We start from the raw sequence: 56,835 nt of genomic DNA, 5'->3' as shown, positions 1-56,835 counted from the left end.
TACTTCAACACCTTCCAGGAGCGCCTGGGTGCCGACACCCCCTGGCAGATCGACATGGAGCTCGTTGCCCCCGCGGAGTGGGCGGCACGCGTCATCTCGATGGCGCATGCCCGCGTCGTGGCCATCGAGGACAGCTGCAGCCTCGCCTTCTTCGACGCCTTCAACGTCGCCTGCGCAAAGCAATCGACCGCCTGCCTCGTCCCGCGCATGCACGGCGACATCGTCGGCCTGCGCATCGTGAAGGACGCCGAGGAGGTCGAGCTCATGCGGCATGCGCAGGACATCACCGACGCGGCCTTCGAGCACATCTGCGGCTTCGTCAAGGCGGGCATGACCGAGCAGGAGATCAAGGTCGAGCTCGAGAACTACATGCTCACGCATGGCGCGGATGCGCTCTCGTTTGACACCATCGTCGCCGCGGGGCCCAACGGCGCCAACCCGCACGCCCAGCCGGGCGAGTACGTGGTCCGGGAGGGCGACATGGTCGTCATGGACTACGGTGCCGGCTACCACGACTACCACTCCGACATGACGCGCACCGTGTGCGTGGGCGAACCGGGGGAGGAGCAGCGCCGGGTCTACGACGTGGTTCGTCTCGCCCACGAGACCTGCGCCCGCGAGGCAAGGCCCGGCTGCATCGGCAGCGACATCCACAACTTGGCCGTCGAGGTCATCACCGACGCCGGCTACGGCGACTACTTCAAGCATGGCCTGGGCCACGGCGTGGGGCTCGAGATCCACGAGCAGCCCAGCTTCGGCAGGCTCTACGACAAGCCCGTCCCCGTCGGCTCCGTGATAACCATCGAGCCGGGCATCTACCTGCCCGGTCGCTTCGGAGTGCGCCTCGAGGACTTCGGCATCATGGGGGAGGACGGCTACCATCCCTTCACCAAGTCCGGCCACGAGCTCCGCGTGGTGGGGTAGCGCACGACAGGGCAACCCGACGCGCGGCGGGTCGATCCGGCAGGGGAGGCCCCACCCGCTGCGTGCTATTCTTCTTTGCTAGCCGCGAGGGCATGGCCCCTCGCGCAGACCTGACCAGCCCGAAGGTCGCGCGCGCTCAAGACACGAGTGCCAACGCGTGCCCCGGGCCAGACGAGAGGAAGTACCTGTGGAAGAGATGCCCAAGACCTACGACCCCCAGGCCAGCGAGCCCGCTCTCATCGACCGCTGGGTCTCTGCAGGCTGCTACCAGCGCAGCAAGGGCGTGGGAGACTGCACCGTCGTGATCCCGCCCCCCAACGTCACGGGCATCCTGCACATGGGGCACGCCATGGACGACACCATCCAGGACGCGTTCGTGCGCTACAACCGCATGAGGGGCCGCTCCACCCGCTGGATCCTGGGAACTGACCATGCCGGCATCGCCACGCAGACCAAGGTGGACAAGAAGCTCAAGTCCGAGGGCGTCTCTCGCCTCGAGATCGGACGCGAGAGGTTCCTCGACGCCTGCTGGGACTGGACGCACGAGTACGGCGGGACCATCGTGAGCCAGATCCGCCGCATGGGCTGCTCGATCGACTTCGACGACGAGAAGTTCACCATGAGCCCCGAGTTCTCGAAGGCCGTGCGCAAGGTCTTCGTCGACTGGTACCACGACGGGCTGATCTACCGCGGCAAGCGCATCGTCAACTGGTGCCCCAGCTGCCGTACCGCGATCTCGGACGACGAGGCGGAGTACCAGGACGAGAAGGGTCACCTCTGGTACCTGCGCTACCCCCTGGCGGAGCCCGTGGACGGCGTCGAGTACGTGACCGTGGCCACCACCCGTCCCGAGACCATGCTGGGCGACACCGGCATCGCCGTGAGCCCATCCGACCCCAAGAAGGCGGGGCTCGTGGGCAAGACGGTCATCCTGCCCATCATGGACCGCGAGATCCCCATCTTCTCGGACTGGCACGTCGACGCCGGCTTCGGCACCGGATTTGTCAAGGTGACCCCCGCGCATGACCCCAACGACTACGCCATGGGCCAGGCCCACGGCCTCGAGCAGATCAACATCTTCGACGAGACCGCGCACGTGGTGGAGGGCTACGGCGAGTTCAGCGGCATGGACCGCGACGAGTGCCGCAAGGCCATCGTGGCCTGGTTCGAGGAGCATGGGCTGCTCGACCACGTCGAGGAGCTGGACCACTCCGTCATGCACTGCTACCGCTGCGGCACCGCCCTCGAGCCTTGGCTCAGCGAGCAGTGGTTCGTGGCCGTGGACAAGCTCAAGGAGCGTGCCTGCGAGGTCGTGAGGGACGGCGAGGTCACGTTCCACCCTGACCGCTGGACCCAGACCTACCTCACCTGGATGGAGAACCTCAAGGACTGGTGCATCAGCCGCCAGCTCTGGTGGGGCCACCGCATCCCCGTCTTCTACTGCGACGACTGCGGCTGGCAGGACGCCCTCATGGAGGACGTGGACGTGTGCCCCCACTGCGGCGGCCACCACGTGCACCAGGACGAGGACGTGCTCGACACCTGGTTCAGCTCGCAGCTCTGGACCTTCGCCACGCAGGGCTGGCCCGACCACCCGGAGCAGATGGAGGGGCACCACCCCACCAAGGTGCTGGTCACCGCGCGTGACATCATCGCCCTCTGGGTGGCGCGCATGGTCATGAGCTCCCTCTACTTCACGGGAGAGGTGCCCTTCCACGACGTGTACATCTACGCGACGATCCTGGCCAAGGACGGCAGCCGCATGTCCAAGTCCAAGGGCAACGGCGTCAACCCCATGGAGCTCATGGAGAAGTACGGCGCCGACGCCATGCGCTTCAACCTGCTGACGCTCATCACCAACAACCAGGACGTCAAGTTCGACGCGAACATCGACAAGAAGACCAAGGCGCTCATAGACAGCCCCCGGACCGAGCAGGCGCGCGGGTTCGTGACCAAGATCTGGAACGCGAGCCGCTTCGTCCAGATGAACCTCGACGGCTACGAGCCGGGCCCCGCGCTCGCGCAGACCCCCGAGGACGCCTGGATGCTCAGTCGCCTCGCTCGCGCCGTGCGCACGGCGACCTCGCAGCTCGAGGCCTACGAGTTCGGCGACTACGCCCGTGACATCCAGTCCTTCTTCTGGAACGAGGTCTGCGACTGGTACATCGAGCTCTGCAAGGGCCGCCTCCTGGACGGTGTCGCCGCGGAGCGCCTGCAGGTCCAGCGCAACCTGGTCTTCGTCCTCGACGTGAGCATGCGCCTGCTCCACCCGGTGATGCCCTTCGTGACCGAGAGCGTGTGGGACATGCTTCCCGCCTCCGCCCTGGACGACCATTCGAGCGAGTTCCTCATGACGGCCGCCTGGCCCGAGCCTGAGGCGCTCGCGGGCTTCGTCAACGAGCGCGCCGAGGGCGACTTCGAGCTCGCCAAGCGCCTCATCTCCGTCGTGCGCTCTACCCGGGCCCGCTACCGCCTCTCGCCCAAGGCCGAGCTTGCCGTGGCGGTGCGCGCCAGCGAGCCAGAGCTCGCGGTCCTCTCCTCGCAGGAGGGCTTCATCCGCAAGGTGGGCCGCGTGAGCGAGCTCATGCTCGACGCCGGGCAGGAGCGCCCGGTGGGCTCCGTCTCGGTTGCCGACGGCGGCCTCGAGGCCTTCGTCGTGGTGGGCGAGCTCGTGGACCTCGCCGCAGAGTCCAGGCGCCTCCAGAAGGAGCTTGCCAAGGCGGAGAAAGACCTCGCGTCCGTCGTTCGCACCCTCTCCAACGAGGGCTTCGTGGCCAAGGCGGCACCCGAGGTCATCGAGAAGAAACGCCAGCAGCAGGAGGAGCTCGACCTGGCGGTGGAGCAGCTCAGGAGCCAGATCGCCGACTTCGCATAGGCCTGCCGCCCGCGGCCCCCGCCCGCCACAGACGGATTCGAGTGCCCTGACGCCCTGCGGTGGCAGGGCACTCTGCCACGGGTGTAGAATTCAACGGTTCGTCAAAAAACGAGATGGGCACGCGCCCTAGAAGAGGGGCCTATGAGCCGCGTGAGTCGCAAGGAAGCCGTCTTCTATGACCACTTCAGGGCGTCGTCGAAGATGATCGTCGAAGCCGCGGAGCTCTTCGTGAGAATCGTGGGGGAGTGGCCGAGCTCCAAGCCCCTCATCCCCCTGATGAAGGAGTTCGAGAGCAGGCACGACGAGCTCACCGGACAGGCGATGGACGAGCTCAACCGCTCCTTCATCACGCCCTTCGACCGCGACGACGTATTCCAGCTCATCACCCTCCTGGACGACATCGTGGACGGCATGGAGGGGGTCTCGGCGCGCTTCGCCATCTACGACGTCAACGTGATGATCGCCCCCGCCAAGGACATGGCCGACCTCACCCTGGCCTCCGCCCGCGAGCTCCAGACCCTCTTCGAGCACTTCGACAGGTTCAAGAAGGATCCCGTCGTCACGCAGCAGATGCGGCGCGTCAACGAGCTCGAGGACCAGGGCGACGTCGTCTACCGGGAGGCGCTCGGCGCCGTCTTCGCCGCCCACGACGACCCCATCCACACCCTCAAGTGGAAGAGCCTGCTCGACAAGATGGAGGACGCGCTCGACAACTGCAAGCACGTCTCCAACGTTGCCCATAGCGTGGTAATGAAGAATGCCTAGCCCGCTGCTCGCCGCCGTGCTCGTCATCGCGTTCGCCTTCGAGTTCATCAACGGCTTCCACGACACGGCGAACGCCATCGCCACCACGGTGTACACGCGCGCCCTCTCTCCCCGGGTGGCCATCCTGAGCTCTGCGGCCATGAACTTCGTCGGCGCGCTCACGAGCGAGAAGGTCGCCATGACCATCGCCACGGGCCTGGTGAGCGTGCAGCTGGGACTTCACGTCATCCTCGCCGCCCTCCTGGGCGCCGTGGCTTGGGACCTCTTCACCTGGTGGTTCTCGATTCCCTCGAGCTCGAGCCACGCCCTCATCGGGAGCCTCATCGGCGCGACCATGGTCTTCACGGGGGGACCCCAGGACGTGATCTGGGAGGGGGTTGTGGACAAGGTCGTGATCCCCCTCTTCACCTCGCCCCTCATCGGCCTGGCCCTGGGCTTCGTCTTCATGAACCTGGCCTTCGAGGCCTTCGCCGACGTCACGGCCCATAACGCGAACTCCTTCTTCCACAAGGCCCAGGTCGCCTCGTCGATGTTCATGGCCTACAGCCACGGCAACAACGACGCACAGAAGACCATGGGCATCATCACCATCGCCCTTGTCTCGGCGGGGATGCTCGATGCCGGGGCCGGCGTGCCCCTCTGGGTGAAGGTGCTCTGCGCGGCGATGATGGCCCTGGGGACCGCCATCGGCGGGCAGCGCATCATGAAGACGGTGGGCCAGGGCGTCACCAAGCTGGAGCCCGCCATCGGCTTCGTCTGCCAGACGGCCTCTGCCATCGCCATCGAGGCGATGACCGCCCTGGGCGCACCTGTCTCCACCACGCAGGTGCTCACCACCTCGATCATGGGTGCGGGCAGTGCCAAGGGCATCAAGAACGTGCGCTGGGGGGTCGCCGGCAGCATCGTGACCGCCTGGGTCGTGACCCTTCCGGCCACCATGTGCCTGGGCGCCCTCTTCGCCCTCGTGGCGGAGCGCTTCTAGGGCTCTCGGGCGAATTGCACGGCATCCCGAGCCTTCCCATAAATAACTTAATACGCAGGAAACCATCGGCGTCCGCCCAACTGATATAACCAACAGCATCGAGACGCCTGCCGCATCCTGCGGTGCATTCAGAGAGGGGATTGCCATGAACAGCCTCAGCAGAAGGTCCTTTCTCGCCGTGGCACTGGGAGGATGCTCCTCCTTTGCGCTTGCTGCCTGCGGAAACGTCGGCACGGGCTCCAAGGGGGGCTACAAGATCGGCGTGCTGCAGCTCACCGAGCACGCCGCCCTCGACGCCGCGAACGCCGGCTTCGTCCGCGCGCTCGACGAGTCCGGACTGAGCTACACGATCGACCAGCAGAACGCCCAGAACGACCAGTCGGCCTGCCAGACCATCGCCTCCAAGCTGGTCAACGACGGGGATGACCTCATCCTCGCCATCGGCACGCCGGCCGCGCAGGCGGTCGCAGGCGCCACCGACCAGATTCCCGTCATCGGTACGGCCATCACCGACTTCGCGGCCTCCGGTCTCGTCGCCTCCAACGACGCCCCGGGCGGCAACGTAACGGGCAGCTCCGACCTCACGCCGGTCGAGGACCAGTTCGACCTCCTGGTCAAGCTCATCCCCTCCGCCAAGAAGGTCGGCCTGCTCTACTGCACCGCCGAGTCGAACTCCGACGTCCAGGTCGCGCTCGCCGAGGCTGCCGCCTCCGCCCGCGGCCTAGAGGCCGTCCGCTTCTCGGTCTCGAGCTCCAACGAGATCCAGCAGGTCGTCGAGTCGATGGTGGGCAAGGTGGACGTCGCCTACGCGCCGACCGACAACACGATCGCCGCAGGCATGTCCACGGTCTCGATGGTCGCCAACGAGCACAAGCTCCCGGTCATCGTGGGCGAGCAGGGCATGGTAGACAACGGCGGCCTCGCCACCTATGGCATCAACTACGACCAGCTGGGCTACAAGGCCGGCCAGATGGCCGTCAAGGTCCTGAAGGGCGAGGCCAAGCCTGCCGAGATGCCCATCGAGTACCTCGCTGCGGAGGACTGCACCCTTGCGACCAACCAGACCACGGCCGACGCCATCGGGGTCGACCTCTCCGTGCTGGGCGCCTAGGCGCGGGTCGCGTCTCGTCCCGGGATGGGACGACAGTTTCTGACGTTCGTCGTGTGCCCCGGGGCGACCCGGGGCACATCGCAGGTTTGGGGGTAGCATGCTGCCAGCTCTAACGGGTGCCGTCTCTCAGGGAATCCTCTGGGGCGTCATGGTGCTCGGACTCTTCGTCACCTACAAGATGCTCGACATTGCCGACCTGACGGTCGACGGCAGCTTCGCCCTGGGCGGCTGCGTCGCGGCGGTCGCCTCCGTCTCGCTGGGGCTCGACCCGCTGGTCGCGATCTTACTGGGCATGCTTGCCGGCGTGGTCGCGGGCCTGGTGACGGGGCTTCTCCACACTGTGTTCGACATCCCCGCCATCCTGGCCGGCATCCTGACCCAGATCGCCCTCTGGTCGGTCAACCTGCGCGTCATGGGCAAGTCGAACACCCCGCTCCTCAACGTGGACACCGTCTTCACGCGCATCTCCGCGCTGACGGGCCTCAACCAGGCCACCTCGGCCATGGTCGTGGGGCTCGTGGTGGCAGCGGCTCTGGTGGCGGCCATGTACTGGTTCTTCGGCACCGAGATTGGCTCCGCCCTGCGCGCCACGGGCAACAACGAGGACATGTGCCGCGCCCTGGGCATTGACGTACGCGTCACCAAGCTCATAGCGCTTGCCCTCTCCAACGGCCTGGTGGGCCTCTCGGGCGCCCTCATCTGCCAGAGCCAGAAGTACGCCGACATCGGCATGGGCACGGGCGCCATCGTGATCGGACTCGCCGCCATCGTCATCGGCGAGGTCCTGGGCCGGCTCACCCCCGGCAAGCTCCAGGCCTTCGGCAGCCGCCTCACCTCGGCGGTCGTGGGCTCCGTCGTCTACTTCCTCATCAGGGCCATCGTGCTCCAGATGGGCCTCGACGCCAACGACATGAAGCTCCTCTCGGCCGTGATCGTCGCCCTTGCCCTGGTGGTACCCACCGTCGTCGAGCGCCAGCGGCAGAGGCGCTCCTACTCGAAGGGAGGCGAGCGCTGATGCTGCGCCTCACCAACGTCAGCAAGACCTTCAACAAGGGCACCGTCAACGAGAAGCCCGCCCTCGTCGGCGTGGATCTCCACCTCGAGCCCGGCGACTTCGTCACCGTGATCGGCGGAAACGGGGCGGGCAAGTCGACCCTGCTCAACGCCATAGCCGGCGTCTTCCCGCCCGACTCGGGCGTCATACAGATCGACGGGGCCGACGTGAGCCTGCTCTCCGAGCACCAGCGCGCCCGCTACCTGGGGCGCGTCTTCCAGGACCCCATGCGCGGCACCGCGGCCGACATGCAGATCGACGAGAACCTGGCTCTGGCCCGCCGCCGCGGCGAGGGCAGGGGACTGTCCTGGGGCATCGGGAAGGCCGAGCGCGCCGAGTACGCGGAGCGACTGGCCTCGCTCGACCTGGGCCTCGAGGACCGTCTGAGCTCCAAGGTCGGCCTGCTCTCGGGCGGGCAGCGCCAGGCGCTCACCTTGCTCATGGCCACGCTCAAGAAGCCCAAGCTCCTGCTTTTGGACGAGCACACGGCGGCACTGGACCCCAAGACCGCCAAGAAGGTCCTTGAGCTCACGGCCCAGGTCGTCGAGAGGGACTCCCTCACCACCCTCATGATCACGCACAACATGAACGACGCCATCCGCCTGGGCAGCCGCCTGATCATGATGCACGAGGGCCACGTGATCTACGACGTGAGCGGCGAGGAGAAGCGCGCGCTCAAGGTCCACGACCTGCTCCTCAAGTTCGAGGAGGCAAGCGGCGGCGAGCTCGCCAACGACCGCATGCTCCTGAGCTAGCCGCGCGCCGGCGGACGGGGGTCTCATGAGGAAGATGGGCATCGTTCTGGCGACGGGCGAGGCAGGCATGCGCCACTTCACGGACGTGCTCGGGGAGGAGCTGGGCGAGACCGCCGCGCAGGTCGAGCGCTCGTCCGTGGATGCCGCTCTGACGAACGCCCTCGCCGGCGAGGGCGACAGGGAGGGCCTGGTCGCGCTCCTCGCCCCTGCGGTCGAGTCGCTCGAGCGTCGTGGCTGCGAGCTCGTCGCGATCGTGGGGACCGACGCGCACCTCGTCCTCCGCGAGTTGCGGGGTACGACCAGCGTGCGGCTGCTGAGCGTGGTCGAGGCCAGCTGGAGGAGAATCGTCGCAGCGCGGTATGTGCGCGTACTTCTCCTTGGCACGTCCACCACCATGCGCGAGAAGTTCTTCAAGTCGCCCATCGCGGCGAGCCACGTTCCGGTGTTCACGCCCAACGACGAGGACAAGGAGTGGGTCGACGCCGTGATCGGGCGCGTGTCCGGGGGAGAGGAACCCTCGGCGCGCGACCTGGCACGTTTTGACGAGCTCGTGGGCGAGGCGGTCGAGCATGGCGCCCAGGCCATCGTGATGGCCGCGCCGGAGCTCCTCGCGCTCACGCGGGGTCGAGAGCTTGCGCTCCCGGTGGCCGACGCCCTGGGGGCTCAGGCCCAGGCGCTCGTGGACGAGGCTAGAGTCAGGTAGCGCGTGCGCCGCGAGGCTAATCCAGGAACTTGTCCAGCTCCCTGTCGAGCAGGGCGTTGCGTCTGACATGGGGGTGCCGTACGAGGATGCCGCGTGCCATGACCATGTCGACCTCGCGAAGCGCCTTGAGGTCCTCGAGGGGGTTCCGCGCACAGACGACGAGGTCGGCGTCCTTTCCCTCCTCGACGGAGCCCGTCACCCTGTCGATGCCCGCGAGCCGGGCGTTGCCGAGGGTTGCGGTATGCAGGGCGAGCGCATTGCTTGCGCCCACGTACTTGTGGAAGTAGACGAGTTCGCGCCAGAAGTCGTACTGGGCGATCCAGGGGCAGCCCACGTCGTTGCCGAGCGCCACGGGCACCCCGGCGGCAAGTGCCGCCTTCGAGCACTCCCTGATGCCGTCGAAGACGACCTTGCCATTGAACTGGGCCATCTCGGAGGCGCCTGAGACGCTTCTGTCGAAGAGCGCATAGGGGAGGGCGGGGGAGAGCGTGGTCACCAGGAAGGAACCCCTTTCGGCGAAGAGGGCCATGGTGTCCTCGTCCGGCCTGGCGCCGTGCTCGATCGAGTCGACGCCGCCCTCGAGTGCGGCGCGGACGCCCTCGGGAGACTCCACGTGCGCCGCCACGATGCGACCGCGCGCGTGCGCCCGGTCGCAGCAGGCACGCACCATCTCTGGAGGCATCTTCATCTCGCCGGGCTCTCCCTTGGCCCGTGCGTCCATGACCCCGCCGGTAATCATGAGCTTGACGAGGTCCGCGTTCTGGTCGCAGGCGGCATCGACCGCGGCCAGGGCCTCTTCGACGGTCGTCGCCGCGACGGCGACCGATCCGGCCATGTGCCCTCCCGGCACCGAGACCGCCTCGTTGGCGGCGAGGATGCGCGGTCCGATCCTCCTGCCTGCGGCGATCTCGTCCCTCACGCGCGTGTCGAGGTCGCGCAGGCCGCCAACGGTGCGCACGGTGGTCACGCCGCCCATGAGTGCGGCCTTGGCGAACCCGGCCACCATGAGGTGGGCGACGGCCGCGCCGACAGGAGTGGCAAAGATGGCGTCCACCGTCTTCTTGGGGTCCTTGCCACCCGACTTCGGGCTGCCGTTGCCCGCAAGGTGGACGTGCATGTTTATCAGGCCGGGCAGTAGGAATCTGCCCCCGAGGTCGACCACGCGGTATCCGGAGGGGGCCGTGCCCGCATCGACGGACTCGATGCGTCCGTCCGCGACGAGTACGCAGCGTCCCTCCTGGGGTTGAGCCTCGAGCGTTCCGTCGATCACGGTGGCATTGGCAAATGCGTATCTCATGGCCCCTCCTCGAAGTCAGCGCTGCCATCGTAGACCTTCCGAGTTTCGATGGTCTAGGAGGCGGGGTTCTTGTGCCAGACACTTTTCCCTTTGCCTGCATTGCAGCAGGATGGCGCGCCTCCTTCCCTGTGACGCATGCTTCGGGGTGGAGTAAGCTCTCCTCGATGTGAATTGGGTCCTGGGGGAGGCACATGGAGGACAAGGAAGTCACCGCGCGCAAGAAGGAGCTTCGCAAGCGGCTCAGGCAGGCGCGCAAGGACCTTGGCTCCGAGGCGCGAGAGCGTGCCGATGCCGGCATCGCCTCCCGCGTCCTCTCTCTGTCCGAGTGGCAACGCTCCCAGATCGTCCTCGCCTACCTTTCGGTAGGCGAGGAGGTGGACACACGCGGGCTCGTACGTCAGGCGTGGGTGGCTGGCAAGGTCGTTGCCATCCCCCGTGTGGTGCCCCACACTCGTCTCATGGAGTGGTATCGCATCGACGACTTCGACCGCCTCGAGCGCAGCTCCTTTGGCGTGGAGGAGCCCCTTGCGGAGCCAGATCGCCTTCTGGACGTCGCGCGCGAGGCAGAGGCGGGCGGGAGCATCCTCGCCGTCGTGCCTGGCCTGACCTTCGACGGCCATGGCTTCCGCATGGGGTACGGGGGCGGCTTCTATGACACGCTGCTTGCCGATTTTCCTGGCACTTCCGTCGGCATATGTCGCGAGGCGCAGCTTACCGATAACCTGGCAGCCATGGGCGTGGTGGGGGAGCATGACCTGGGCGTCGACGTGGTAGTGACGGAGCGGCGCACCATCGAAACGTCCGAGAGCCCCTGGTCCAATTGGGCGCGAGAGAAGGAGGGCCAGGCATGACCATGGAGAAGACAACGGCGGCACATGGTGGCGCGCGGCGGGCCGAGGGCGCAACGCTGCGGCCCATCCTCATAGTGGAAGATGACAGCGCCCTCGCGGGCCAGGTAGCAGACCTGCTGGGGCGGTATCGCTACCAGTGCCGCGTGGCGGACTCGTTCGATGACATAGACGCCCAGGCCCGTGCCCTCGACCCCTCCCTCGTCCTGCTCGACGTGAGCCTGCCCCGCTACGACGGATTCTTCTGGTGTCGTCGCATCCGCGAGACATCGCACGTCCCCATCGTCATGGTCTCGGCTCGTGATGCCGCGTCCGACCAGGTGCGTGGCATGGAGGCGGGAGCTGACGACTACGTGACGAAGCCCTTCGACCTCGACGTGCTGCTCGCCAAGGTGCAGGCGCAGATGCGCCGCAACTATGGGGAGCTCGCACTTGCCACAACGGAGCTCGAGTCCCTCGCTTGCGACGGGCTCGTCTTTTTCCCGGGACTCCTCAGGGCGGAGTACCAGGGCTCAACGATCGAGCTCACCGCCACGGAGGCAAGTCTCCTTGGATGCCTGATGAGGGCATATCCAAAGACGGCTGCGCGTGGAGACCTGTACATGGCCGCGTGGGACGGGGAGGGCTTCGTGGAGCCCAACACCCTGAACGTCAACATCCGCCGGCTTCGCGATCGCTTCTCCAGTGCGGGCATTCCCGCCCAGATCAAGGTGGTGCGCACCGTTGGCTATCGTCTCTACATGGGCGGAAGGCCATGAGGCTCTTCCTCAGGGATCATCTGGACGTCATGGCCCTCTTCCTCCTCGAGTCCGTTGCCATAGCCCTTGCCTTTCACTTTGGCCGAGGCTTCGAGACGGCCGCAGGCATCGCCTACTTCCTCTTCGTGGCGGCATTCGTGCTGGCGGTGTTCCTTGTCGTGCGATTCGCGCGCAAGCGGGCGTTCTACGAAAGCCTGGAAGAGGACGTCGAGACCATGGAACAGCTGGTGGGGCGCCATAGCGGCGACCCCGTCACCGAAGCGTACGTCACACGCAGGCGTGATGCCTACCGCAGCTACCAGCGCCAGCTGAACGAGCGAGACGACGAGATGCTGCGCTGGCGGACGCATGTCATGCAGTGGGTGCACCAGATGAAGACGCCCGTGAGCGTCCTGCGCCTCATGGTTCAGAAGAACCCCGGGCACATGGACTCGTTCGGTGCGCTCTGCGAGCTCGATCGCATGCAGGGGCAGCTCGACCTCATCCTGAGTCTCGTGCGCATGGAGCGCATGCAGGCCGACCTCACCATCGAGGACCTGTCCCTCAAAGAGGTGGTAGAGGCCGTTATTGACAAAGAGAGGCGCCTCTTCGCGCAGAGGGAGGTCTTCCCCACTGTAGGCATCGACGCAAGCCTGCGCGTGCGCACCGACAGGAAATGGCTCGCGTTCGTCATCGAGCAGATACTGCATAACGCCGTGAAGTATTCGGACGCGGGGTCGTCGATCGAGGTCGGCGCGGGGGAGTCGGACGGAAGCGTGGAGCTCAGCTTTGTCGATCACGGCATTGGCATCCGCCCGCGCGACCTGCCGCGCATCTTTGACCTCTACTTCACGGGGAGCAACGGACGCGATCACGACCAGTCGTCAGGCGTCGGACTGTACGTAGTGAAGCGCGCGCTCGACGAGCTTGGGCACGAAATAGAGGTGAGGTCTGAGGTTGGGCATGGAACCCGAGTGGACATAGTTTTCTAGCGTCGCCCCCGACTCGCGCCCATCATCCCCCTTGTGCAAAAGTGACAGGGGCTGTCATCTTTCGTCACTCCACTCGATAGCGCCCCTCACGTGCCGTTTCGTATTCTGCTTGCAGCGAATCGGAAAGGAGAACCTCATGGCGATTCTCACCATCGAGCACGCGAGCAAGATATACGGAACCGGAGTTCAGGTGCGTGCCGTGAACGACCTGTCCATGAAGATGGAGGAGGGCGAGTTCGTAGCGATCATGGGGGCGTCGGGATCGGGAAAGTCCACGCTCCTCAACCTCATCTCGGGCATCCTCCCGCTCAGCTCGGGAGAAATTCGCATCGACGGGCGCGACATCTCCCACCTGGGCGAGCCCGAGGCGGCCGAGTTCCGCCGCAACGAGCTCGGCTTCGTCTTCCAGGACTTCAACCTGGTGGACACGCTCACCATCCGCGAGAACATCATGCTCCCACTTATGTTGCGCCACGTCCCGCCTGCACGCATGAACGCCGCAGCCGAGAGCATTGCCGCGAGCCTTGGCATCGGCAAGATCCTCGACAAACGGACGTATGAGGTGTCGGGAGGTCAGGCGCAGCGTGCCGCCATCGCCCGCGCCATCATCCACAGCCCACGCCTCCTTCTTGCCGACGAGCCCACGGGCAACCTCGACTCGGCGGCAGCCGAGGGCGTCATGCGCATCTTTGTCGACCTCAATGCGCGTCGGGGCACCTCCACCATCATCGTCACGCATGACGCCAAGACCGCAAGCTTCTGCACGCGCGCCATCTTCATCAAGGACGGTTGCATCCTGGAGGAGCTGTACCGCGAGGGAGACGGGCTGGCGTTCTACGACGAGATCCTGAACGTGCTCAAGTTCATGGGGGCGAAGTAGGATGAGCTTCTTCAGGTTTGCCCTCAACAACGTCATGCGCGACAGGGAGAGCTACGTCGCGTTCTGGCTGAGCAGCGTGTTCTCGATCGTGGTCTTCTTCGTCTTCTCCGCCAACATGAACCATCCGCAGCTTGCGCAGAGCGAGAGCGTGCAGGACATCATGCGCCTCGCCATCGCCTTCATCGCCGTGTACTCCCTGGGGTTCCTGGGGCTTTCGCTCAGCGCCTTCCTGAAGCGCAAGCGGCGCCTGTACGGGGCCCTCCTCACCATGGGCATGACGAGGCGCCAGGTCGCCCTCTCGATCGTGCTCGAAAGCCTCCTGATTGGCGTGAGCGCCATCGCCGCAGGACTCGTCATCGGGCTTGTCTTCGGGCATCTCATGGTCATGCTCATGGCCCGCATCATCCATGTCGCCGACATCGCATACCAGTTCCCGTCCGCGTCCATCGTGCAGACCGTCGTCACGTTCTCCGTCATATTCCTGGTGGCGAGCGCAGCGCAGGCGCGCGGGATATGCAGGCGTCCCATCGTCGACCTGCTTGCCGCCAAGGTCGACGAGAGCCGCGAGATGCGCTTCTCGAAGCCCCTGGCCGTCCTGGGCATCGTCCTGCTCGCCTGCGGCTGCGGCACCTGCCTGTTCGGCGTCATCCCGTCCGTGCGAACGTTCGTGGAGTCCCACGACGCGCTCGTCGACGTCATATCCTGGCTCATCATCGCGTCCACGCTCGCCGGACTCTTCCTCGCGTACCGCCAGTTCTCGTTCCTCGTGATCTCGCGCGTCGCGCGGTCGCGCTATTACCTGAGGGAGGGAAACGCCATCTGGGTCTCCGGGCTCAGGGACCGCCTCAAGGGGTCGGTCACGACGATGTTCGTGTCGACCCTCATGCTCACGATGTCGTTCAGCGCCATCGTCGTGTCCCTCGCCCTCGTCACGACGGTCCGCGCCGACATCACCAGGGATATCCCCTTCGGAATCGGGTACTTCTCGTATGGCGACAACGCGCGGGAGTCGGCAGACGTCAGCGAGATCGAGGCCGAGCTCGCCAGCCATGGCGTGGCGTACGCGAAGGACTCCTACGGCATGCTGCAGACCGAGAAGACCATCTTCGGGAACAAGTTCGTTGCCCAGAGCTCATACGAGAGGCAGTCGGGTAGGACGCTCTCGATCGAAGACGGACAGGCGGTTGACGTCTCCGGCGCGGCCGAGCCAGAAAGCTCGGTGGAGGTGCCAGGCGGCCGGGTGCTGGAGGTCGTCGGTACGTCCACACCCATACTGGACACCGCCAAGCGCAGCGGCAGTTACGTGGTGAGCGATGCGGACTGGCAGATGCTGCAGGACACGGGCAGCCTTGTGGACGTGAGGGTCTTCACGTTTGACGTGGATGACGATGCCCAAGCCCAGGAGGTGCGTACCGCCTGCGAGCGCATACGCAGCACGATAGGCGTGGGCCTCGGGGACGGGAACGACTTCCTCTTCATTCCTCGCATAGAGACCATCTTCCTGCAGGAGTACTCGTACGAGATGTACACCTACATCTCGCTCATGCTGGCCGTCATCTTCATAGTGGCTTCCATCAGCCTCGTCTACTTCCGGCTGCTCTCCGACGTGCGCGAGAGCCTGCCCGTCATGCGCAACCTGAACCGCATGGGGCTGTCCCTGGCACAGGTGCTGCGCATCCAGAGGCGCCAGCTGCAGCTGCTCTTATCCCTGCCCATTGGGTTCGCAGTCGTGCTGACGGGCTTTGCGATGGCGTTCCTCATCAGCATGGACGTAGCGAGCGCACATGTCTACGTGCGCATGGCTGTGACCATGGTTCCCCTGCTCGCGTTGGAGGCCCTGCTCTTTGCAGCGCTGGACACCCGCTTCAGCGGACAGGTGAAGGCCTTCGTCCGTCCGCGGGACTAGTTGACTCAACCCTCGAAAAGGTCAACTCGCGCTCGCTTGAGCGGTAGGCACCAGCGCCAGAGAATGGACCTGCACGGAAGAGGGGAGCCATCCTGAAGAGGGGAGCCATCATGCAGAACACAAGCGCGACCAACATCGGGGCCACCATCGCACGGGCGCGCCATGCCGAGGGGCTCACGCAGGAGCAGCTCGCGGACCTCCTTGGCGTGACGAAGGCTGCCGTAAGCAAGTGGGAGCTTGGGCTCAGCCTGCCCGACGTGGCGCTGCTGCCGAGCATAGCGGCACAGTTTGGGATGTCGCTTGACGAGCTGTTCGATTGGGACTCCCAGCTGGACGAAGGCCAGGTCAGGGAGACGGCGGCGAGAATTGCCCTGCGCGCCAACGACGACCCCGAGGGTGCCTACGCAGAGATCAGGTCGGTGACGGCAGAGCACCCCTTCTGCCTGCCTTGGCTACTCCAGGCAGCAATGTTCTACCTTGGTCGGAGCGCGGCGGATCCCACGCGAGCCGACGAGCTGAGGGATAGCGCCTTCGACTGCCTCGACCGTGTCGAGGCTCGCTCCGAGGACGCGAGGCAACTCGCCCTGGCGCGCTTCATCAGGGCGGGGTTCCTCCGCAGGCAAGATGACAGGTTGGGGGAGGCGATCGCCCTGCTTGAAGGCATCGTTGGGGCAACGCCCATAGGAACCTCCTCGGTGCTCGCCTCTCTGTACGAGCAGTGCGGGCGAGCGGAGGACGCCGCATCTCTTCGTGAACGCGAGCTGTTCTCGAGCCTCGGTGGGGTCATGGGGGGCATCTGCGCCCAGCTGCTGGCCCATCCATCCAAGGCGCAGGCGGATGCGCTGCTCAAGGCTGGGAACGCCCTCGTGTCGGGCTTTGAGCTGGAGGAGCACCTGCCCGAGACCGCCCTTACCTTCTGGGCCGGGGCAGCGGCGGCTTCGGCTCAGCTTGAGGAGGCGACGGAGGCAGCATCCTATCTCGCCAGGTTCGCAGGCCTGGCGGAGAAGGTCATCTGCGCGGCGGAGCAAGGTGAGAGGTTCCCTGCCGGTCCCCTCTTCGAGCACGTCTTCGCCCCCGGCAACGCGGCAGACATGGTGCGACCCCCGGCATCAATGGTGAGGAAGGGCCTTCTTTCCATGGTCGAGGGCCGCGGCGAATGGAGCTTGGTCGCACAGGATTCCAAGGTCGCGAGAGCCCTTGCCCGCATAAGGCAACTCTAGCAAGCGCGACGGGCGCCGCACGCACAGAGCACTCGTACGCGCGGCCTGCTCCACCCAGGGCGCCCTGTTATCCTTGCGGGCAGCCGCCCGGGGGCATTGCCATCGGCGAAGCCCAATGCGTGCCGGAACACGCCATCGTATGGGTGATTCTGCCTATTACCCCCACGCGCCGAAGCTTGGGTGTGTGGCTCGGGCATTCCGTTCAATATGATTGTCATTGTCGTACCACCTGCGGGCGGCTGGTTTCATCGGCGCAAAATGACCAACCCTGGCGCAGGAGTTCTTGCCAAAATGGCGTGGGGAGCCGGGGCACGTTCCCTAGCATGTGTCCCGTGAGTCCAAAGGCGAGCGTTGCGTCCGGAGAAGGGGAGTAAGCGATGGCAAAGTCAGACATCGAGATCGCACAGGAGGCCGAGATTCGGCCCATTGGCGAGATTGCCGAGAAGCTGGGCCTCACCGACGACGAGCTCATCCCCTACGGCCACCACATGGCCAAGGTGGACGTCACCAAGATGGCCGACAAGCCCAAGAAGGCCAAGCTCGTCCTCGTGACCGCCATCAATCCCACGCCCGCCGGCGAGGGCAAGACCACCACCTCCGTCGGACTGGCCGACGCCATGAACGCCCTCGGTCACAAGACGGTGCTCGCTCTGCGCGAGCCCTCCTTGGGTCCCGTCTTCGGCGTAAAGGGCGGCGCGGCTGGTGGTGGCTATGCCCAGCTCATCCCCATGGAGAACATCAACCTGCACTTCACCGGCGACTTCCATGCCATAGAGAACGCCAACAACCTGCTGGCCGCCATGCTCGACAACCACGTCAAGCAGGGCAACGAGCTGGGCATCGACCCGCGCCGCATCGTGTGGAAGCGCGCGATGGACATGAACGACCGCCAGCTGCGCAAGATCGTGGACGGCCTGGGCGGCGTGGCCAACGGCATGCCGCGCGAGGACGGCTTCGACATCACCGTGGCCTCCGAGGTCATGGCCATCTTCTGCCTGGCCACCGACCTCATGGACCTCAAGGCGCGCCTGGGGGGCGTCGTGGTGGCCTACACCTATGACCGCAAGCCCGTCACCGCACACGATCTCAAGGCGGAAGGCGCCATGACGGCGCTGCTCAAGGATGCCATCTCGCCCAACCTGGTGCAGACCCTCGAGCACAATCCCGCGTTCGTGCACGGTGGCCCGTTCGCCAACATCGCCCACGGCTGCAACTCCGTCTCTGCCACCACCACGGCCATGAGGCTCGGCGACTACGTGGTGACCGAGGCTGGTTTCGGGGCCGACCTGGGCGCCGAGAAGTTCTGTGACATCAAGTGCCGCCTCGCGGGCCTCACGCCCGACGCCTGCGTGGTGGTCGCCACGGTCCGCGCGCTCAAGCACCACGGCGGCGTGGCCAAGGCCGACCTCAACGACGAGGACCTCGAGGCCCTCGAGGCGGGCCTGCCCAACCTCCTGCAGCACGTCGACAACATGAAGAACGTCTACGGCCTGCCCGTCGTGGTGGCCATCAACGCGTTCCCCACCGACACCAAGGCCGAGCTCGACCTCGTCGAGGCCAAGTGCAGGGAGCTGGGCGTGAACGTGGCCCTTTCCGAGGTGTGGGCCAAGGGCGGCGAGGGCGGGCGTGCCCTGGCCGAGGAGGTCGTGCGCCTCTGCGACGAGCCCTCGGACTTCCATTTCTCCTACGAGCTCGGCGGCATCAAGGAGTCCATCGAGGCCATCGCCAAGCGCGTGTACCGCGCCGACGGGGTCGACTTCACCACCTCTGCCGAGAAGCAGATAACGCAGCTCGAGGACCAGGGCTTCACCAACATGCCGGTGTGCATGGCCAAGACCCAGTACTCCTTCTCCGACGACGCGGCAAAGCTTGGTGCGCCCAAGGACTTCCGTATCACGGTGCGCAACGTGAAGATCTCCGCGGGCGCCGGCTTCGTCGTCGTGCTCACTGGCGACATCATGACCATGCCCGGCCTGCCCAAGCGGCCCGCGGCGGAGGGAATCGACGTCACCGAGGACGGCCGCATCGTGGGCCTCTTCTAGAGCGTCGCCTTCGCCGTCCGCGCGGAGCGCGCGCTGTGGGAACATCGACGGGGTCAAGCAAAAGCATCCTGGGTGCCGGGAGCCCCTGCCCCGGTGCCCAGGCGTCGTTTGGAGCAAACATGGAAGACCGCCTAGCGCAGAGGAGCTGCGAGGACTTCTCGCACGACCTCGCGTCCAGGGTGTCGAGTCCCGCAGGCGGCGCGGCCGTCGCCTACGTCGCCTCCCTGGGTGCCGCCCTGGGCTCCATGGCAGCAGAGTTCACCCTGGGCAAGTCTCGCTACGCCGATGTGGAGGGGGAGGTCAGGGAGGCCCTGGACGAGCTCGGGCGGATCCGTCTGAGGCTCGTCGAGCTCGTGGACGAGGACGCCCGCTCGCTCGAGCCTCTGACCCGAGCCTACGCCCTACCCGCGGGCGACCCCCGAAGGCCCGCCGCCCTCGAGGCGGCAGGCCGAGGCGCCTGCGAGGTCCCCCTCGAGCTCATGGGACTCGTCGCCCGGGCGATCCCGCAGCTGGAGCTCCTGGGCGAGAAGGGCTCGCGGCTGCTCGTCTCGGACGTGGGCTGCGCCGCGGCGCTCTGCGGGGCGTCGCTCTCGGCGGCGAGCCTGAACGTCTACGTGAACACGCGCTCGCTCGTGCGGCGCGACGTGGCGGATGGGCTCGACGCCCGCTGCGATGCGCTCCTGGCGCAGTGGGAGCCAAGGGCCGAGGCGCTGCTGCGCGCGGTCACGCGCGCCTTGAGGGAGAGGGGCTAGCATGTCCAGGGAACTGAGGGGTGCCCCCGTCGCCGCAGCCATCGCCGAGGGGCTGCGCCGGCGCGTGGATGCCCTCGCCGAAGCCGGGAGGCCACCCGTGCTGGCGGTCCTTCGCGTGGGGGAGAGGCCCGACGACCTCAGCTACGAGCGCGGCCTCCAGAAGAGGGCGGACGCGCTCGGCATCGGCCTGAGGAGGGTCCTGCCGCCCGAGGGCTGCGGCCAGGGGGAGCTGGAGGCGGCCATTCGCTCCGTCAACGAGGACGACGAGGTCTCCGGCTGCCTCATGTTCCGTCCGCTTCCCGCGGGGCTCGACGGGGAGGCTGCCTGCACCCTGCTCGCTCCTGGGAAAGACGTGGACGGCGTCACGCCTCTCTCGCTTGCCAAGGTCTTCTCGGGCAGGGGACGTGGCTTCGCGCCCTGCACGGCGGAGGCGGCCCTGCGCCTCCTCGACCACTACGGCATCGGGCTCTCGGGCAGGCGCGTGACCGTCGTGGGGCGCTCGCTGGTCGTGGGACGTCCGCTGGCGCTGCTGCTGCAGGCGCGTGACGCTACCGTGACGCTCTGCCACAGCAGGACCCGTGACCTCGCCGCCGCATGCCGCGGGGCCGAGGTCCTCGTCGTCGCCACGGGCAGGCCCCGCATGGTCGGCGCGGACTTCGTCACTCCCGGCCAGGTGGTGGTGGACGTGGGCATAAACTGGGACGGCGAGGCGGGCAGGCTTGTGGGCGACGTCGACTTCGACGCGGTGGCGCCCCTCGTCTCTGCCATCACGCCGGTCCCGGGCGGGATCGGCTCCATAACGACGGCCGTGCTCATGGAGCACGTGGTGAGTGCGGCCGAGCTGCGGCACTGATTCAGACGTTGACGGTGCATGGCGCCGCGCCCGCGCGCGGCCGGAGGGAAGGCAGGTGCATGGAACGGGACGAGGCCCAGGTGGCGCATGGGATAGACAGGCCGCGCGTGGAGGCGGCGATGAGGGAGTTCCTTCTCGCCATAGGGGAGGACCCCGACCGCGAGGGGCTCAGGGGCACCCCCGACCGCGTGGCGCGCGCCTGCGAGGAGCTCCTGGGGGGATACGCCGAGGACCCGTCCTCCCACCTGCTCAGACAGTTCCAGGAGGGCCACAACCAGGAGCTCGTCATAGTGAGGGACATCCCCTTCGCCTCCCTGTGCGAGCACCACGTCCTCCCCTTCGTGGGCAAGGCGCATGTCGCCTACATCCCCCGCGACGGTCGCATCACGGGACTCTCGAAGATAGGCCGCTGCGTGAGCGGCTATGCCCGCAGGCTCCAGGTCCAGGAGCGCCTCACCGCACAGATCGCCGACGCCATGGTCGACGCGCTCGACCCCCTGGGCGTCCTCGTCGTCCTGCAGGCGGAGCACAGCTGCATGACCATGCGCGGCATCAGGAGCGCCGGCTCGCAGACGGTCACCTCCGCGGTGCGCGGCGCGCTCAAGAACGACGCGCGCACGCGCGAGGAGGCACTGAGGCTCCTCGGGCTCTAGGGGGCGAGCCTCCGCCCGTGGTGGGGCATGCGGGCCCTCTCACCCCGGGCCTCCCGGTCTCCATCCGCCAAACGTCGCCGCATGCGTCCATGTCGCGAACACGAAGGAAGGCAAGACATGTACCGACTCCCGTTTCCCGTTCCCGAGCTGAGCTACGACGACGCGCTCGGCGTCCTTCGCTCGACGCTCAGGCTGGGCATCAGCCCCATGCTCGAGAGCGTGGAGGACATGCTCGCGGAGCTCGGCAACCCCGACCTGAGCTTCCGCAGCCTGCAGGTCGCGGGCACGAACGGCAAGACGTCCACCTCCCGCTACGCGGCGGCGATCCTGCGCGGGGAGGGCCTCAGGGTGGGCCTCTACACCTCGCCCGAGCTCGTGAGCTACACCGAGCGCTTGGAGGTGGGCGGAGCCCCCATATCCGAGCGCGACTTCGCCCAGGCGATCGCCGCCGCGGCGGAGGCCGGACGACGCGTCAACGCCGCCCGGGAGGCCTCGGGCGAGCGTCCCTATGACATCACCGAGTTCGACCTGCTCACCGTGGGCGCCTGCGTCGCCTTCGCGCTTCTGGGGGCGGAGGTCGTGGTGCTCGAGTGCGGTATGGGCGGCCGCTGGGACGCCACCACGGCTGTGGGCTCCATCGAGTCCGTCGCCGTGACGGGGGTGGGCCTCGACCACACCCGCATCCTGGGTGACACCCTCGAGAAGATTGCGGGCGAGAAGGCCGCCATCATCCGCTCCGGCAGGAGCTGCGTGCTGGGCGTGGGCACCGCCACCCCCACGAGCGTCGAGGACGTCTTTCTCCGGCGCTGCGCCGACGAGGGCGTGGTGCCGACGCTCCTCAGGCCGCGGAGGCTCGAGGACGCGGTGGGGGAGCTCCATCCCGGACTGCCGCGCACCCACGGGGACCTTCCCCATGCCAGCTACGAGGTCCTGCGGCGACCGGGGCGCATAGGCGGATCCCTGGTGTTCGACGTCACGACCCCGCGCTCGCGCTACCGCGAGCTCTCGGCCCTGAAGCCCGTCTACCAGGCCGCCAACGTGGCCTGTGCCGTGGTGCTCTGCGAGGACTTTCTGGGACGCGGGCTCAATCCCGAGGCGCTCTTCGAGTCCGTGGTCTGCTGCCCCACGCCCGGCCGCTTTGACGTGGTGCGCGCCGACCCCGTGGGACTCATCGACGCCTGCCACAACCCGCAGTCCGTCGGAGTGTTCCTCTCGGCCGTGAGGGAGGTCGCCTCCGAGGCCGCATCGAGGCCCACCCTCCTCTGCGCCGTCCTGGCAGACAAGGACGTGGACGGGATCGTCGGCCTCCTGGCGCCTGAGTTCCCCCGCGTGGTCGTCACGCAGACGTCCTCGCCGCGCGCCCTGGCGGCGCACGAGCTTGCCGAGCGCTTCCGCGCCCATGCCGCAGAGCCGGTGGGGGAGTATGCGAGCTGCGGAGAGGCGCTGGCCGCCCTGGTGGGAGAGGCCTTCGTCGCCTGTGGTTCCATCACGCTTGCGGGAGAGGTCGCGGCCGCCCTGCGCTAGCCATCTGCTACAATTGCCCGAGCTACCCAAATGGGTCATGGCGCGAGCATGTCCGTCCGCGTGGCGCCGTCCTATGACAGCAAAGGAGCACAGCCTTAATGTCAGACCTACTTGACCAGCTCATCACCCCTGAGGTGCGCATGGTGCTCTACCTCATGGTCGCCTGCGTCGTCATGCTCTATATCCTCTCCATCGTCTACGTCATCCGCGACGCCCAGCGGCGCGGTGCCGAGCCCTGGTGGCTCTGGGCGATCATCTCGGTGATCCCCATCGTGGGCCTTCTCGCCTACGTGATCCTGCGCCCCAGCAGCTACCTGGTCGACCGCGAGGAGCAGGACCTGGACATCGCCCTGCGCGAGCACCAGCTCTCGCACTACGGCATCTGCCCCAAGTGCGGAGCTCCCATCGACCGCGACTTCGTGGTCTGCCCCATCTGCAACACGCAGGTGCGCAACGTCTGCCCCACCTGCCACCGCCCGCTCAATGCGGACTGGAAGGTCTGCCCCTACTGCCGTACCCGCATCCAGTAGCCCTAAGGCCAACGTAGTTCCGACGCCAGGCGCCTCCGTCACCGCGACGGGGGCGCCTGACTTGTGCGCGACGGACCTCTGACGTCGTGCGGCCCGCTTCGTTACGCATGCGTTTCGATGGGCGGGAAGGTACGTGACGTCGTTCTCGCGCGCCCCACCCCGGGGAATAAGGTCCCGAGAAAAGCCGCCGTTCCGATGCAGCGCAGAAAGGAAGCGCATGTACCTAGAGAACATCCATTCGCCCCAGGACGTGAAGGCCCTCGCGGGCGACCAGCTGCCGGTCCTCGCACAGGAGATCCGGGACGCGCTGCTGAGGCGCGCCGCGGCGCACGGTGGGCACTTCGGCCCCAACTTCGGCTTCGTCGAGGCGACGATCGCCCTGCACTACGTGTTCGACTCGCCTCGCGACCACTTCGTCTTCGACGTCTCGCACCAGACCTACCCGCACAAGATGCTCACAGGGCGCGTCGACGCCTACCTCGACCCCGCGCGCTACGACGAGGTCAGCGGCTACAGCAACCCCGCCGAGTCGGACCACGACCTCTTCGAGGTCGGCCACACCTCGACCTCCATCAGCCTGGCACTGGGGCTGGCCAAGGCCCGCGACCTCGCCGGGAGGCACGAGAACGTCGTCGCGGTCATAGGCGACGGGTCCCTCAGCGGGGGAGAGGCCCTCGAGGGCCTGGACGTCGCCGGCGAGCTGGGCAGCAACTTCGTCATCGTCTTCAACGACAACCAGATGTCCATCGCCGAGAACCACGGCGGCATGTACGCGGGCCTCGCCCGCCTGCGCGAGACGGGGGGCAAGGCGGAGGACAACCTCTTCCGGGCCATGGGCCTCGACTACCGCTACGTGGCGGACGGCAACGACTGCGCGGCCCTCGTCGCCGCCTTCGAGGAGGTCCGCGACATCGACCATCCCGTGGTGGTCCACGTCAACACCCTGAAGGGCAAGGGCTACGCCCCCGCCGAGCAGGACCCCGAGCCCTGGCACTACAACGCCCCCTTCGACCTCGCCACGGGGCGTCCCCTCCGCCAGGGCTCCGGCGAGGGCTACGGCTCCATCACGGCGCACTACCTGCTCGAGCGCGCCAAGTCGGACCGCGACCTCCTCGTGCTCGCCGCCGCAGTGCCCGGCACCCTGGGCCTCGGGCCCTCCCAGCGCGCGGACCTCGGCGAGCACTACCTGGACGTCGGCATCGCCGAGGAGACTGCCGTCGCCCTGGCCTCCGGAGCGGCGAAGGCAGGGGCGCACGTCGTCTTCGGCACGCAGGTGACCTTCCTGCAGCGCGTCTACGACCAGCTCTCGCAGGACCTCTCCATCAACCACAACCCTGCGACCATCGTGGGTGCCAACGCCTCGGTCTGGGGCATGAGCGACGTGACCCACGCCGCCTTCTACTCCATCCCCATGGTGGCCAACATCCCCGGCATCACCTACCTCGCCCCCACCAACGTGGAGGAGTACCTCTCCATGCTCGGGTGGTCGCTCGACCAGGAGGAGGGCCCGGTCTACATCGCCCTTCCCGCCGGTCCCGTGCGGCACGCGCCCGAGGGCGCCGTCCAGCGCGACGACTACTCCCAGACCCGCTGGGAGCACGCGCGCGAGGGCAAGAGGGTCGCGATCCTCGCGTTGGGGGACTTCTTCGGCCTGGGAGAGCGGGCGGCGGACCTCCTCGCCGAGCACGGGGTGGAGGCCACGCTGGTCAACCCCCTCTTCGCCTCCGGTCTCGACGAGGGCGCCCTGGACAAGATCGCCCGCACGCACGAGCTCGTCGTGACCCTCGAGGACGGCTCGGTGGACGGCGGCTTCGGCCAGCGCGTGGCGGGTCGGCTCGCGGCCGACCCCTCCACGAGGGTCCTGGTCCGCGGCTTCGCGAAGGCCTTCTACGACCGCTACGACGCGGACGAGCTCCTGCGCGAGGCACGGCTCACCCCCGAGCAGGTCTGCGAGGACGTTCTGGCCCAGCTGGGGGCATAGCCACCGCGCGGGGCGGGCGAGAGGGGCGTGCGTGCGCGGTCGCGGATGGCTCCTCTCGCCCGTGTCGTCCATGTGGCCTCCTTGGGGCGATGGGTTCCAAGTGCGCTGTCTGGGCTGACCGGAGGCCCAGGATGTGGTAAACCTTTGCCCTGTAGCCAAACGGAGGTTTCCCAGCATGCTCTCTTGCGACAGGCCAGCGTCTGCCAGCTCCACCCGAACTCCGACTATCTAGGCGTCTGTCCCTTCACGGCAGCGAGCTGCCTGTGGCAGGCGCCTCAACCGCTCGGCCCCAGAGGGAGGTCGGGCGTTTTTTCTTGTACCGACGAGCATGGCAAGCGACCAGCTGCAAGGAAAGGTTTTACAACTATGAAGGCACTCTTCAACGACGGCCGCGTGGACGAGGTCCCCGAGGACGAGGAGCTCCACGTCATCCGCCACTCCGCCGCGCACATCATGGCGCAGGCCATCAAGCGCCTGTACCCTGAGGCCGACTTCGCCTACGGTCCCGCCACCGAGAACGGCTTCTACTACGACATCGACCTGCCCGGGGGCCAGAAGATCACCGACGAGGACCTTCCCGCCATCGAGGCCGAGATGCGCAAGGTTGCCAAGGAGAATCTCAAGTTCGAGACCTACGAGCTCCCCCGTGCCGAGGCCATCGAGCACATGAGGGAGAGGGGGGAGAAGTACAAGGTCGAGCATATCGGCGACCTCCCCGAGGACGCGCGCATCACCTTCTACAGGCAGGGCGAGTACGTCGACATGTGCGTGGGTCCCCACCTCACCTACACCAAGGCCCTCAAGGCCTTCAAGCTCACTGGCGTCTCGGGCGCCTACTGGAAGGGCGACAGCTCCAACAAGATGCTCACCCGCGTGAGCGGAACCGCCTTCCGCAGCAAGGACGAGCTGGCGGCCTGGGAGCACATGCTCGAGGAGGCCGAGAAGCGCGACCACCGCAAGATAGGCCGCGAGATGGACCTCTTCATGATGAGCGACGCCGGTCCAGGCTTCCCCTTCTGGCTCCCCAACGGCATGCGCGTCAAGAACGCGCTCATGCAGTACTGGCAGGAGATGCAGGACGCCTACGGCTACGAGCAGGTGCAGACGCCCATCATCCTCTCGCGCAAGCTCTGGGAGACCTCGGGCCACTGGGACCACTACAAAGAGAACATGTACACCACCCTCATCGACGATGAGGACTACGCGGTGAAGCCCATGAACTGCCCGGGTGCCTGCCTGATCTACAAGAGCCGTCCGCGCTCCTACCGCGACCTGCCCCTCAAGCTCGCCGAGGCCGGGCTTGACCACCGTCACGAGCTCAAGGGCGCCCTGCACGGCCTCTTCCGCGTGCGCGAGTTCACCCAGGACGACGCCCACCTCTTCATCCGTCCCGACCAGATCACCGAGCAGGTGACGGACACGGCGCACCTGATCACCACCTACTACGCTCAGTTCGGCTTCCCCTACCGCGTCGAGCTCTCCACCCGCCCGGAGGACTCCATGGGCTCCGACGAGGACTGGGAGCAGGCAGAGGTGGGCCTCAAGGAGGCGCTCGACTCCATGGGCGTCGAGTACACGCTCAACGAGGGCGACGGCGCCTTCTATGGCCCCAAGATTGACTTCCACCTGCAGGACTGCCTGGGCCGCACCTGGCAGTGCGGCACCATCCAGCTCGACTTCCAGCTCCCCCAGAACTTCGAGCTCGAGTACACTGCCCCCGACGGCAGCAAGCAGCGCCCCATCATGATCCACCGCGCCGGCTTCGGATCCTTCGAGCGCTTCACCGGCATGCTCATCGAGCAGTACGCCGGAAAGTTCCCCACCTGGCTGAGCCCCTGCCAGGTCAAGGTCCTTCCCGTGTCCGAGAAGGCCCGCGACTACGCCAAGGAGGTCGGCGAGAGGCTGCGCGCCGCCGGCATCCGCGTCAAGGTGGACGAGCGCGACGAGAAGATCGGCTACAAGATTCGTGAGGCGCGCTCCATCGACCGCGTGCCCTACATGCTCATCCTGGGCGAGAAGGAAGCCGAGGCGGGCAACATCAGCGTCCGCGACCGCTCCAACGAGACCCACCAGACGAGCCTCGAGGAGTTCGTTGCCAGCGTGACGGCAGAGATCGCCGAACGTCGCGGCTAGGCGTGGGGGGCCGTCCTCAGAGCGAGGTCGAGAGGGGCTTCTCCCAGAGGGTCGGGGCACGGCGCACGCGCGTCGTGCGCGCCGGCTCCCGGGAGGGGCTCCTCTCGCGTCTGTGCCTGCCCGGGGACGCCCTCGTGGTGCCGACCCTCGGAGGCATGCCCGTGGGGGTGCCGGACCTGCGCGTCCTCGCTCCCGAGGCGCGGGGGCAGGGCAGGGCGGTCGTGGCCGACAACACGCTCGCGAGCTCCTTTGGCGCGGCGCCGCTCAGGCGTGGTGCGCACCTGGCGGTGGAGCTTCTCGACCCCGTCCTGGGAGAGGGCGCAGGTCTGGCCGCGGTGAGCCTCTCGCGCGACTCGCGGCGCGTCGCGGGACTGGACGAGGCTGTGGACGCGCTCGACGGCGCGAGCGCGGGGGAGCTCGAGGCGCTCGTGGCGGCGCTTCCTGCTTTCGACCTGCGCCGACGTGCCGCGAACGACGAGGCGATGGTCGTCGCCTGCTACCTGCGCTGCCATCCCGCCGTCTCGGGGCTGCGCTATCCCGGGCTTCCCGATGACCCAGACCACGAGGCTGCGGCGGCATTGCTCTTCGACGGATTCGGGCCCCTCGTGGACTTCCGGCTGGCGGGGGAGGCCTCCTGGTGTCGCGTCGCCTGCGGCGGGGGAGACGCACGGGGGCTCGTGGCACGGCTGGAGGCACGGCTGTGCCGTCAAGGCTGCTAACCCCGGGCGTTCCCGCCGCCCTCTTGCTCGCCTCGCTGCCGAGATGGGGCTGTGGGCCTGGCAGTGGGCGGCGGCGGGGTATGGGGCGCTTCTGGCATCTTGCCCTTTCGTCCACGAAGCCTCCCCATGCGTTCTTCCTCCCGTACGTTCTTCTTGCCCCCGACGTTCTCTATGCACATCTCTGAAATCGCTTCGGTCCCAACTGGGGTTTTGTGAGCGAGAAGTAAGAGACTTGCATAGAGAACGCCTGCAGGGGCGCGACGGCTTGCATAGAGAACGCACGGTGGGCCGCGACGGCATAGAGAACGCCTGCAGGGGCGCAGCTGCTCGCATAGAGAACGCGCCAGGCGAGAGGGACGCGCGCTCCGTCGCCGCATGGCGTCAGTGGCCTCGTTGCCTTGCGGCCCAATTGCGCCACTGGGCGCCAATTAGGGCCCACTTGTACATCGTTTGATAGACAACCGCAGGTAAAGGTGCAAATCTGAAGCGCTTAGGCCTGTCTTTGCACATATCCCCGCAAGGCTTTTTCGCTATGATTAGGACCGTACGTAGAGCCCTACGTAGACGGCATCACCGATTGCGGTGCCCTACCTCACGCGAAAGGGGAAGCATGGCAAAGGCCGAGAGAGTCATCGACAGCGTCGATGCCCTGGCAGAGCGTATCGCGCAGATGCGCGTGGCCCAGGCCGAGTTCGCAACGTTCACCCAGGAGCAGGTCGACAGGATCTTCTACGAGGCTGCCATGGCGGCCGACAAGGCCCGCATCCCGCTGGCCAAGCTCGCGGTGGAAGAGACCCACATGGGCCTCGTCGAGGACAAGGTCATCAAGAACCACTACGCGGCGGAGTACATCTACAACAAGTACCGCAACACCAAGACCTGCGGCGTAATCTTCGAGGACAAGGCCTACGGCTTCAAGAAGATCGCGGAGCCCATCGGCATCATCGCCGCCGTCATCCCCACCACCAACCCCACCTCGACGGCCATCTTCAAGACGCTGGTCTGCCTCAAGACCCGCAACGCCATCATCATCAGCCCGCACCCCCGCGCCAAGCAGTGCACCATCGAGGCCGCGCGCGTGGTACGCGACGCCGCCGAGGCGGCAGGCCTGCCCAAGGGCATCATCTCGTGGATCGACGAGCCCTCGCTCGCCCTCACCAACGAGCTGATGCACTCCTGCGACACCATCCTGGCAACGGGTGGCCCCGGCATGGTCAACGCCGCCTACAGCTCGGGCAAGCCCGCCCTGGGTGTCGGCCCCGGCAACAACCCCGCCATCATCGACGACTCCGCCGACGTCGAGCTCTCGGTCAACTCGATTATCCATTCCAAGACCTTCGACTATGGCATGATCTGCGCCACCGAGCAGAACGTGATCGTCCTCGACGGCGTCTACGACGCGGTGAAGGCCGAGTTCGAGAAGCGCGGCTGCTACATCCTGAAGGGCGACGAGGCAGACAAGGTCGTCAACCTGGTCATCAAGGACGGCGGCGCGGTCAACGCGGCCATGGTGGGCCAGTCCGCCTACCACATCGCCTGCGAGGCCGGCGTGGACGTTCCCAAGTCCACCAAGGTCCTCATCGGCGAGACCGAGTCCGTCGAGCCCTCCAACCGCTGGGCGCACGAGAAGCTCACCACCATCCTGGGCATGTACCGCGCCAAGGACTTCGACGACGCCATCGCCAAGGCCTCGCGCCTGGTCGCCGACGGCGGCTACGGCCACACGAGCTCCCTCTTCTGCGACACGCGCCAGACCGAGAAGCTCGAGAAGCACCAGAATGCCATGAAGACCTGCCGCATCCTGGTCAACACCCCCGCAGCCCAGGGCGGCATCGGTGACATCTACAACTTCATGATGACCCCGTCGCTCACCCTCGGCTGCGGAACCTGGGGAGGCAACTCCGTCTGCGGAAACGTCGGCGTCGCCAACCTGCTCAATGTCAAGGACGTGGCAGAGAGGCGTGAGAACATGCTGTGGCTCCGTACCCCCGAGAAGGTCTACTTCAAGAAGGGCTGCATGCCCGTCGCCCTCGACGAGCTGGGCACGGTCATGGGCAAGAAGCGCTGCTTCATCGTCACCGACCAGTTCCTCTACAAGAACGGCTTCACCAAGCCCATCGAGGACAAGCTCGACCAGATGGGCATCGTGCACTCCAGCTTCTGGAACGTCGAGCCCGACCCCTCGCTGCAGTCCGCCCTCGAGGGCCTGCAGCAGATGAAGGCCTTCGAGCCCGACGTGATCATCGCCATGGGCGGCGGCTCCGCCATGGACTGCGGCAAGATCATGTGGTCCCTGTACGAGAACCCGGACGAGAAGTTCGAGGACATGTCCGCCGACTTCATGGACATCCGCAAGCGCGTCTACACCTTCCCCAAGATGGGCAAGAAGGCCTACTTCGTGGCCATCCCCACCTCGTCGGGCACCGGCTCCGAGGTCACGCCCTTCGCCATCATCACCGACAAGACCACCGGCGTTAAGTGGCCCATCACCGACTACGAGCTCATGCCCAACATGGCCATCGTGGACACCGACAACATGATGACCCAGCCGCGTGGCCTCACCTCGTCCTCTGGCGTCGACGTCCTGACCCACTGCCTCGAGGCCTACGTGTCGGTCATGGCGTCCGACTACACCGACCCGCTGGCGCTCCAGGGCATGAAGCTCGTCTTCGACTACCTGCCCCGCGCCTACGACAACCCGACCGACGTCGAGGCCCGCGACCACATGGCGAACGCCTCCTGCCTGGGTGGCCTCGCCTTCGCCAACGCGTTCCTCGGCATCAACCACTCCATGGCGCACAAGCTGGGCGCCTTCCACCACATCCCGCACGGCTGGGCCAACGCGGTGATCCTCACGCGTGTCATGCGCTACAACGCGGCCGAGCGCCCCACCCGCATGGGCACCTTCCCGCAGTATGACCATCCCAAGACCCTGCACCGCTACGCCGAGGCCGCCCGCTACTGTGGCGTCACCGGCAAGGACGACCAGGAGGTCTTCGAGAAGTTCGTCGCCAAGATCCAGGAGCTCTTCGACTACGTGGGCGTCCATCGCACCATCGCCGAGTACGGCGTGGACGAGAAGAACTTCCTCGACAACCTCGACGCCATGGTGGAGCAGGCCTTCAACGACCAGTGCACCGGCGCGAACCCCCGCTATCCCCTGATGAGCGAGATCAAGGAGCTCTACCTCGACGCCTACTACGGCCGCGAGCCTAGCTCCTACGAGGACTAGCGCTGCGGGAGGTCGAAGGAAGCAACGATTCGTGACCCACGAGGAGGATCGCAATGAAGCTGTCTGACGGCAAGGTCGAATTGGTGCGTCGTGGCAACAAGGTCGTCTACCACGACGGTGACAGGCTCGTTAAGGTGTTCAACAGCGAGAAGCCCGCGGCCGACGTGTTCAACGAGGCCCTCAACCTCGCGCGCGTCCAGGGCGTGGGCATCCGCGTCCCCGAGGTGCTCGAGGTCTCCCGCGTGGAGGAGGGCGAGCACAAGGGCTCCTGGGCCCTTGCCACCCGCTACGTCCACGGCGTGACGCTGCTCGAGGTCGCCCAGGGCGATCCCGAGGGGAGGGGGCGCTACCTGGAGCAGCTGGTGGACCTCCAGGCGGAGGTCCACTCCTTCGAGGCACCCCTGCTCAACCGCCAGAAGGACAAGCTGGCACGCATGATAGCCAGCTGCAAGGGCATCGACCCCTCCGTGCGCTACGACCTCGAGATGCGCGTCGACGGGATGAAGCCCGGCATGAGGGTGTGCCACGGCGACTTCGTCCCCTCCAACGTGATCGTGAGCGAGGACGGCAACGAGCTCTACGTCTGCGACTGGGCGCACGTCACCGCCGGCCTGCCCGAGCTTGACGCCGCCATGACCTACCTGCTCTTCAGCCTCGAGGACCCCGAGCTCGCCGAGGAGTACCTGGTCATCTACTCGCGGCGTACCGACACGCCCAAGCAGGTCGTGCACTACTGGCTGCCCGTCGTCGCCGCCGCGGAGCTCTCGCGTAACCGCAAGGTCAACGAGGAGAAGCTCGCCGGTATGGTCAACGTGGGCGACTACGAGTAGGCAACGGGGCATGACCCGCCACGTGAGTTAGGGATGCAGGGGACCCGGAGAGCCTTCCGGGTCCCCTGCGCATGACGCCCCAGCAAGGACAAGGCCCGAAGGAAGGGGAGAGATGCGCGCAAAGACCACTCGAAGGGGACTTGCCAGGCTTGCCTGCCTGGCCTTCGCCCTGGTGCTTGCCGTGGGTGCGGGGCTCTCGCTCGCTGGATGCAAGCAGGCGGAGGAGCAGCTCATACGGGCTGGCCTCACGCAAAGCCTGGACGCGCTCAAGAACCCGAGCAGGGAGTCGCTGGAGCCTTACGTGTCGCAGCTGGGGCAGGACGGCGTGAGCAGGCTCGAAGGCTATGGGATCGACGTGTACGACCTTGCCGCGCACGTACTCAAAGGCTTCGACTACCAGCTGGGGGACGTGAGCGTGGATGGTGACACGGCGACCGCCGCCGTGCACGTCAAGGGGCGCGACCTCGCCCCGGCGCTCGAGGCGACCTGGTCGGGCTTTTCCTCCGGCGAGGGGATGGCCGAGCTCGTCTCGACCTACCAGGACGGCGGGGAGGTCGCCATGGCGAAGAAGCTCCTCTCCCGCTTCTACGAGAACCTGGACGCAAGTGACGCCCAGGTCGAGGGTGACGTTACGCTCGACCTGGTGAAGGGCGAGGATGGCTGGCAGCCTACGAAGGACGACGCCCAGAAGGTGGCGGACGTCCTCTTTGGCAACATCGACCTCTCTTCCCTGGAGTCCCTCGTCTAGCCCTGGCGTCTGAGCAGCGAGAGACGGGGCGCGGGCCGAAGACGGTCTGCGCCCCGCATCGTTCGCAACCCGCGCTGTTGGCCAGTGCTGTCTACTCGTCCTCCGCCAGGCCCCGTGGCTCGAGCTGGCGGTAGGTCAGGTACTCGAAGGGGACGCCCGCCGTGGTGACGCCGCCCTCCTCGCGGGACTCGAGCACCCAGCCCGGCCCCTCGTCGAGAGGCGGAAACCAGGCGTCGGCCTCCGCCTCGACGTAGTTCATCGTCACGTAGGCGCGCTCGCACCAGGGCAGGAGCTCCTGGTAGACGCTCTGTCCGCCTATGAGCCAAACCTCGTCGGGAGTCGTGTCCGCGACGAGGCCCAGCGCCTCCTCGATGCCGCTCGCGACCTCCACGCCCTCGGGCAGGCCCCCTGCCCCGCGCGTGAGCACGACGTTGCGGCGTCCCCTGAGGGGGCCACCGGGGAAGCTCTGGAGGGTCTTGCGCCCCATGACGACGGTGCCGCCCATGGTGAGCTCAACGAAGCGGCGCATGTCGGCGCGGTTGCGCACGAGGAGGGACCCGTCGAGGCCGATGCCCCAGCTGGGGGTGACGGAGACTATCGCGTTCATCATGGCTCCCCTAGACCGCGATGGGGATGTTCTTGACTTGCGGACCGTGCTCGTAGTCCTCCACGACGAGGTCGTCGGTGGTGAAGTCGTAGAAGTCGTGCACCTCGGGGTTCAGGCTCACCTTGGGCGCAGGGTGGGTCGGGCGCGAGATGAGCTCCCGCACGATGTCCACGTGGCGGTCGTAGATGTGGGCGTCGGCGATCATGTGCACGAGCTCGCCGGCCACCATGTCGTTGGCCTGGGCGACCATCATGAGCAGGAGCGCGTACTGGCAGACGTTCCAGTTGTTCGCGGCGAGCACGTCCTGGCTGCGCTGGACGAGCAGCATGTTGAGGGTCGGCCTCTCGTCGCCCTCCGCATGGGTCACGTTGTAGATGGCGTTGAAGGCGCAGGGATAGAGGTTCATCTCGCTGAGGTCGCCGAAGGTGTACAGGTTGGTCATGATGCGGCGGGAGTAGGGGTTGTTCTTGAGGTCATAGAGGACGCGGTCCATCTGGTCGAAGTCGCCTTCGGGGTAATGGCTCCTCTGCGCGACCTGATAGCCGTAGGCCTTGCCTATGCTGCCGTCCTCGTCGGCCCACTCGTCCCAGATGTGGGAGTGGAGGTCGTTGATGTTGTTGGACTTGCGCTGGTAGATCCAGAGGACCTCGTCCATGGCGCTCTTGAGGGCGGTCCTCCTCAGGGTGAGGGCGGGAAACTCCTCCCGCAGGTCGTAGCGGTTGCACACGCCGAAGCTCTTGATGGTGTAGGCGGGACTGCCGTCCTCCCAGCGGGGCCGGACCTTCTGGCCCTCGGTGGTGCTGCCGTGCTCGATGATCTGCCTGCACATGCCAATGAAGATGTCGTCGGCCTTGCTCATGCGCGCTCCTCTCGCCTTGCGCCCTGGATTTTGGTTGTGGCGGCACGTCGCCGCCCTCGTTGGCCTAGCCTCGCTGGATGGGGGATGACCCGAGGTCCTGGTCGTCGTGGAGGAGCTCCTCAAGCTCCCGGACGAGCTCCTCGTCGTCTTCGTCGGTCTCCCAGGCATTCCCTCCCGAGCCCTTCATCTGGGCGAAGGCCCTGAATTCCCTGTCGAGGGCGTCACCCACGACTTGGGCGGCGCAGCCACCCAGGTAGGAGAAGACGAGGATGGCCAGCAGGAGGCCCAGGCCGGCTATGACGAGGGGCTTGGCCCCCGAGTTCGCGTTGTCAGGCGAGGTGGTGCCCGAGGCGGTCTCTATGACCTGCGGCCCGCTTTCGGTGACCTGAGCCTGCTCCTCCATGCATACCTCCTCTGTGGGCTGGCTTCCCATGATACCCGAGGCAAGGCGTCACGTCGCATTTCCTCGGGGTGCCCGCAGCCTAGAGATGGCTGGACTCGAAGATGGAGTCCCACATCACGCCCAGCGTCATGATCAGCCCGTGGTCCGCGGGAAGCCAGTCGACGTCGGTGAGCTCGTCCCGGCCCAGCCAGCGGAGCTCGCGGTGCTCGCGAAGGACGGGCTCCTCCCCCTCGGCGAGGCTGCACACGAAGCAGTCCATGTCCAGGTGGAAGCCGGGATACTCGTAGTCGACGCTGTCGAGGTACCAGATGGTGGAGAGCTCGCACCCCAGTTCCTCCCGCACCTCGCGCCTGAGGGCCTCCTCGCGCGACTCGCCCTCCTCCACCTTGCCGCCGGGGAACTCCCATCCCTCCATGCCATGTCCGCGCCGTGCCGCCAGGACCTTCCCGTCGCGTTGGACGATGGCACAGACAACCTTGGTCTTTTCCATTCACGCACCTCCGGGCCCTCGCGATGGGTATCAGTGGTTGGTATGCGGAGCCCATTCGATTCTATAGCGCGGAGGTATCGCGACATGTCAGGGGAGCAGGTCGACTCGGAGGGGGGCCAGGAGCTGAGGACGCTCCTGGAAAGGGACGAGGGCGAGAGGGACCGGATCATCGTTCGCGCGAGCGAGCTGGCCATCGCCGGCAACGTCGTGCTCGCGGCCTTCAAGGCGGTCGTGGGCGCCCTCACGGGCTCCATCGCGATCGCGCTCGACGCGGTGAACAACCTCTCGGACGCCCTGTCCTCGCTCATCACCATCATCGGGACGCGACTTGCCTCCCGTCCGGCCGACAGGCGGCATCCCTTTGGCTACGGCCGCGTGGAGTACCTCTCCGCCATCGTGATCGCGGCAATAGTGCTTGCGGCGGGCGCAAGCTCCCTCAAGGAGTCTGTCGCGTCCATCCTGGACCCCGCGACGCCAGACTACTCTGCGACGTCCCTCGCCATCGTCGCGGCGGCGGTCGTCGCCAAGCTCCTCATGGGAAGACACGCGAGGTCGGTGGGCAGACGCGTCTCTTCCGACGCCCTCGTCGCCTCCGGCACCGACGCATCCATGGACGCGGCCATCTCCGCGACGACCCTTGCGGCCGCCCTCGTCCATCTCGCCACCGGAGCGCGCCTCGAGGGATGGCTTGGCGCGCTCATCTCGGTCATCATCTTCAAGAGCGGCGTCTCCATGCTTCGCGAGACCCTCTCCAAGGTGCTGGGCGAGCGCGTCGACGCCGGCGTCTCGCGTCGCGTCAAGGAGGCAGTAGAGTCCGTCGATGGGGTGCGTGGCGCCTATGACCTCCTGCTGAGCGACTACGGGCCCCAGCGCCTTCAGGGAAGCGTGCATGTGGAGGTGGATGACCGCCTCGCCGCCCCCCAGATTGACGCGCTCTCCCGCGCCATCCAGTCACGGGCGTTCGAGCGATGCGGGGTCATCCTGACCACGGTCGGGATCTATGCGACGAACGATTCGGGGTCGGAGGCCCTGAGGGACCTGCGCGAGGGGGTGGAGCGCATCGTGTGGTCCCACGAGCACGTGGCGCAGATGCACGGGTTCTACGCAAACGAAGAGAGGCACACGGCGCTCTTCGACGTGATCGTCGACTTCGACGACCCTGACAGGATGGGGACCTACGAGGCGATCCGTGCAGAATGCTCCGAGGCATATCCCGACTGGAGCTTCACCGTGGGGCTCGACTCGGACGTTTCGGACTAGGATGGGGGAGTCGTCGCCCGGGGATGGCGACCCAGATGGCGAGGTGCCGCATGTACAGCTTCGATGGCAGGGTGCGTTACAGCGAGTGCGACGAGGACGGGAGGCTGTCGCTCCTGGGCCTTGTCAACTACCTGCAGGACTGCTCGACCTTCCAGTCGCAGAGCCTGGGCATCGGCCTTGACTTCATGGCCGCGCACCACTTCGCGTGGTTCATCTCCGCCTGGCAGATCGAGATTGACGAGCTCCCGCGCTTCTTCGACCCCATCGTGGTCTCCACCTGGGCGTACAGCATGAGGCGCACCCAGGCGGGTCGCTGCTTCACCATCTCCTCGCCCGAGGGGAGGACCTACGTCCAGGCGGACTCGCTCTGGTTCGTGTATGACACCGAGGCAAAGTCACCCGTGCGCATACCGGAGTCCCAGCTGGCATATGCCGAGGACACGCCCCGGCTCGACTTGCCACCCACCAAGAGGAAGCTCGAGGTCGAGGGACCGTACCGAGAGACGCGTCCCGTGACCATCGCCGAGCAGCACCTCGACACGAACCGCCACGTCAACAACGCCCAGTACATCCAGCTTGCCTGCGACGCGCTGGAGGAGCTGGGCGAGGCCTTCGAGCCACGGCGGATCTGCGTGCAGTACCGCCAGATGGCACTTCTGGGGGACCTCGTGGCGCCCCGGGTCCACCGGTGGCAGGACGGCGCCTGCGTTGACCTCTCGGACGGCGGCGAGAGGAGCTACGCCGTGGTCCGGCTCTCTCGCTAGGGGTGCACCGGCGCCCGCTCGCCCTGTGGCCTGTAGCGGCTGAGGCCGTCCACCACCAGCTTGCAGCAGGAGGGGAGGGCCCGCGCCTCGTATTCGGTGACCCCCTCCGTGACCAGCTCGCCATCGATCTGCATGGGCATGGGCTCGCTCGAGCGGACGTGGACCCTCTCGCCTGAGAAGTGCTCGAGGTATGGCCTGCCCAGGTGGCTTCCCGCAGGGTCGACGAGGCTTGCGAACATGGGCCTGAGCAGGTGGACGGCGTCTTCGGTCTCGAGCACGATCACGTCGAGACGCCCGTCGTCCATGCTGCTGTCGGGGACGATCTCCACCTCACCCTGGATCATGGCGCAGTTGGCGACCATGCAGGCGATGCCGTCACGCTCGTGACGCTCGCCATCCACCTCTATGGAGAAGTGTGATACCTGCGGTCGGATGTTCTTCAGCGCCGCCGCGAAGTAGGCCGCCTCCCCCATGCTCTGCTTGTTGGGAACGGCGGCCTGCATGAGGCGGGCGTCGTAGCCTGTCCCGGACATGACGCCGAATCCGCACACGTGTGCGCCGGAGGGGTCCTCCCAGCTCAGCTCGCCGAGGTCGGTGCGCGCCCAGAGGCCGCGCCTGCAGGCCCGGGCGATCGCCGCGGGCTCGGCGGCCGATCCCAGGTTGGCGTGCAGGAGGTTGGCCGTGCCCGAGGGGAACACGCAGCTGAGGACGTCGCGGCCCCTGAGCTCCCAGAGGAGGCCGGACACCGTGCCGTCCCCGCCCGAGAGCACGACGAGGTCGAAGTCCTCCGCGTCCGCGAGGCACTCGCGCCCTCCTCCCGAGCCGGGCAGCACGCGCATCACGCACTCGTCGCCCTGTTCGAGCAGGGCGCGCTCGAACTCGAAGACCGCGTCCGACCCGAAGCCGGAAGCGTTGTTGTGGACTATGAGGCTGCGCATGCTGACCTCCGACGGCCTTGAGTATGATGGTGGGGCCGGCGAGGGGCCGGCCGACGGATACAAATGTATCCGTTTTTGGCGACAAGACATGAATCGAGCGTGCGTGTACATATCTGACGCGGAGGGGCTCGCGCGTTTCTGCGAGCGCGCCTCGGACTCCAAGGTGCTGGCGGTGGACACCGAGTTCCTGCGCGAGAGGACCTACTTTCCCCGGCTCTGCCTGATCCAGGTCGCGACCGCCGACGAGTCGTGTGCCGTCGACCCCATCCTCATCGAGGACCTCACGCCCCTCAGGAGGCTCCTCGAGGACCGCTCCGTCACCAAGGTCTTCCATGCGTGCACGCAGGACCTCGAGGTCATCCTGGACGGCATGGGCTGCGTGCCCGCGCCGGTCTTCGACACCCAGCTCGCCGCTGCCTTCCTGGGGCATCGCCAGCAGATCGGCTACGGTGCCCTCGTCGAGGCCTGCTGTGGCGTGCGCCTGCCCAAGGCGGAGTCGCTCACCGACTGGTCCCGCCGCCCCCTCGACGCCGAGCAGCTGCGCTACGCGGAGGACGACGTGATCTACCTCCCGCGCATCTATGAGCAGATGGTGTCGGAGCTCGCCCGCCGCGACAGGCTGGCCTGGCTCGAGCCCGAGATGCGCTCCCTCACCGACCCCTCGCGCGTCGAGCGCGACCCCAGGGATGCCTACCTGCACCTCAAGCGCTCCAACTCCCTCACCCGCCGCCAGCTCTCCGTCGCGCGCGAGGCCTGCGCCTGGCGCGAGCGGGAGGCGGCGCGCAGGAACATCCCCCGCAAGTGGGTGGTCTCCGACGAGGTGCTCGTCGAGCTCTGCAAGAGGGCGCCCAGGGGCGTGGACCGGCTCAGGCGCATCCGGGGCACCGAGCAGCTCCCCACGCGCGACGCCGAGGAGCTCGTCGCTGCCGTGGGGCGCGGTCTCGCCTGCGATCCCGACGAGATGCCCCTCCGCCCGCACCGCGAGCGCCCCTCGTCCGAGACGGAGAGCGTTCTGGACCTCATGTACTCCCTCCTCAGGCTGGTCTCGGAGCGCAGCGGCGTCGCCGCCCAGCTCATCGCCACGAGGGAGGACCTCCAGGACTACGTCTCTGACCCCGCCTCCTCCAAGCTCTCGCGCTCGTGGAGGGCGGAGCTCCTGGGAAGCCAGCTCTCCCGCCTCCTCTCGGGCGAGATGGGCCTCACCGTCAAGGACGGACACATCGAGCTTCTCTGAGCGACCTTGCCGATTGTGTCCCAGGACTGTCGTAGGATGGGCGCAAGACAGCGCGGGCGGATGGGGTACAAGTGCTCCATGTCACCGATCGGATGGGAGGCAGGTCGTATGCCAATGGGCATGTATTACGGTTACGGTGCGGACCTGGGCTACCTGGGCGTGGTCCTGGTCTCGCTCGTCCTGGGGCTCCTCACCCAGAGCTACATCCAGTCCACCTACAGGAAGTGGTCCAAGGTCCCGTCCACCCTGGGCGCCACCGGGGCTGAGGTCGCCCGCCGCATGCTCGACTCGGGCGGGGCGCATGGCGTGGGCATCACCAGGGTGGAGGGCCACCTCACGGACTACTTCGACCCGCGCGACAACCAGCTGCACCTCTCGGGCGAGAACTACGCGCAGGGCTCGGTCGCCTCGGTCGCCGTGGCCTGTCACGAGGCCGGGCATGCCGTGCAGACCGCCAGGGGCTATGCCTTCGGCAGGCTGCGCTCGGCGCTGGTGCCCGTCGTCAACGTCACCCAGCAGGCGTGGGCGGTCGTCTTCATGCTGGGCGTCTTCCTGAGCCTCTCCGGCCTCGTGCGCCTGGCCATCGCCCTCTTCGCCTTCTCGGTCGTCTTCCAGCTCGTCACCCTCCCCGTCGAGATCGACGCCTCGCGCCGCGCGGTCGCCTACCTCTCGGCGAACGGCCAGGGGCTCGACGGGCGCGGCGCCCGCCAGGTCCTCACCGCCGCGGCGCTCACCTACGTCTCGGCGGCGCTCGTCTCCATCCTGCAGCTCCTCTATCTCCTGGGACGCAGCGGTGACAGGCGCTAGGGAAGGGGCCCTGGAGAGTGGCTCCCAGCCCATCTCCGTGAGCCAGGCGGTGGGGCTTGCCGCCGCGGCGGCGGACGCCATGCCCACCCTGCTCGTCAACGGCGAGGTGACGGGGTTCCGAGGCCCCAACGCCCGCTCGGGCCACTGCTACTTCCAGGTGAAGGACGACTCCTCCGCGATGGACGTCATCGTCTGGCGCGGGAGCTACGCCAAGTCCGGCGTGCGGCTCAGGGACGGGCTCCAGCTCGAGATGCAGGGCAGGTTCAACGTGTACCGGGGGAGCGGCAGGCTCTCGTTCGTGGCGTCGCGCATCAGCGTGGCGGGCGAGGGGCTCCTGCGCCAGCAGGTGGCCCAGCTCGCCCGCAAGCTCGAGGCGGAGGGACTCATGGCCCCGGAGCGCAAGCGCCCCATACCGCGCTTCTGCCAGCGGGTGGCCGTGGTCACCTCCCTCTCGGGCTCGGTCATCGACGACGTGAAGCGCACCCTCGCCCGCAGGAACCCGCTCGTGCAGGTCCAGGTCGCCGGCTGCATGGTGCAGGGGCCTGGGGCCCCCGAGTCCATCATCCGTGCCCTGGGGGTCGCCGCCGCGGCCCGTCCCGACGCGATCCTCCTGGTGCGCGGTGGCGGCTCCTTCGAGGACCTCATGACCTTCAACGACGAGGCGCTCGCCCGCGCCGTCGCCGCCTGCCCCGTCCCCGTCATAACGGGCATCGGCCACGAGCCGGACACGTCCATCTGCGACATGGTGGGCGACCGACGCACCTCGACGCCCACGGCGGCTGCCGAGTCGGTCGCGCCGGGCATCGACGAGGTCGAGCTGCAGATCTCCGAGCGTGCGAAGCGCCTCGTCCGCAGCATGTCCTCGACGCTCGCCCTGAGCGGACAGGCGCTCGACGGGCTGGGGGCGCTCGCCTCGCGCTCTCTCGCCGCTCGCCTCGCCCAGCTCCGCTCGGGGGTCGAGGCCCTGGGCAGCAGACGCTGCCTGAGCGACCCTGCGGCGACGCTGCGCGACCGGGAGCTCCAGCTCGTGCAGACCGAGCAACGCCTGCACGACGCCGTCCCCCGCGGCCTCGCCATCGACGCCGAGCGCACACACAGGCTGGCAGACCGCCTGCGCGTGGGAGGGGAGGGCCTCCTCTCTCCCTTCGACCACCAGACCCTGCGCCTCGCGGCGACGCTCGAGGCGCTCTCGCCCCTCAAGGTCCTCACGCGCGGCTACGCCATAGCCCGCGACGCGCAGGGACATGTCGTGACCGACGCCGCGGGAGTGGGCGCCGGAGACGAGCTGCGCCTCCTGCTCGCGCACGGGAGCGTCGGCGCGCAGGTGACGGACGTAAGCCTTGACACGGCGAGGCAGCTCGCCTCGCGAAAGGAGTAGACCCATGGAAGAGAAGGCATCGTACGCCGACATCGAGCAGCTGAGCTTCAAGGAGGCGTCGATCGAGCTCGAGCAGATCGTGCGCTCCCTCGAGGCGGGTGACCTGGAGCTCGAGGAGTCCCTCAGCCGCTACGGTCGCGGCGTGGAGCTCCTGAAGAGCCTGCGCAAGCGCCTCGCGGAGGCCGAGCAGAAGGTCCAACTGCTCGTGGACTCGACCGAGCCCGCCGTCGTCGCCGACACCACCTCGGCCCCTTCGACGGCCTATCTGGACGAGTAGGAACGGTGTCGGGACGGACGCCCGCTTCCGGGACCCGGTGACAGTGACAGACAAGGGGAGAGGAACTGCCATGGCCATAAAGGACGACTGCATCTTCTGCAAGATCGCCAACCACCAGATCGAGTCCGACTACGTGTACGAGGACGAGCTGGTCTGCGCGTTCAGGGACATGAGCCCCCAGGCGCCGACGCACGTCCTGGTCGTCCCGAAGAGCCACCACGATGACATCCTCGACGGCGTCGACGAGGCGACCCTGGCCGCCCTCGCGCATGCCGTGGGCGAGGTCGCGCGCGCGGAGGGCATCGACAAGACGGGGTTTCGCGTCATCACCAACACGGGAGACGACGCCGGGCAGACGGTCCACCACCTGCACCTCCACGTCCTGGGCGGGGAGTCCCTGGGCGAGGGCCTGATCGCGAGGTCCTAGCGTGCCCTCGCATGAGGAGGCGGCCGCCGAGCGACACTCCCGCGGCTACAACTGCGCCCAGGCGGTGGCGTGCAGCTTCGCCGACGAGCTGGGCATGGACGAGGCCTCCCTCTTCAGGGCTGCCGAGGGACTGGGGCTTGGCATGGGCGGCATGCAGGCCACCTGTGGTGCCGTCGCGGGTGCGTGCATGGTTGCCGGCCTCCTCAACAGCACGGGCGATCTGGACCATCCCAACAGCAAGGCATCCACGTACCGTCTCTCGCGTCAGATTGTGGAGCGATTTGGCGAGGCAAACGGATCGACCACCTGTCGCGAGCTCAAGGGGGTGGGGACGGGAACGGTGCTCGCGCCCTGCACGAAGTGCGTCAGCGACGCGGTGAGAATCGCCGAGGATGTGCTCCGGGAGGCGCGCACGCGCCAGGCCTAGCCCGTGACGTCCTCCCATGGCTGGCGGAGGGCTATGATAGAGAGAGTTTGTGCCGATTGGGCACACCGCCTCGAGAGGAGATCCATGAACGTCCTAGTCATCAACGCCGGCAGCTCTTCGCTCAAGTACCAGCTGCTCGACACTAAGACCCGCCAGGTCTTTGCAAAGGGCAACTGCGAGCGCATCGGCATCGACGGCTCGTTCATCGGCCACCAGGAGAACGACGGCGAGAAGCAGAAGCTCGAGGTGGCCCTGCCGGACCACAAGACCGCCATCCAGCACGTCTTCAAGATCCTGGACGAGGCCGGCTTCGACACCTCGAAGATCGAGGGTATCGGCCACCGCGTGGTCCAGGGAGGCTGGTACTTCCCCGAGTCCAAGGTCGTCACCGACGAGACCCTGGGCTGGGCTCGTGAGGTCGCTCCTCTCGCGCCCCTGCACAACTACGCCGAGGCAGACGTCATCCAGATTTGCCGCGAGCTCTTCCCCAGCATCGGCAACGTGATCGTGGCGGACACCTCCTTCCACTACAACATGCCCGAGAAGGCCTGGCGCTACGCCCTGCCGCGTGACGTGGTCGACAAGCTGCACATCCGCAAGTACGGCGCGCACGGCACCTCGCACCGCTTCATTTGGAAGACCACCAACGAGTTCCTGGACGGCGACGTCCACAAGCTCGTCTCCTGCCACCTGGGCTCCGGCGCCTCCCTCGCCGCCATCCAGGACGGCCGCGTGATGGACACCACCATGGGCCTCACCCCGCTCGACGGCCTCATCATGGGCACCCGCTGCGGCAGCGTCGACCCCGCCACCGTGTTCTATCTGCAGCGTGTCGGCGGCTACACCGTCGACGAGGTCGACACCATGATGAACAAGCAGTCCGGCCTGGCGGCCCTCAGCGCCGTCTCCAGCGACTCGCGCGACATCGAGGAGGGCGCCGAGAGGGGCGACGAGAACTGCAGGCTTGCGCTCGAGATGTTCTACTACCGCACCTCCCAGCTCGTCGCCGAGATGGCCCAGTCCATGCACGGCTTCGACACCATGGTCTTCACCGCGGGCATCGGCGAGAACTCCGATATCATGCGCCTTGGCGTCGCCAAGGAGCTCGAGTGGCTCGGCGTCAAGATCGACGAGGAGGCCAACAAGGTCCGCTCCGGCGAGCCTCGCGTCATCTCTGCGCCCGACTCTAGGGTCAAGGTCCTCGTGGTTCCCACCAACGAGGAGCTCATGATCGCCATGGACGTCGAGGAGCTCCTGGGCAAGTAGTCTCAAGCCAAAACGCATTGCAGAGACGGCCCGGCGGGATTTCCCGTCGGGCCGTCTCTGCAATGCGGGCGCGTTTCCTTCGCCTGGCAGGGCCCATTCCTACCCTCGCTATGTCGAGTGCGCAAGCTGAAACCTTAAGGTTGCGCACTCGACGTCCCTCTCCTCAGCGTTTTCCCAGTTGAGGGGAAGCCAGCGTCTCTCGAGTATGCAACCTTAACCCTTCAGCTTGCGCACTCGCGAGACCTGGTCGGCCTGTATAGTCGAGAGTCTTGAGCTGCTGCGCTGTCGAAAGTCTTGAGCTGCTGCGCTGCTGCGGGTGAGTTCCCTTCGCCTGGCAGGGCCCTGTCGTGGCTCCTCTTACTTGCCAAGCCCGCCCTTGCGCCAAGGAAGCCATCCCAGGATGCCCCGCGACTCTGGCTCGTGCGTGGGGGAGAGGTACTGGTAGGCGAGTCGTTCCTCTCCGTTGGAAAGGCAGATGACCCCGCAGCGCCTGAAGCCATGCCTCTCGAGCAGCCCCTGCATGGGCAGGTTGAGCTCGTGGGTGTCCATGCGCAGGCTGTCTGCCGTCTCGCAGAGCCAAGCCATCATGAAGGAGCCGACTCCGTTGCCCTGACGAAGCGTGGCAAAGCGGTGCACGACGAAGTAGGGGCCGTCGTCCAGCCAGTCTCCATCGTCGATTCGCAGGTAGCAGGGGTCTGGTCCCGGTGCGAGGACGAAGCATCCGACGACGCCCTCGCCCTCCTCCTCGCAGACCATGAGGGTGCCGCGCCTGAGCTCCGACGTCAGCTCCGCCCTCGTGGGGAAGGAGCGTTCCCATTGTGGGTTGCCCCGTGCGCGCATGAAGGAGCGCGACGACTCGAGCACGTGCATGACGTCGTCGAGCTCGCGATTCCTTGCCGTCCTGATGCGTCGTTCCGACATGACGTCCCTAGAAGGGGGTGACGACGAAGGAGAGGCGGTCTGTCTGTCCGGGCGAGAGGAGCCTCATGCCCCGCTTGTGCTCGAACACGTCGTCCTCGTCCTCCGCCGTGGCGCAGCCCGTCCAGGGCTCGAGCGCGACGAAGGGCGCGTCCCCGGCGGCAGACCAGACGCCGAGGTAGTCGAATCCCGCGAAGTCGACCCTGATGCCGTGTCCCTCCGGCCCCACGAGACGAACCCGCCTCTGCGGGACGTCCTCGAGGACCAGGGTGTCGACGTCGAAGGTCCTGTGGGTCAGCGGCAGGACGGAGCAGCCGTCCAGGAGGGGGAGGCGGTCCTGGAAGTCGAGGAGGCCGGTCGAGACGTCGATCCGCGGAGCGGCGTAGGTCCAAGGCTCGGCGAACTCGAGGCGGTAGGCATCGAAGCCATCGGAGGCTCCCACAGCCGGGACGTTGAAGGCGGGATGGCCCCCCAGCACATAGGGAAGGTCGTGCGAGCCGGTGTTGGTGACCTCGAAGCCCTGCACGAGCGAGCTCTCGTCGATGGCGTACGAGAGGCGCAGCCTGAAGTCGTAGGGGAAGGACCGGCGCGTCCCCTCGTTCGACTCGAGCTCCAGGAGGACGCGGTTCTCCTCCCGCTCCACCAGCGAGAACTCCTCGTTGCGGGCGAGGCCGTGTCTGCCGAGGCGTATCTCCCCCTGAGCGCTGGCGGCGCGGTCGTCCCTGAGGTTGCCCACGATGGGGAAGAGGACGGGCGCACGGCGGGGCCACCAGCGGGAGTCTCCCTGCCACAGGCACTCCGTGCCGTCCGCCTTGAGGCCCATGAGCTGAGCCCCAAGGCTGCTGACCTCGGCCTCGATTCGACCAGAGGCGATGCGTGCCGTGTTCTTCATGCCGTCCTCCCGCCCCGAACTCTTGAGTTGGATGCAGTAATATGTGCAATGTGTGAGCACATAGATAGTACATCCCCCAGGCAAAGGAAGGCTCAGACATGCACAAGAGGAAGCTGTTCCCGCTCGCGTCGTTCGTGGTGGTCCTCCTCGCCCTCGCCCTTGTCGGCTGCGCTGGCGCGCCGTGGCAGGGGCAGAATGCGACGGGGTCCCAGGGAGTGACCGAGGTGCGCGTCGGCTCCCTCAAGGGTCCCACCTCCATCGGCCTCGCGTCCTTCATGGACCGGGCGGCTGGTGGCGGCACCGCGAACGCCTACAGCTTCACCATCGCCTCCTCCGCCGACGAGATCGTCCCCTCCGTCGTGAGCGGTGACCTCGACGTTGCCTTGGTTCCCGCCAACGTCGCCTCCGTCCTCTACAACAAGACCAAGGGGGCCGTCTCGGTCATCGACGTCAACACGCTGGGCGTGCTCTCCATCGTGACGGGCGACGAGGGCGTGTCGAGCCTCGCCGACCTCGCCGGCAGGACGGTCTACATGACCGGCAAGGGCACGACGCCCGAGTTCGTCATGCAGTACCTGCTCCAGAAGTCGGAGCTTGCAGACAAAGTGACCCTCGAGTTCAAGAGCGCCCCCACCGAGGTCGTGGCCGCCCTCGTGGCAGACCCGTCCGCGGTCGGTGTGCTGCCCCAGCCCTACGTGACCGCGGCAACCTCGAAGAACCCCTCGCTGCGCGCTGCAATCGACCTCAACGACGCCTGGGCGGCGACGGGCGAGGGCGCCACTATGGTCACCGGCGTCACCGTCGTGCGCAACGACTTCCTGAGGGACCACCCGGCTGCCGTGGAGGAGTTCCTGAAGGAGCATGCGGCGTCGGTGGATGCCGCCAACTCCGACCCCGCTGGCGTCTCCCCGAAGGTGGTGGCCGCCGGGATCATGGACAACGAGAAGGTCGTCGAGAAGGCCATCCCCGCCTGCCACCTGGTCTGCCTGACCGGCGGCGAGATGGAAGGCGCGCTTTCGGGCTACCTCGGGGCGATCGCCTCCGTCGACGCCAGCTCCGTGGGCGGGAGCCTCCCTCCCAAGGACTTCTACTTCCAGGGCTAGCCCTTGAGGGGAAGCCGCTCCCATAGGCTTGCCTCGTGGCTCGCGGCCTGCCTGCTCTGGCTTGGCGCCTGGCAGGTCGCGAGCCTCCTCGTCTCGAGCGAGCTCCTGCTGCCTGGCCCCCTGGCCGTGCTCGGGAGCCTCGCGCGCCTCGCTGCCGCAGGGACGCTCGTCCGGGTGGGGTCGGCGACGCTCGCGCACGTCGCCCTGGGCTTTGCCGCCTCGCTCCTCTTGGCCCTCCCGCTGGGATGGGCGCTCGACGCCTTCCCCGCCGTCCGACGCGTCGTCCTTCCCGGCGTGACGGTGCTCAAGAGCGCTCCCATCGTGTGCGTCATCGTCCTGCTCCTCCTGTGGTTCGGGGCGGCGCGCGTCGCCGAGGCGGCGGTGTTCCTCGCCTGCTTCCCGCCCCTGCTCTTTGCCGTCCTGGAGGGGCTGTCCGAGCTAGACCGAGGGATGTCGTCGCTCCTCTCCGTCATGAGGGTCCCCCTCTGGAGGCGTCTCCTCGCCAGCTTTTGGCCGCAGGTGCTCCCCTTCGTGGTCGCCGCCTCCCGGAGCGCCGTGGGGATGGCGTGGAAGGCCGCCGTGGCCGCCGAACTCGTCGGCTCATCCCTGGGCAGCGTGGGGGAGCGCGTCTTCCAGGCCAAGCTCCTGCTCGAGACCTCGGACGTCTTCGCCTGGACGGCGCTGGTCATCCTGGCGTCGAGGCTCAGCGAGGCGCTCGTCGTGGCGCTGCTGGAGGCCTCCGGCCCGCTCTGTCGCAGCCTCTCCCTCATGGGCCTGGGGCGAGGGGACGGAGGAGAGGGGCGTGCCCTTCCGCCCCTGACGCCCATCGTGGCCAGGGGGCTTCGCTTCTCGTATGGTGGCCCTTCCGTCATCGAGGGACTCGACCTCGAGCTCGCGCCCGGCTCGCGCGCCTGCCTGAACGACGCCTCCGGCTCGGGGAAGACCACCTTCCTGCGCCTGCTCGACGGCGTCCTCGCTCCCACGGCGGGTGAGCTGTGCGGAGGCGCGCCTTTCTCCGTCCAGACCCAGGGAAGCCTCCTCGTCGACGAGATGGGGGCGCTCCAGAACGTCCTCCTCTGCGCGCGCGGCCGCGCGCGCGACGAGGTCGAGCGCACCCTGGCGGAGGCCCTTCCCGGCGTGGACCCCCTCCGGCCCGTGGGCGAGCTCTCCGGTGGGCAGCGCAGGCGCGTCGAGCTCGTGCGCGCGCTCCTCTCGCCCTCGAACACCGTCCTTCTGGACGAGCCCTTCGCGGGACTCGACCCAGACGCGCGCGGGCGCTGCCGCTCCCTCGTGGACCGGCTCCTCGGCGGCCGGACCCTCGTCATGGCCTCCCACGACGAGGGGGACCTGCGTGCCCTGGGCGCGCGCCCCCTCTCCCTGCGACCCACGCGCTAGCGAGCGGGCGGACCTGGCGCCGGCCCGTCCCATGGCGCGTCCCTCGTTAAGCTTTGTTAATAAACTCCCGGCACCTCCGGCCTTCCCATATGCTGGACGGGTTGAACTCCCGCGGCGCCGTGTCCCAGCCCGTGCCCGCGGCCATGGAGAAGGAGGTGGGTCATGATTCAAGACCAGCTTGCTGCCTGCGGTCTTGTCAACTGCAGGGGTGCCATCCAGGTGGACGCGGCCCCGGCCGTCCTGGTGGAGAAGGCCCTGCTCGCCAACGAGGGTCGCCTGACCTCGCGCGGCGCCCTGTACGTGGAGACGGGCCGCTACACCGGTCGCTCCCCCGAGGACCGCTTCATCGTGGACACGCCCGACGTGCACGACGACATCGCCTGGGGCGCCGTCAACCGTCCCTTCGACGTCGAGGGCTACGAGAGGGTCAAGAAGGCCGTGGTCGACCATCTGAGCACGCGCGACCTCTATGTGGTCCACGCCATCGCCGGCGCCGACCGCCGCTGGTGCCGCAAGTTCCTCGTGGTCTGCGAGCGCGCGAGCCAGGCCCTCTTTGCCCGCCAGCTCCTGGTCAGGCCGTCTAAGCGCCAGCTGGCGGACTTCGAGCCCCAGGACTTCAGCGTCCTCGTCGCCCCCACGCTACGGCTGGACCCCGCGACCTACGGGACCCACTCCGAGGCGGTCGTCCTCATCAACTTCCAGGAGCGCGAGGTCCTCATCGCGGGGACCATGTACTCGGGCGAGATCAAGAAGTCCATCTTCTCGGTCATGAACTACCTCATGCCCCTCGAGGAGGGCGTCCTGCCCATGCACTCCTCGGCCAACATGGACCCCGTCACGGGCGAGACGGCCGTCTTCTTCGGCCTCTCCGGCACGGGCAAGACCACGCTCTCGGCCGACCCGGACCGCATGCTCATCGGTGACGACGAGCACGGCTGGGCGGAGGGGAGCGTCTTCAACTTCGAGGGCGGCTGCTACGCCAAGGCCATCCGCATCTCGTCCGCGACCGAGCCCCAGATCTACAACGCCATTCGCTTCGGCAGCATCTGCGAGAACGTGATCGTGGACAACGCCACCCGCAAGCCCGACTACTTCGACGGCACCCTGACCGAGAACACGCGCGTGGCGTACCCCATCGACTTCATCGACAACGCCCAGGTCATGGGCCAGGGGCGCTATCCCAACGTGATCATCTTCCTGACCTGCGACTCCTTCGGCGTGCTCCCGCCCATCTCGCGCCTGGACAAGAACGGCGCCATGTACCACTTCCTGAGCGGCTTCACCAGCAAGGTCGCGGGCACCGAGCGCGGGGTGGACGAGCCCCAGCCCACCTTCTCGACCCTCTTCGGCGAGCCCTTCATGCCGCTCTCGCCCCTGCTCTATGCCGACATGTTCGGCAAGAAGATCGACAAGGCCGGCACCAGGGTCTACCTGATCAACACGGGCTGGACGGGAGGCCCCTACGGCGTGGGCATGCGCATGGACCTCGCTTCCACCCGTCTCATGGTCTCGGCGGCGCTCAACGGCTCGGTCGAGGAGGCGGAGTTCGTCCACGACCCCGTGTTCAACGTGGACGTGCCCCAGCACATCGAGGGCGTTGACAGCCGTGTCCTGAACCCGCGTGGAACCTGGGCGGATAAGGCCGCCTATGATGGCGTCGCCCGCCAGCTCGCGGGCATGTTCGTGGAGAACGCACGCGAGAAGTACCCCGACATGGACCCTGCCGTGAGGGCCGCGGGACCCAACCCCGCCTAGCGCTGTCGGCTCCCGGGGCCAGCGTGCGGCGTTGGCTCCCGGGGGCCGGCCCCCGTCGGAGCCTGTGCCACGTTCCGGTGCGACGGCGCCTCCGACCTTGGCCGCGCGCCCCTCTCGCCCGGCCACCCATCCCCGCTTTCCTTCCGCTGGTTCCCTCGCAACGGCCCCCTCGGTCCCCAAATGACAGCCCTTGGCCCATCCTTAGCTATACATTCAGGTGCGTGGCCAGGGGAGAGGAACGCGGCCACGCTCAGGTTGGGCGCGGGCGCGCCCCAGACCATAGGGGGGGCAGATGGCTCGATTTCATCTGTTGGAACTGACTCCCGAGCAGAAGGTGATGGACGAGCTGCACGCCTCGGTGGGCAGGCGGCTCGAGGTGAGCTCCCTCGCCCCTTGCCCGGTCGAGTTCACGATGTCGTTCGTCAACATGTGCGCTACGCAGAGCTGCGGCAAATGCACGCCCTGCCGCGTGGGGCTCAGGGCGCTCAGGCACCTCCTGAGCGACGTGCTCACGGGCACGGCGACGATGGCGACGATTGACGAGATCGAGCGGCTCGCCCAGACGGCCTACCTCTCGAGCGACTGCGCCATAGGCTACGAGGCCGGCGCCATGGCCCTGAGGGCCGTGAGGGGCTTCAGGGACGACTTCGTGAGCCACGTGAGCCACAACTCCTGCGCGAGCGCCCTGGCTCCCAGCGTGCCCTGCGTGGCAGGGTGCCCCGCCGGCGTGGACGTGCCCGGCTACCTCGCACTCGTCCGGGCGGGCAGGTGCGCGGACGCCGTCCGCCTCATCAGGAAGGACAACCCCTTCCCCCTGGTCTGCGGCCTGGTCTGCGAGCATCCCTGCGAGAGGAACTGCCGCCGCGGGATGGTGGACGACCCCATCAACATCCGCGCGCTCAAGCGCTTTGCCTGCGAGCACGAGGGGACTTCCGAGGAGCCCGCGCGTGCCGCTTCGACGGGCAAGAGGGTCTGTGTGGTGGGGGGCGGTCCCGCCGGCCTCAGCTGCGCTTACTACCTGACGCTGATGGGGCACGAGGTCACGGTCTTCGAGGCCCGGCACCATCTGGGCGGCATGCTGCGCTACGGCATCCCCGCCTACCGCCTCCCGCGCGAGCGGCTGGACCAGGAGATCGGCTGGATCGTGGGCCAGGGCGTCACGGTCCGCATGGACGAGAAGGTCGACGCGGCCGGCCTCGCGCGCCTGCGCGAGGAATACGATGCCGTCTACCTGGCCATCGGTGCCCATGGCGACAAGAAGCTGGACATAGCGGGGGAAGGGCTGCCGGGGGTCGAGAGCGCGGTGGACATGCTGCGCTCCATCGGCGACGGAGAGATGCCCGACTTCTCGGGGCAGCACGTCTGCGTCGTGGGCGGCGGCAACGTCGCCATGGACGTCGCGCGCTCCAGCGTGCGCTGCGGCGCCGAGCGCGTCTACATTGTGTACCGCCGCCGTGCCTGCGACATGACGGCGCAGGACGAGGAGATCGAGGGCGCCCGGGCCGAGGGCTGCGAGATCCTGGAGCTCAACGCCCCCGTCCGCATAGAGGCCGATTCCGAGGGCAGGGTCGCGGGGCTCGTGGTCCAGCCCCAGCTCATCGGCGGGCACCGCGGGGGCAGGCCGGCTCCCCGACCCGCCTCGGCGCCCGAGCGCACCATCGCCTGCGACCGCGTGGTCGTCGCCATCGGCCAGGCCATCGAGTCGGCACCCTTCGAGGGGCTGGGCATCCCCACCTCCTGGGGCCGCATCTCGACCCAGACCGATGCGAGCATCCCCGAGCTCGAGGGTGTCTTCTCGGGCGGGGACTGCCAGACGGGTCCCGCCACCGTCATCAAGGCCATAAACGCCGGCAAGGTGGCCGCGGGCAACATCGACAACTACCTGGGTTTCGACCACAGGATCGAGCTCGACGTCGACGTGCCCGCACCCCAGCTCGAGGACATGGGGCACTGCGCCCGCTGCGAGACCATCCTACGGGAGGCGGGGGAGAGGAAGCGGGACTTCGAGGAGATAGAGCGCGGGCTCACGCCCGAGGAGGCGCTGCAGGAGTCCTCGCGCTGCCTGCGTTGCGACCACTTCGGCTTCGGAGCCTTCCGTGGGGGGAGGGAGATCCAGTGGTAGGACACGAGCACGAGCAAGGCGAGAGGGACGTCGCGACCAAGGCGGTGAGCCTCGTCGTGGACGGGACGCCCGTCACGGTCCCCGCAGGCACCAGCATCCTGGACGCCTGCCGCGCCGCGGGGTCCAAGGTCCCGACCCTCTGCTACCTGAGGGAGCTGAACGAGATCGGCTCCTGTCGTGTCTGCGTCGTGGAGGTCAAGGGCCGAGAGCGCCTCGTCGCCTCCTGCAACAACTGCGTCGAAGAGGGGATGGAAGTCCTCACCAACAGCCCCAAGGTGAGGTGCGCGCGCCGCGAGAACGTGCTCCTGCTCCTCTCGCAGCATGACGCGACCTGCACGACCTGCGTGCGCTCGGGCAACTGCTCGCTGCAGGAGGTGTCAAACGACCTTGGCCTCGTGGGCATGCCATATCCCACCATCCTTCCCCATGGCTCCTGGCCGCAGGGCTTCCCCCTCATACGCAACAACGACAAATGCATCCGCTGCATGCGCTGCATCCAGGTCTGCGACAAGGTCCAGGCCTCGCACGTCTGGGGGATCACCAACCGCGCGACCCACACCACGGTGGACGTGGCCGACGGGGCCAGCATCCTCAACGTGGACTGCACGCTCTGCGGCCAGTGCATCACCCACTGCCCGGTGGGTGCGCTGCGCGAACGCGACGACGTGTCCCGCGTCTACGACGCGCTCCAGGACCCCGAGGTGACGACCGTCGTCCAGATAGCCCCCTCCGTGCGCACCTCCTGGGGCGACCATTGGGGCCTGGGGGAGACGGCGGGCATGGGGCGCCTCGTCTCCGCCCTCCGTCACATGGGCTTCGACTACGTGGTCAACACCGACGTGGCGGCCGACCTCACCATCATGGAGGAGGGTACCGAGCTCCTCCGCCACCTGGGCGAGGGCCGTCCCTACCCGCTCATGACCTCCTGCTGCCCCGCTTGGGTCCGCTTCGTGAAGGCGCACCACCCCGAGCTGGTGGACGACGTGTCCACCAGCAAGAGCCCCCAGCAGATGTTCGGCGCCGTGGTGAAGAGCTACTACGCCCAGCTGCTGGGGCTCGACCCCCACAAGGTCTTCTCGCTCTCGATCATGCCCTGCGTGGCGAAGAAGGCGGAGTGCGCCTATCCCAACATGAACGACGCCTGCGGGGACCCCGATGTCGACTGCGCGCTCACGGTGCGCGAGCTCGAACGGCTCCTGAGGGCGGACCACGTGGACGTGGCGAGCCTCGGGGAGGAGCCCTTCGACGAGCCGTTGGGCGTGGGGACAGGCGCGGGCATCATCTTCGGGGCCACGGGCGGCGTCATGGAGGCCGCGCTCAGGACCGCGCACTACCTGGTGAGCGGGAGGCCGCCCAAGGACGACATGTTCGGCGACGTGAGGGGCCTCGAGGGATGGAAGGAGGCCAGCTTCGACCTGGCGGGGACCACGCTCAGGGTGGCCGTCGCTCACGGGTTGGCCAATGCCGACGCCCTCTGCAAGGCGCTGGTCTCGGGAGAGGCCCAATACGACTTCGTCGAGGTCATGGCCTGCCCCGGCGGTTGCGTGGGCGGCGGCGGGCAGCCCATCCACGAGGGGCAGGAGCTTGCCGGCGTGCGCGGGCAGGCGCTCTACGGCTTCGACAGGCGCTCGGAGTGGCGCAACTCCTACGAGAGCCCCGCCGTCAGGCGCTGCTACGAGGAGTTCTTCGGAGAGCCCAACTCCGAGCTCGCCGAGGAGCTGCTGCACACCGACCTCCGGGCTTGGAAGATGCCCGCGGAGTGGATACGCGAGGCGGAGTCCGCCCCGGACGCGGCGCTGGCGAGACGCTAGGCTTCCAGGCACGGGGTTCGCCAGAAAAGGAGGTGGCCCCTCTCACCCATGTGGGCGAGAGGGGCCACCGTTCGTCCTGGGGCCTGCGCCGGAGGGGCTACTCGGCCATCTGGGCCTGGACGGCGGTGATGGCGACGACGCCCACGATGTCGTCGGCGGAGCAGCCGCGCGACAGGTCGTTGACGGGCTTGGCGATGCCCTGGAGCACCGGGCCGTAGGCCTCGGCGCCGGCGAAGCGCTGGACCAGCTTGTAGCCGATGTTGCCCGCCTCGAGGTCGGGGAAGATCAGGATGTTGGCGTTGCCGGCGACCTTTGACCCGGGGGCCTTGAGGGCGGCGACGCTCTTCACGAGGGCGGCATCGAGCTGGAGGTCGCCGTCGAGGGCGAGCTCGGGGGCCTTCTCGTTGGCGAGGCGGGTGGCCTCCTGGACCTTCTCGGGGACCTCTCCCTTGGCGGAGCCCTTGGTGGAGAAGGAGAGCATGGCGACCTTGGGCTCGTCGCTCATGAACTGCTTCCAGGTGTTGGCCGAGGCGATGGCAATCTCGGACAGCTCTTCGGCGGTGGGGTCGATGTTCAGGCCGCAGTCGGCGAAGAGCAGCGTGCCGTCCTGGCCGTACTCCGCCTTGTCGGTGCACATGATGAAGAAGGCCGAGACGAGCTTGGTGCCAGGGGCGGTCTTCAGGATCTGCAGCGCGGGACGCAGGGTGTTGGCGGTGGAGTGGCAGGCGCCCGAGACCAGGCCGTCCGCGTCGCCCATCTTCACCATCATGGTGCCGAAGTAGGTGGCGTCGTCCATCTGCTCGCGGGCCTGCTCGATGGTCACGCCCTTCTTCGCGCGCAGCTCGGCGAACTTCTGGGCGTAGGCCTCGTGACGCTCGCTGGTCCTGGGGTCGATGACCTCCGCGCCCTCGACGTCGATCTGGGAGGGGTCGCCCAGGATGACGAGCTTCGCCAGGCCCTCGGCGACGATCTTCCTGGCCGCCTCGATGGTGCGGGGGTCCTCGCCCTCGGGCAGGACGACGGTCTTGACGTCGGCCTTGGCCGCGTCCTTCATGCGCTGCAGAAACTCGCTCATCGACTCTCCTTCTGGTTGTTGTTCCCTGCCCAAGAAGGCCGCTCGGCCCCAATCTATGGGGCCTGGGCCTGGCTTTTGGGTGCAATCCTCCCCATTATAGGGCGGCGTGATAGAATCGACCAAGGAATCGAGCCGCGGGCAGGGGCCTGCAACTCGATTTATTTGTGCGCAGCGCCCGCGTCACGTGCGGGCCCCCCATCGAAGGGAAACGACCATGAACCTCAACGCAGGCCTTCCGGACGACTTCAACCCCTCCTCCTTCGACGCCATCGTCGTGGGGGCCGGATACGCCGGTGCCGTCTGCGCGCGCCGTCTGGCCGAGGCCTGCGGCTTCAAGGTCTGCATCCTCGAGCGCCGCGGCCATGTGGCGGGCAACGCCTACGACTACGAGGACGAGGCTGGCGTGCTGGTGCACAAGTACGGCCCGCATATCTTCCACACCTCCGACGAGCGCGCCCACCAGTTCCTCTCGCGCTTCACCGACTGGACGGAGTACCAGCACAAGGTCCTCGCCGACGTGCATGGCACCCTCATGCCCGTCCCCTTCAACCACACGTCCCTCAAGCTCGCCTTCGGCGAGGAGAGGGGAGAGCGGCTCTTCCAGAAGCTCGTCGCGACCTTCGGCATGGACAAGAAGGTCCCCATCATGGAGCTGCGCGAGAAGAACGACCCCGACCTCTCCGAGGTGGCGGACTACGTCTACGAGAACGTCTTCCTGCACTACACGATGAAGCAGTGGGGCAAGACGCCCGACCAGATCGACCCCTCCGTCATGGGCCGCGTCCCCGTCTTTGTGGGCGACGACGACCGCTACTTCCCCCTGGCGCCCAACCAGGGCATGCCCGCCGACGGCTACACCGCCATGTTCGAGCGCATGCTCGACCACGACCTGATCAAGGTCTACGTGGGCGTCGACGCCCGGGACCTCCTCAGCACGGCGGACGGCGTGGTCAACGTCTGCGGCAGGCCCTTTGGCGGCGAGGTCATCTACACCGGTCCCCTGGACGAGCTCTACGGCTTCGACCTCGGCGCACTGCCGTACCGCACGCTCGACATGGTCTTCGAGACCCTGGACATGGACCAGTTCCAGCCCGTGGGCACCGTCAACTACACCGTGAGCGAGAACTTCACCCGCATCACGGAGTTCAAGCACCTCACCGGCCAGGTCCTCCCGGGCAAGACGACCATCATGCGCGAGTACTCCCGCAGCTACATCCCCGGCGTGGGCGAGACCCCGTACTACATCATCAACGAGCCCGAGAACCTCGAGCTCTACCGCCGCTACCGCGACCGCACGAGCGGGCTCGTCAACTTCCACGTGGTGGGCCGCCTCGCCGAGTACCGCTACTACGACATGGACGGCGTCACCGCCTCCGCTCTCGAGCTCTCCGACGAGATCATCTCCAACCACTAGCCGAGGGTCCCGGTCGAGGTCCGATTGATGTCGCAGACGAGTCAGAAGAAGACGATCAGCTTTGGCGTGCCGTGCTACAACTCCGCCGAGTACATGGACCATTGCATCGGGTCCATTCTCGAGGGTTCGGGCCACGCCGAGGACGTCCAGATCGTCATCGTGGACGA

The 56,835-nt window shown here is 67.3% G+C and carries 50 protein-coding genes and 1 pseudogene (1 of these 51 cut by a window edge); 42 read left to right on the top strand and 9 right to left on the bottom strand.

Annotated elements, in window-relative coordinates; genetic code table 11:
* The 8 genes from HMPREF1868_RS06235 to HMPREF1868_RS06200 form a co-directional block, all read left to right on the top strand.
* On the top strand, positions 1-924 hold the 3' portion of the coding sequence (locus HMPREF1868_RS06235; protein WP_062531324.1) for a M24 family metallopeptidase. 198 nt of this gene lie to the left of the window's left edge; the window shows 924 of its 1,122 coding nt (coding positions 199-1,122); the start codon falls outside the window, past its left edge; it ends in the stop codon at positions 922-924.
* A 187-nt stretch (positions 925-1,111) separates the two neighbouring features.
* Complete coding sequence (locus HMPREF1868_RS06230; protein ID WP_062531323.1) at positions 1,112-3,799, top strand: valine--tRNA ligase; 2,688 nt, start codon at positions 1,112-1,114, stop codon at positions 3,797-3,799.
* A gap of 150 nt (positions 3,800-3,949) precedes the next feature.
* Positions 3,950-4,564, top strand: coding sequence for a DUF47 domain-containing protein (locus HMPREF1868_RS06225; RefSeq protein ID WP_159430773.1), 615 nt, complete (start codon positions 3,950-3,952; stop codon positions 4,562-4,564).
* Positions 4,557-5,546: an inorganic phosphate transporter gene (locus tag HMPREF1868_RS06220; RefSeq protein ID WP_009279073.1), complete on the top strand. Its 990-nt coding sequence runs from the start codon at positions 4,557-4,559 to the stop codon at positions 5,544-5,546. Before HMPREF1868_RS06225 ends, HMPREF1868_RS06220 begins: the two co-directional genes overlap by 8 nt.
* Positions 5,547-5,691: 145 nt before the next feature.
* Entirely contained in the window at positions 5,692-6,657 is a 966-nt protein-coding gene (locus HMPREF1868_RS06215) for an ABC transporter substrate-binding protein (RefSeq protein WP_062531322.1), read from the top strand.
* 97 nt (positions 6,658-6,754) lie between these two features.
* The gene (locus tag HMPREF1868_RS06210) at positions 6,755-7,672 is read left to right on the top strand and encodes an ABC transporter permease (RefSeq protein ID WP_062531321.1); all 918 of its coding nucleotides are present in this window, start codon (positions 6,755-6,757) and stop codon (positions 7,670-7,672) included.
* Complete coding sequence (locus HMPREF1868_RS06205) at positions 7,672-8,466, top strand: ABC transporter ATP-binding protein (RefSeq protein WP_062531320.1); 795 nt, start codon at positions 7,672-7,674, stop codon at positions 8,464-8,466. The genes HMPREF1868_RS06210 and HMPREF1868_RS06205 overlap by 1 nt, the downstream gene beginning before the upstream one ends.
* 25 nt (positions 8,467-8,491) lie before the next feature.
* Positions 8,492-9,169: an aspartate/glutamate racemase family protein gene (locus tag HMPREF1868_RS06200; protein WP_082719567.1), complete on the top strand. Its 678-nt coding sequence runs from the start codon at positions 8,492-8,494 to the stop codon at positions 9,167-9,169.
* Positions 9,170-9,185: 16 nt separating this feature from the next.
* Here the strand turns inward: HMPREF1868_RS06200 and HMPREF1868_RS06195 are convergent, their stop codons facing one another.
* A complete protein-coding gene (locus tag HMPREF1868_RS06195) occupies positions 9,186-10,466 on the bottom strand; it encodes an amidohydrolase family protein (protein ID WP_062531318.1) in 1,281 nt (426 codons plus the stop codon).
* 191 nt (positions 10,467-10,657) lie between these two features.
* On the opposite strand from HMPREF1868_RS06195, the gene HMPREF1868_RS06190 reads away from it, so the two are divergent.
* The 18 genes from HMPREF1868_RS06190 to HMPREF1868_RS06105 all read left to right on the top strand — a co-directional run bounded on the left by HMPREF1868_RS06190 (position 10,658) and on the right by HMPREF1868_RS06105 (position 33,046).
* On the top strand, positions 10,658-11,317 hold the full coding sequence (locus HMPREF1868_RS06190) for a 5-formyltetrahydrofolate cyclo-ligase (protein WP_062531317.1): 660 nt from the start codon (positions 10,658-10,660) through the stop codon (positions 11,315-11,317).
* Positions 11,314-12,072, top strand: coding sequence for a response regulator transcription factor (locus tag HMPREF1868_RS06185; protein ID WP_062531316.1), 759 nt, complete (start codon positions 11,314-11,316; stop codon positions 12,070-12,072). Before HMPREF1868_RS06190 ends, HMPREF1868_RS06185 begins: the two co-directional genes overlap by 4 nt.
* On the top strand, positions 12,069-13,043 hold the full coding sequence (locus tag HMPREF1868_RS06180; protein ID WP_062531315.1) for a sensor histidine kinase: 975 nt from the start codon (positions 12,069-12,071) through the stop codon (positions 13,041-13,043). Before HMPREF1868_RS06185 ends, HMPREF1868_RS06180 begins: the two co-directional genes overlap by 4 nt.
* A gap of 136 nt (positions 13,044-13,179) precedes the next feature.
* Positions 13,180-13,923 (top strand): ABC transporter ATP-binding protein, encoded by a 744-nt coding sequence (locus HMPREF1868_RS06175; RefSeq protein ID WP_062531314.1) that lies wholly within the window; start codon positions 13,180-13,182, stop codon positions 13,921-13,923.
* A 1-nt stretch (position 13,924) separates the two neighbouring features.
* A complete protein-coding gene (locus HMPREF1868_RS06170) occupies positions 13,925-15,829 on the top strand; it encodes an ABC transporter permease (RefSeq protein ID WP_062531312.1) in 1,905 nt (634 codons plus the stop codon).
* A gap of 110 nt (positions 15,830-15,939) precedes the next feature.
* Positions 15,940-17,049, top strand: coding sequence for a helix-turn-helix domain-containing protein (locus HMPREF1868_RS06165; RefSeq protein ID WP_062531310.1), 1,110 nt, complete (start codon positions 15,940-15,942; stop codon positions 17,047-17,049).
* Between the two features lie 377 nt (positions 17,050-17,426).
* Entirely contained in the window at positions 17,427-19,091 is a 1,665-nt protein-coding gene (locus HMPREF1868_RS06160) for a formate--tetrahydrofolate ligase (protein ID WP_062531308.1), read from the top strand.
* Positions 19,092-19,210: 119 nt separating this feature from the next.
* Positions 19,211-19,843, top strand: coding sequence for a cyclodeaminase/cyclohydrolase family protein (locus HMPREF1868_RS06155; protein ID WP_009279087.1), 633 nt, complete (start codon positions 19,211-19,213; stop codon positions 19,841-19,843).
* 1 nt (position 19,844) lies between these two features.
* Entirely contained in the window at positions 19,845-20,696 is an 852-nt protein-coding gene (locus HMPREF1868_RS06150) for a bifunctional 5,10-methylenetetrahydrofolate dehydrogenase/5,10-methenyltetrahydrofolate cyclohydrolase (RefSeq protein ID WP_009279088.1), read from the top strand.
* A 59-nt stretch (positions 20,697-20,755) separates the two neighbouring features.
* Positions 20,756-21,349, top strand: coding sequence for a GTP cyclohydrolase I FolE (folE, locus tag HMPREF1868_RS06145; protein WP_009279089.1), 594 nt, complete (start codon positions 20,756-20,758; stop codon positions 21,347-21,349).
* Positions 21,350-21,466: 117 nt separating this feature from the next.
* The gene (locus tag HMPREF1868_RS06140) at positions 21,467-22,873 is read left to right on the top strand and encodes a bifunctional folylpolyglutamate synthase/dihydrofolate synthase (protein WP_062531306.1); all 1,407 of its coding nucleotides are present in this window, start codon (positions 21,467-21,469) and stop codon (positions 22,871-22,873) included.
* Positions 22,874-22,971: 98 nt separating this feature from the next.
* Positions 22,972-23,403 carry a double zinc ribbon domain-containing protein gene (locus HMPREF1868_RS06135; RefSeq protein ID WP_009279091.1) on the top strand — a complete coding sequence of 144 codons (432 nt, stop codon included), beginning with the start codon at positions 22,972-22,974 and terminating at the stop codon, positions 23,401-23,403.
* Between the two features lie 217 nt (positions 23,404-23,620).
* On the top strand, positions 23,621-25,384 hold the full coding sequence (locus tag HMPREF1868_RS06130) for a 1-deoxy-D-xylulose-5-phosphate synthase (RefSeq protein WP_062531304.1): 1,764 nt from the start codon (positions 23,621-23,623) through the stop codon (positions 25,382-25,384).
* A gap of 366 nt (positions 25,385-25,750) precedes the next feature.
* Positions 25,751-27,517 carry a threonine--tRNA ligase gene (thrS, locus tag HMPREF1868_RS06125; RefSeq protein ID WP_062531302.1) on the top strand — a complete coding sequence of 589 codons (1,767 nt, stop codon included), beginning with the start codon at positions 25,751-25,753 and terminating at the stop codon, positions 27,515-27,517.
* A gap of 2 nt (positions 27,518-27,519) precedes the next feature.
* On the top strand, positions 27,520-28,236 hold the full coding sequence (locus HMPREF1868_RS06120) for a PLP-dependent transferase (protein WP_009279094.1): 717 nt from the start codon (positions 27,520-27,522) through the stop codon (positions 28,234-28,236).
* Positions 28,237-28,846: 610 nt separating this feature from the next.
* Positions 28,847-31,468: a bifunctional acetaldehyde-CoA/alcohol dehydrogenase gene (gene adhE, locus HMPREF1868_RS06115; protein WP_062531300.1), complete on the top strand. Its 2,622-nt coding sequence runs from the start codon at positions 28,847-28,849 to the stop codon at positions 31,466-31,468.
* 53 nt (positions 31,469-31,521) lie between these two features.
* On the top strand, positions 31,522-32,298 hold the full coding sequence (locus tag HMPREF1868_RS06110) for a phosphotransferase family protein (protein WP_009279096.1): 777 nt from the start codon (positions 31,522-31,524) through the stop codon (positions 32,296-32,298).
* 112 nt (positions 32,299-32,410) lie between these two features.
* Positions 32,411-33,046: a hypothetical protein gene (locus HMPREF1868_RS06105; protein ID WP_062531298.1), complete on the top strand. Its 636-nt coding sequence runs from the start codon at positions 32,411-32,413 to the stop codon at positions 33,044-33,046.
* Between the two features lie 91 nt (positions 33,047-33,137).
* Here HMPREF1868_RS06105 and HMPREF1868_RS06100 read toward each other — a convergent pair whose 3' ends face one another.
* From HMPREF1868_RS06100 to HMPREF1868_RS06085, 4 genes are all read right to left on the bottom strand, one after another.
* Positions 33,138-33,653 carry a dihydrofolate reductase gene (locus tag HMPREF1868_RS06100; protein ID WP_062531296.1) on the bottom strand — a complete coding sequence of 172 codons (516 nt, stop codon included), beginning with the start codon at positions 33,651-33,653 and terminating at the stop codon, positions 33,138-33,140.
* Between the two features lie 10 nt (positions 33,654-33,663).
* A complete protein-coding gene (gene thyA, locus HMPREF1868_RS06095; protein WP_062531294.1) occupies positions 33,664-34,512 on the bottom strand; it encodes a thymidylate synthase in 849 nt (282 codons plus the stop codon).
* 64 nt (positions 34,513-34,576) lie between these two features.
* Positions 34,577-34,915 (bottom strand): hypothetical protein, encoded by a 339-nt coding sequence (locus tag HMPREF1868_RS06090; protein WP_062531292.1) that lies wholly within the window; start codon positions 34,913-34,915, stop codon positions 34,577-34,579.
* Positions 34,916-34,994: 79 nt separating this feature from the next.
* Positions 34,995-35,405 carry a (deoxy)nucleoside triphosphate pyrophosphohydrolase gene (locus tag HMPREF1868_RS06085; RefSeq protein WP_062531290.1) on the bottom strand — a complete coding sequence of 137 codons (411 nt, stop codon included), beginning with the start codon at positions 35,403-35,405 and terminating at the stop codon, positions 34,995-34,997.
* An 84-nt stretch (positions 35,406-35,489) separates the two neighbouring features.
* Here HMPREF1868_RS06085 and HMPREF1868_RS06080 point away from each other — a divergent pair, with 84 nt between their 5' ends.
* Both HMPREF1868_RS06080 and HMPREF1868_RS06075 read left to right on the top strand, forming a co-directional pair.
* Positions 35,490-36,665: a cation diffusion facilitator family transporter gene (locus tag HMPREF1868_RS06080; protein WP_082719566.1), complete on the top strand. Its 1,176-nt coding sequence runs from the start codon at positions 35,490-35,492 to the stop codon at positions 36,663-36,665.
* A 50-nt stretch (positions 36,666-36,715) separates the two neighbouring features.
* Complete coding sequence (locus HMPREF1868_RS06075; RefSeq protein ID WP_009279105.1) at positions 36,716-37,429, top strand: acyl-[acyl-carrier-protein] thioesterase; 714 nt, start codon at positions 36,716-36,718, stop codon at positions 37,427-37,429.
* Here HMPREF1868_RS06075 and HMPREF1868_RS06070 read toward each other — a convergent pair.
* Positions 37,426-38,367: a diacylglycerol/lipid kinase family protein gene (locus HMPREF1868_RS06070; RefSeq protein ID WP_062531288.1), complete on the bottom strand. Its 942-nt coding sequence runs from the start codon at positions 38,365-38,367 to the stop codon at positions 37,426-37,428. The two genes, HMPREF1868_RS06075 and HMPREF1868_RS06070, sit on opposite strands and share 4 nt — an antisense overlap.
* A gap of 103 nt (positions 38,368-38,470) precedes the next feature.
* Between HMPREF1868_RS06070 and rnd the strand changes: the two genes are divergently transcribed.
* The 7 genes from rnd to HMPREF1868_RS06035 all read left to right on the top strand — a co-directional run bounded on the left by rnd (position 38,471) and on the right by HMPREF1868_RS06035 (position 44,183).
* On the top strand, positions 38,471-39,601 hold the full coding sequence (gene rnd, locus HMPREF1868_RS06065; RefSeq protein ID WP_009279107.1) for a ribonuclease D: 1,131 nt from the start codon (positions 38,471-38,473) through the stop codon (positions 39,599-39,601).
* A gap of 108 nt (positions 39,602-39,709) precedes the next feature.
* A complete protein-coding gene (locus HMPREF1868_RS06060; RefSeq protein WP_009279108.1) occupies positions 39,710-40,408 on the top strand; it encodes a zinc metallopeptidase in 699 nt (232 codons plus the stop codon).
* Positions 40,395-41,786 (top strand): exodeoxyribonuclease VII large subunit, encoded by a 1,392-nt coding sequence (gene xseA / locus HMPREF1868_RS06055; protein WP_082719565.1) that lies wholly within the window; start codon positions 40,395-40,397, stop codon positions 41,784-41,786. Before HMPREF1868_RS06060 ends, xseA begins: the two co-directional genes overlap by 14 nt.
* 4 nt (positions 41,787-41,790) lie before the next feature.
* Positions 41,791-42,063: an exodeoxyribonuclease VII small subunit gene (gene xseB, locus HMPREF1868_RS06050; RefSeq protein ID WP_062531283.1), complete on the top strand. Its 273-nt coding sequence runs from the start codon at positions 41,791-41,793 to the stop codon at positions 42,061-42,063.
* 70 nt (positions 42,064-42,133) lie between these two features.
* Positions 42,134-42,490 (top strand): histidine triad nucleotide-binding protein, encoded by a 357-nt coding sequence (locus HMPREF1868_RS06045; protein ID WP_062531281.1) that lies wholly within the window; start codon positions 42,134-42,136, stop codon positions 42,488-42,490.
* 1 nt (position 42,491) lies between these two features.
* The gene (locus tag HMPREF1868_RS06040; RefSeq protein ID WP_062531279.1) at positions 42,492-42,917 is read left to right on the top strand and encodes a C-GCAxxG-C-C family protein; all 426 of its coding nucleotides are present in this window, start codon (positions 42,492-42,494) and stop codon (positions 42,915-42,917) included.
* Between the two features lie 84 nt (positions 42,918-43,001).
* The gene (locus HMPREF1868_RS06035) at positions 43,002-44,183 is read left to right on the top strand and encodes an acetate/propionate family kinase (protein ID WP_062531277.1); all 1,182 of its coding nucleotides are present in this window, start codon (positions 43,002-43,004) and stop codon (positions 44,181-44,183) included.
* A gap of 357 nt (positions 44,184-44,540) precedes the next feature.
* Here the strand turns inward: HMPREF1868_RS06035 and HMPREF1868_RS06030 are convergent, their stop codons facing one another.
* Both HMPREF1868_RS06030 and HMPREF1868_RS06025 read right to left on the bottom strand, forming a co-directional pair.
* On the bottom strand, positions 44,541-45,104 hold the full coding sequence (locus HMPREF1868_RS06030; protein WP_062531275.1) for a GNAT family N-acetyltransferase: 564 nt from the start codon (positions 45,102-45,104) through the stop codon (positions 44,541-44,543).
* A gap of 7 nt (positions 45,105-45,111) precedes the next feature.
* Positions 45,112-45,993: an aldose 1-epimerase family protein gene (locus tag HMPREF1868_RS06025; protein WP_062531273.1), complete on the bottom strand. Its 882-nt coding sequence runs from the start codon at positions 45,991-45,993 to the stop codon at positions 45,112-45,114.
* Positions 45,994-46,091: 98 nt separating this feature from the next.
* Here HMPREF1868_RS06025 and HMPREF1868_RS06020 point away from each other — a divergent pair, with 98 nt between their 5' ends.
* The 5 genes from HMPREF1868_RS06020 (at position 46,092) to HMPREF1868_RS06000 (ending at position 54,179) form a co-directional block, all read left to right on the top strand.
* A complete protein-coding gene (locus tag HMPREF1868_RS06020; protein ID WP_062531271.1) occupies positions 46,092-47,096 on the top strand; it encodes an ABC transporter substrate-binding protein in 1,005 nt (334 codons plus the stop codon).
* A gap of 3 nt (positions 47,097-47,099) precedes the next feature.
* Positions 47,100-48,491: an ATP-binding cassette domain-containing protein gene (locus tag HMPREF1868_RS06015; protein ID WP_062531270.1), complete on the top strand. Its 1,392-nt coding sequence runs from the start codon at positions 47,100-47,102 to the stop codon at positions 48,489-48,491.
* 162 nt (positions 48,492-48,653) lie between these two features.
* The gene (gene pckA / locus HMPREF1868_RS06010) at positions 48,654-50,246 is read left to right on the top strand and encodes a phosphoenolpyruvate carboxykinase (ATP) (RefSeq protein ID WP_062531267.1); all 1,593 of its coding nucleotides are present in this window, start codon (positions 48,654-48,656) and stop codon (positions 50,244-50,246) included.
* 292 nt (positions 50,247-50,538) lie between these two features.
* Complete coding sequence (locus HMPREF1868_RS06005; protein ID WP_062531265.1) at positions 50,539-52,368, top strand: NAD(P)-binding protein; 1,830 nt, start codon at positions 50,539-50,541, stop codon at positions 52,366-52,368.
* The gene (locus HMPREF1868_RS06000; RefSeq protein WP_082719564.1) at positions 52,362-54,179 is read left to right on the top strand and encodes a [FeFe] hydrogenase, group A; all 1,818 of its coding nucleotides are present in this window, start codon (positions 52,362-52,364) and stop codon (positions 54,177-54,179) included. The genes HMPREF1868_RS06005 and HMPREF1868_RS06000 overlap by 7 nt, the downstream gene beginning before the upstream one ends.
* A 97-nt stretch (positions 54,180-54,276) precedes the next feature.
* Here the strand turns inward: HMPREF1868_RS06000 and pta are convergent, their stop codons facing one another.
* Entirely contained in the window at positions 54,277-55,254 is a 978-nt protein-coding gene (gene pta, locus HMPREF1868_RS05995) for a phosphate acetyltransferase (protein ID WP_062531264.1), read from the bottom strand.
* Between the two features lie 214 nt (positions 55,255-55,468).
* Here pta and glf point away from each other — a divergent pair, with 214 nt between their 5' ends.
* The gene (glf, locus tag HMPREF1868_RS05990; RefSeq protein ID WP_062531262.1) at positions 55,469-56,668 is read left to right on the top strand and encodes a UDP-galactopyranose mutase; all 1,200 of its coding nucleotides are present in this window, start codon (positions 55,469-55,471) and stop codon (positions 56,666-56,668) included.
* 27 nt (positions 56,669-56,695) lie between these two features.
* Positions 56,696-56,835: pseudogene (locus tag HMPREF1868_RS09740) on the top strand (glycosyltransferase); the annotation flags it as partial.

It is taken from the genome of Olsenella sp. DNF00959 (assembly GCF_001553055.1).
In the GTDB taxonomy this organism is placed as follows: Bacteria; Actinomycetota; Coriobacteriia; order Coriobacteriales; family Atopobiaceae; genus Olsenella_I; species Olsenella_I phocaeensis.
The sequence above is the reverse complement of the archived record's forward strand: the minus strand, read 5'-3'. Positions and strand labels throughout refer to the sequence as shown.

Excerpts from the sequence above, each read along its gene's own strand:
- HMPREF1868_RS06220 (WP_009279073.1), top strand. The coding sequence starts at position 4,557 with ATGCCTAGCCCGCTGCTCGCCGCCGTGCTCGTCATCGCGTTCGCCTTC.
- HMPREF1868_RS06215 (WP_062531322.1), top strand. The coding sequence starts at position 5,692 with ATGAACAGCCTCAGCAGAAGGTCCTTTCTCGCCGTGGCACTGGGAGGA.
- HMPREF1868_RS06210 (WP_062531321.1), top strand. The coding sequence starts at position 6,755 with ATGCTGCCAGCTCTAACGGGTGCCGTCTCTCAGGGAATCCTCTGGGGC.
- HMPREF1868_RS06205 (WP_062531320.1), top strand. The coding sequence starts at position 7,672 with ATGCTGCGCCTCACCAACGTCAGCAAGACCTTCAACAAGGGCACCGTC.
- HMPREF1868_RS06200 (WP_082719567.1), top strand. The coding sequence starts at position 8,492 with ATGAGGAAGATGGGCATCGTTCTGGCGACGGGCGAGGCAGGCATGCGC.
- HMPREF1868_RS06195 (WP_062531318.1), bottom strand. The coding sequence starts at position 10,466 with ATGAGATACGCATTTGCCAATGCCACCGTGATCGACGGAACGCTCGAG.
- HMPREF1868_RS06190 (WP_062531317.1), top strand. The coding sequence starts at position 10,658 with ATGGAGGACAAGGAAGTCACCGCGCGCAAGAAGGAGCTTCGCAAGCGG.
- HMPREF1868_RS06185 (WP_062531316.1), top strand. The coding sequence starts at position 11,314 with ATGACCATGGAGAAGACAACGGCGGCACATGGTGGCGCGCGGCGGGCC.
- HMPREF1868_RS06180 (WP_062531315.1), top strand. The coding sequence starts at position 12,069 with ATGAGGCTCTTCCTCAGGGATCATCTGGACGTCATGGCCCTCTTCCTC.
- HMPREF1868_RS06175 (WP_062531314.1), top strand. The coding sequence starts at position 13,180 with ATGGCGATTCTCACCATCGAGCACGCGAGCAAGATATACGGAACCGGA.
- HMPREF1868_RS06170 (WP_062531312.1), top strand. The coding sequence starts at position 13,925 with ATGAGCTTCTTCAGGTTTGCCCTCAACAACGTCATGCGCGACAGGGAG.
- HMPREF1868_RS06165 (WP_062531310.1), top strand. The coding sequence starts at position 15,940 with ATGCAGAACACAAGCGCGACCAACATCGGGGCCACCATCGCACGGGCG.
- HMPREF1868_RS06160 (WP_062531308.1), top strand. The coding sequence starts at position 17,427 with ATGGCAAAGTCAGACATCGAGATCGCACAGGAGGCCGAGATTCGGCCC.
- HMPREF1868_RS06155 (WP_009279087.1), top strand. The coding sequence starts at position 19,211 with ATGGAAGACCGCCTAGCGCAGAGGAGCTGCGAGGACTTCTCGCACGAC.
- HMPREF1868_RS06150 (WP_009279088.1), top strand. The coding sequence starts at position 19,845 with ATGTCCAGGGAACTGAGGGGTGCCCCCGTCGCCGCAGCCATCGCCGAG.
- folE (WP_009279089.1), top strand. The coding sequence starts at position 20,756 with ATGGAACGGGACGAGGCCCAGGTGGCGCATGGGATAGACAGGCCGCGC.
- HMPREF1868_RS06140 (WP_062531306.1), top strand. The coding sequence starts at position 21,467 with ATGTACCGACTCCCGTTTCCCGTTCCCGAGCTGAGCTACGACGACGCG.
- HMPREF1868_RS06135 (WP_009279091.1), top strand. The coding sequence starts at position 22,972 with ATGTCAGACCTACTTGACCAGCTCATCACCCCTGAGGTGCGCATGGTG.
- HMPREF1868_RS06130 (WP_062531304.1), top strand. The coding sequence starts at position 23,621 with ATGTACCTAGAGAACATCCATTCGCCCCAGGACGTGAAGGCCCTCGCG.
- thrS (WP_062531302.1), top strand. The coding sequence starts at position 25,751 with ATGAAGGCACTCTTCAACGACGGCCGCGTGGACGAGGTCCCCGAGGAC.
- adhE (WP_062531300.1), top strand. The coding sequence starts at position 28,847 with ATGGCAAAGGCCGAGAGAGTCATCGACAGCGTCGATGCCCTGGCAGAG.
- HMPREF1868_RS06110 (WP_009279096.1), top strand. The coding sequence starts at position 31,522 with ATGAAGCTGTCTGACGGCAAGGTCGAATTGGTGCGTCGTGGCAACAAG.
- HMPREF1868_RS06105 (WP_062531298.1), top strand. The coding sequence starts at position 32,411 with ATGCGCGCAAAGACCACTCGAAGGGGACTTGCCAGGCTTGCCTGCCTG.
- HMPREF1868_RS06100 (WP_062531296.1), bottom strand. The coding sequence starts at position 33,653 with ATGAACGCGATAGTCTCCGTCACCCCCAGCTGGGGCATCGGCCTCGAC.
- thyA (WP_062531294.1), bottom strand. The coding sequence starts at position 34,512 with ATGAGCAAGGCCGACGACATCTTCATTGGCATGTGCAGGCAGATCATC.
- HMPREF1868_RS06090 (WP_062531292.1), bottom strand. The coding sequence starts at position 34,915 with ATGGAGGAGCAGGCTCAGGTCACCGAAAGCGGGCCGCAGGTCATAGAG.
- HMPREF1868_RS06085 (WP_062531290.1), bottom strand. The coding sequence starts at position 35,405 with ATGGAAAAGACCAAGGTTGTCTGTGCCATCGTCCAACGCGACGGGAAG.
- HMPREF1868_RS06080 (WP_082719566.1), top strand. The coding sequence starts at position 35,490 with ATGTCAGGGGAGCAGGTCGACTCGGAGGGGGGCCAGGAGCTGAGGACG.
- HMPREF1868_RS06075 (WP_009279105.1), top strand. The coding sequence starts at position 36,716 with ATGTACAGCTTCGATGGCAGGGTGCGTTACAGCGAGTGCGACGAGGAC.
- HMPREF1868_RS06070 (WP_062531288.1), bottom strand. The coding sequence starts at position 38,367 with ATGCGCAGCCTCATAGTCCACAACAACGCTTCCGGCTTCGGGTCGGAC.
- HMPREF1868_RS06060 (WP_009279108.1), top strand. The coding sequence starts at position 39,710 with ATGCCAATGGGCATGTATTACGGTTACGGTGCGGACCTGGGCTACCTG.
- xseB (WP_062531283.1), top strand. The coding sequence starts at position 41,791 with ATGGAAGAGAAGGCATCGTACGCCGACATCGAGCAGCTGAGCTTCAAG.
- HMPREF1868_RS06045 (WP_062531281.1), top strand. The coding sequence starts at position 42,134 with ATGGCCATAAAGGACGACTGCATCTTCTGCAAGATCGCCAACCACCAG.
- HMPREF1868_RS06035 (WP_062531277.1), top strand. The coding sequence starts at position 43,002 with ATGAACGTCCTAGTCATCAACGCCGGCAGCTCTTCGCTCAAGTACCAG.
- HMPREF1868_RS06030 (WP_062531275.1), bottom strand. The coding sequence starts at position 45,104 with ATGTCGGAACGACGCATCAGGACGGCAAGGAATCGCGAGCTCGACGAC.
- HMPREF1868_RS06025 (WP_062531273.1), bottom strand. The coding sequence starts at position 45,993 with ATGAAGAACACGGCACGCATCGCCTCTGGTCGAATCGAGGCCGAGGTC.
- HMPREF1868_RS06020 (WP_062531271.1), top strand. The coding sequence starts at position 46,092 with ATGCACAAGAGGAAGCTGTTCCCGCTCGCGTCGTTCGTGGTGGTCCTC.
- pckA (WP_062531267.1), top strand. The coding sequence starts at position 48,654 with ATGATTCAAGACCAGCTTGCTGCCTGCGGTCTTGTCAACTGCAGGGGT.
- HMPREF1868_RS06005 (WP_062531265.1), top strand. The coding sequence starts at position 50,539 with ATGGCTCGATTTCATCTGTTGGAACTGACTCCCGAGCAGAAGGTGATG.
- pta (WP_062531264.1), bottom strand. The coding sequence starts at position 55,254 with ATGAGCGAGTTTCTGCAGCGCATGAAGGACGCGGCCAAGGCCGACGTC.
- glf (WP_062531262.1), top strand. The coding sequence starts at position 55,469 with ATGAACCTCAACGCAGGCCTTCCGGACGACTTCAACCCCTCCTCCTTC.